Below are 57671 nucleotides of genomic sequence, written 5' to 3'. Positions count from 1 at the left end.
CGGTGCTGCCGTCACGGTTATTGCCCCAGTCGTCGTCTGGCTGCTATTTGTGGTGCTCTAAAAACACCTGAGCAAACAGAAAAGTACGGCGGGCCCCGATACCTTGGTAGCCGGGGCCTGTTTAATGGAAATTCTTACCGCATCCATGGGCAGTTCAGGTATAAAGACTCGATCCATTTTCAAGCGAGCCGCACAACATGAGCCTGACAGCAGAATGTGACGACTACTTCAAACAAGTCGAACAAGGCCTGTATGCCGAGCGCTTCGATCAGGAAGTAAACTTGCTCCCCTTCGTTCAGGCCCAAGCCTTCAGCGAACAGTTCAGCGGCCACCCCACGCTGGACGCCCTGGGCGGTCTGATTCTGGACGATCCCGATACCAGCAGTCACCATGTCTGGGTCTGCGAATCCCCACTGGCCGGGCAGGTGTTTTACTTATCCCACGACGACGACAGCCGCATTGTATTCCCGTCTTTGTCAGCCTTTCTGACGGCAGCCCAACAGGCGCTGGAACGGTCTTGTTGCTTGAGTGAGCTGCATCCATCACACACACCCTTGTGTCCTGATCAAACGGGCTTGAGCAATTTCATCACCCATTTGTGCGGGAACGATGAACATGAAGAAATCGCTATCCCGCTCATTCCCAGCCTGGACTTGCAAGACTTTCCTTTGCTAAGAAGGCTGGCCAGCGCCGACAACTTCTTTTTAAGCGAAGTCCTGGCGCAGGAAATCAAAAAACGGCCTCGGGCCGATTTGCTGACCATTGCCGAACTATGCAGTGCCCATCCTCATCCGCAAGCTGCAAAAGCGGGGGTGGCCGCTTTACGTGCGGTTAAAGCGCTATAAGCCATAAGATTGGGTAGTAGGGGGGTTATGCCTGCAAAGCCTATTCCCGTCTGTCCCTCCCCGGCGGTCAGTCCTCAGCCTAAGGTACGTCAGCCTGGAGCCGACAAGGTTTACTCCCTTCCAAGTCCCACCAGCCCCCCCTCAACTGCGCCCTCCCCCCTATGGGAAACGCCAAAACAGCTATGGCGTCGCATTGATTTCTGAATAAAACCTTGAATCCTGGCGAATTCTTACACCGTAATGAGAATGATTGCTATTATTTTGCCGTTGTTTTAAGCCTGATGCCCTCTTTCCTTCTCTGTCACCCGCTTTTCGCGTCCTGAAAAACGCGGCTTGCATGACGAGTGCAGCGTCCAAGAAGAGCGGATTCCATCCGTCACCCGCAGCGGCCAGGCAAGCACGGCTTTTCTCAGTTTTCCAGTTATCAATCCAGCACCCGGAGACGGTGCTGAAGTAGGAGGCGCGTCAGCGTGAAAGAGTCATTTCGCCAATGTATGGCATGGCTGCATACCTGGGTCGGTCTGGTAGTGGGCTGGATCCTGTTTTTCGTCTTCGTCACGGGCACGGCAGGCTATGTAGACGATGAAATCACCCGCTGGATGGAGCCCGAGCGTCCCTTGCCCATGCAAGTTCTACCTGAGCAATCCAGCCAGATGCTGGATCAGGCCCTGACGCAGCTACAAACACATGCCCCGGCAGACTCCAAAGCCTGGACCATTACCCTGCCGCATCAAGCCCTGAACCCACGTGCCACGCACGGGCTGTCCATTGCCTGGGAAGAAATGTCCCAACCCGGTCAGCGTGGCCGTCGCGGGGTCGAGGAACTGGACCCGGTCACCGGCCAGATTCAACCAGAAACAGAACCCCGCGCCACCGCTGGTGGCACGGGTCTGTATCGCATGCACTATGCGCTGCACTACATGCCGTACCCCGTCGCTATCTGGCTGGTCGGTATCTGCACCATGCTGATGCTGTTGGCCGTCATGACGGGCGTGGTGACACACAAAAAGATCTTTACCGACTTTTTCACCTTCAGACCCGGCAAGGGACAACGCTCCTGGCTGGACGCACACAATATCGTCAGCGTGATGTCCCTGCCCTTTTTCCTGATGATTACCTACACGGGCCTGATCTTTTTCATGTCCTTCTATATGCCGACCGGACGAGAGATCATGTACGGCGCAACAGAGGAAGGACGACAGGCTTACTTCCAGGATATTCGCCAGCAAAAACATGACTTCCTGCCCGTCAGCATGCCGCAGGCTCCGTTAAGCGCGATGATGCACAGCGCTGAACAAACCTGGGGCAAGAACAGCATTGCCTCGGTACACATTACGCATCCGGCAGATAGCCAAGCTTATGTAGAACTGCGCCGCACCGGCGTGACGGGCGTGTACTGGACCCGTGCCGAAACCCTGCGCTTTAACGCCATCGATGGCAGCGCCATGAAGCCGGACAACACGAGCAATATCACGGGGGACACACACCGCGTGCTGCTGGCCTTGCACGAAGGCGCATTTGCCGAATGGTGGTTGCGCTGGCTGTACTTTATTTCTGGTTTGCTGGGCTGCGCCGTTATTGGAACGGGCCTGGTGCTGTGGACCGTAAAACGCCGCACCCATCATCAAAAGCGCCTGTCCAAAGCCACCGCGCTGAGCGTATCCGAGCGCTTTGATGCGGCGGGCCTGCGTCTGGTGGAAATCCTGAATGCCGGAACCCTGGCCGGTTTGCCGCTAGGTCTGGCCGCCTACTTCTGGGCCAACCGCCTCTTGCCGGTCACTATGGCCGACCGCGCCGCCTGGGAATTTCATGTGCTGTTTCTGGTCTGGGGCTGGTCCTTCCTGTATGCCTGCTGGCGACCCTTGAAGCGCGCCTGGCTGGAACTGCTCTACCTGACAGCCGCCGCCTATGGCCTGATTCCCGTCCTGAACCTGCTGACGACCGACCGCCATCTGGGCGTTACCGTCACCCATGGCGACTGGGGGCTGGCAGGCTTTGACCTGAGCATGCTTGGCCTGGCCGCCATCTTTATCTATATCGCCATAAAAATGAAACGTAAATGGCACATTGCCAGCCTGTCTAAAAAAACCGCAACCCCTGCCAACTTGCATACTGCGGGAGTGAACGGATGAGTGGACTGACTCCTCGTTACCGCCTGCAAGTGTTGTCGCGCATCGTGGCCGCCACGGTGGGTGGCTACGCCTTGGCAGACGCCGCCACCGTATTGCTGACCTTGCTCTGGCCTTTGCCCAGAGCCCAGGCTGTCCTGGCGGCCAATATGTTGAGCTTTGTCTGGTACACCATCGCCGTCATGTGGGTGTTCAGTACCAAAAGTGCCACTCGCGCCTGGTTGGGCATGGTGCTGCCTACCGCTTTGATCGCCTTGCTCTGCTTTCTGGTGATGCCGGAAGGAGGGCTGCCATGAGCAATACCAGCCTGTGGCTAAATCTGGCCGTATTTATCAGCAGTCTGGCGGGCTTTATCTGCCTGGCCTTGGCCAGCGATCGCCAGGGTGAATTTCTGCTGCATCGCGCGCCTCGCAAGCAGGAAAGGCGGATCTTTCGTTTAATCGGCTGGCCTTTTCTGGCCGTGGCTTGGCTCTTGTGCTGGCAAGGCTGGGGCTGGAGCATCGGCACGGTTGCCTGGCTGGGCTGGCTGACCATGGCCGGAGCCGGACTGACCTTTTACCTGCCCTGGTGGCCTTGGCAGGAAAAGAAACCTGTGCGGGCCAAACCTACGCCAGTTGCGAAGGCAGCGCCTAAAGCGGCTGGAATAGGTAACACTGAATCGGCATCACGCATGTCTACACGTAGCCTAGTCTTGGCCAGCAGCCTTCTGGCCATCCCTGCTGCCTTCGTGATTTATCTGACGCAGCAAGGCCCGCAGCCTGTATTTGGCAACAATGCCCTGCAAAGTCAGATTGGTCCGTGGTCGTTTGCACTGGCTGAAACGAATGACCAAGCCCCTATCAGCGGGCCCACCGGCGCACATCGCAAAGCGTTCCAGATTCGCTTTTGCCAAGCCTGCGACCCGCATATACGCCGCGCCTATCTGCAAGTCAGCAAGCCCGAGCCTATGCCTACACCCCGTCAGGCGTTTAACAGCACACGCTGGACACGATCGGTAGAAATTGCCATCCCGCCCAATAGTGAGGTTGAGCATCAACTATGGCTAACTGTAGAAGCCAAGAATGGAGAAATCTACCATCAGGCTTTTGATTTCCACCAGGTATCACCCGTGACAGCGGCTTTCATTGAGCAAATGCCGTAAGCGTGACCTAAACCGAAAGGGCCAAGCATCTTGGCCCTTTTTTTATTCCTACGCGATTCGGATTTTCCACTGATACTCACTAGCCAATGTTTAAAAAGCAAAACACATCAAGAAAACATAAAACCAATAAAGACGTCAGAATAAATACGTCCCAAAATCCGCCTCCTCAATTACTGAAAATCTAAACTCGTAAACAAAGCATCAAATAACTATTTATATAAACAACTTTCCCTGTTTCATCTTTATTTCGCACCCCTGATTTTTAAATTTCATTCAAAGCAGCTAAAAAATTAGCCCACAAATTACTTATAACGCCATCCCAAAAAGCAGCAATTCTTCGCAATTCCAACAAAACCCTGCATCTGACACAAACTGCCACCTTAAGCACATTTCTCACATTTACTATAAAAAAACACCACCCTCAACAAAGGAAAACTTTTGACAGTTGTTTTCCTTTCCTTCAGTGGGTGAACCGTGCTTATCGCTAGAATGCTGCCGTGTTACATCACTAACAGGGCCATATCATGTCTTTAATTAAACGATGCACCGCAGAAACGCTGGGCACTTTCTGGCTGGTCTTTGGGGGCTGCGGAAGTGCGATCTTTGCCGCTGCCTATCCTGAACTGGGAATTGGTTTTGCCGGAGTAGCCTTGGCCTTTGGCCTGACCTTGCTGACCATGTGCTATGCCATTGGCAATATCTCTGGTTGCCACATCAATCCGGCTGTCACGCTGGGGCTGGTCGCTGGCGGACGCTTCCCCGCTCGTGACGCTATTCCCTACATCCTTGCCCAAGTTATCGGCGGCCTGCTGGCCGGCGGCGTTCTGTACCTGATCGCCAGCGGCAAAGCCGGCTTTGATCCCGTGGCAGGCTTTGCCTCCAACGGCTTTGGCGAGCACTCGCCAGGCAATTACAGCCGCAACGCGGCCCTGATCGCAGAAATTGTGCTGACCGCCTTCTTCCTGTTCATCATCATGGGTGCGACTCACAAGCGTGGTCACGCTGGCCTGGCCGGTGTGGCGATTGGTCTGGCGCTGACCTTGATTCACCTGATCAGCATCCCCATCACCAACACCTCCGTGAACCCTGCCCGTTCCACCGGCGTGGCCTTTTTCCAAGGCACCTGGGCCATGGAACAGTTGTGGCTGTTCTGGGTGGCCCCCTTGATTGGTGGTGTGATCGGCGCCTTGGTGTATCGCTTTTTACATGCCAACGACGAGTAAGCAACACTGACATCGGCATGCAGAACAAAAGAGCCGCATCGTCTGGAGCAAGGCAGCCTGCCCGATTCAAGACAATGCGGCTCTGTGCAAAGGACGCATCCTTGGTGACGTCACGGCAAAATGTCCAGCACAAACCTTACCGATAAACAAGAACCATTCTCATCGATTACCTACAGGTTAACGATAGTAGTCATCGCTTTTTACCTGTCTATACAATAGCGACGTCAATAACGGTTCAGGTGAGAGTCTTCACCTTGATGAAGCGCCGACGGAGCAACGACCCCGGAATCTCTCAGGCAAAAGAATCTTGAACCCTTGACGTTCTGGAGAGAGGCACATCAGTGCCCACCGAAGGGGACCGTCGCCCGCCGATGGATAAGCTCTCAGGTAAACGGACAGAGGGGGTACAAAGGCCATATGGTCTTTGTCCACCTATTTGTCCGGAGCCTATTTATGAGCAGATAGTCAGGCGCCTTGTCTGACCGCCTGGCACACCACCCCTTTATTCCCATTTTTATTCGCACACAGGTCTGTTTTGGCATTTCATGTCGTCAGAACAAGGAGGACTGCTGTGCGCTCCCTACTTTATGTAGATCGGCATCAAGAAAACCGTTCTTGAGGACGGGTTGTGCCCATTGTTTTCTCGCAGCACAGTCATAATTACGCATTTGAACGAAAAAAAACTAGGAGTACAGTGTGTCTCAGCAACATTCATCTGGACTGCAACGCTCGTTGAAAAACCGGCATCTGCAACTGATAGCAATTGGAGGCGCTATCGGCACCGGGCTATTTATGGGATCAGGCCGCACCATTAGTCTGGCCGGACCCTCGGTCTTGTTTACCTACATGATCATCGGCTTCTTTTTATTTTTTGTTATGCGGGCAATGGGAGAATTGCTCCTGCATAACCTGGAATACAAATCTTTTGTGGATTTTTCCGCCGATATTCTCGGGCCCACCATGGGCTACTTTCTAGGCTGGAGTTACTGGTTCTGCTGGGTAGTTATTGGCATTGCCGATATTGTCGCCATTACCGGCTATACCCAATTCTGGTGGCCGGACATTCCACTGTGGCTACCCGGTCTGGCTTGTATTGCCTTTTTGCTGATCTTTAACCTGCTGTCGGCCAAATTGTTTGGCGAGCTCGAGTTCTGGTTTGCCCTGGTCAAGATCATTGCCATCGTGGCACTGATTGGTGTGGGCGCGTACCTGCTGTTTACCGGCTTTGTGGGCCCAACCGGCGAAAAAGCCAGCCTGACCCATTTATGGGATCGCGGCGGGATGTTCCCCAATGGTTTGAATGGTTTCTTTGCCGCTTTCCAGATCGCCATCTTTGCTTTTGTGGGTATCGAACTGGTGGGTACCGCCTCGGCTGAAACGGCTGACCCTGCCAAGAACCTGCCCAAAGCCATCAACAAGATTCCGGTTCGCGTGATTGTGTTTTACGTGTTGGCCCTGACCGCCATCATGACCGTCACCCCTTGGGATATTGTCGCGCCCAACAAGAGTCCGTTTGTGAACATGTTCTTGCTGATTGGCGTGGGTGCCGCAGCAGCCATCATCAACTTTGTGGTGCTGACCTCGGCCCTGTCGTCCGCCAATAGCGGCATGTTCTCCACGGGCCGCATGTTGTACGGTCTCTCCAAGAACAAGCTGGCTCCCGAAGCCTTCAGCCAACTGTCGCGTAACGGTACTCCCCGCAATGGTCTGATCTATTCGTGCGCCCTTTTGCTGTCCAGCCTGTTCCTGCTATACGCAGAAGGCGATGTGATGCGTGTGTTCACAATTGTGACCACCGTGGCCAGCATCTGCTTTATCTTTGTCTGGGCCGTGATCCTGATCACCTACCTGAAGTACCGCCGGGTTCGGCCTGAGGCACACGCTGCATCAAGCTACAAAATGCCCTTTGCCATTCCCATGTGCTATCTGACTCTGGTGTTCTTTGCCTTTGCGCTGTACCTGTTCAGCCAGGAAGAAGAAACCCTGATCGGCCTGATTGCCACACCTTTCTGGTTCCTGGCTCTGCTTATTTGCCTGCCTTTCTACAAGAAACGCATGAAACAAGATCTGGCCCTGAGTCTGGCGACGCAAAGCGTACGCTAAACCAAGCAGGACACAGCACAGTGCGCCCCCGCACTGTGCTGCCGCCACCGGGACTAGCCGTACTGCTGGAGCTGTGTGTTTACTCGGTCCGGGCTGCCCCTTCTGGCTCGCCCCCCTTCGCCACATACAAAGTTTGACTGGGGAAGGCAAAATCGGCACCGTGCTGCTGCACAATATCAATAATCTTCAAATACACATCCTGCTGAATGCCCAACCACTCGGCCCACTGAGTTGTTTTGGTAAAGCAATACACCATGATGTTCAGTGATGAGTCTGCAAAGGCATTGAAATAGACCAGCGTCGTCTGTGTCTGATCAATATCAGGGTGTTGAGCCAGCATCTGGCCAATATCATCCACAATACCGCGCAGCTTGCCGGCATCCTCATACCTCAACCCCACCTCGGTATTGATCCGCCGGTTCGTCATGCGGCCCGGGTTTTCCACACTGATGGAAGAAAACAAGGAGTTGGGCACATAAAGCGGCCGTTTATCAAACGTCATGATCTTGGTCAGGCGCCAACCAATCTCAACCACCGTCCCTTCAATATTGCGATCAGGCGAACGTATCCAGTCGCCAATCTTGAACTGACGATCAAAGTACAACATGGCGCCGGAGAAGACATTGCTCAAAATATCCTTGCCTGCCATACCGATCGCAATGCCGCCGATACCACCAAAGGCCAACAGTCCGGACATACTTAATCCGAAGTGCTCGCCAAAAAACAGCAACATGAGAACAAATGCGCCGAACTTCAACACCCGTGCAATCAGGCGTGCCGAGGTCGGATCCCGCCCTTTGCTAAGCTGCGTTTTCTCCAGACGGTTGATCAACAGCGACAACGTATGCATCAACACCGCCGCTGCCGTCAGCACAGCCACAAAATCGACCATGCGCGGTGTCACCAACGTCACGTGGTAATCGGCAATAGCCATGTTTACGTACTGGCGGGCAACCGCAATGGCGCCGTACAACAAGCCCAACTGCACGATTTGCGCGATGACATTGTGCGACCACTTGCGCCGACGATGTCTCATAAAAGCCAGAATAAATGCCGCCAGCAAGCAGGCCAGAAAGATCCCCATACCTGTCAGGTATTTGATCAACAAGGTGTGATCCTGCACTTTTCCTCCGATTGCGCCGTCCTTGGCCAAGCGATTATAACGAGTTAGGTTTACGTAAGGGTAAACCCACGTTGTGACAGGGCTTGCCTTGCTCATAGACTAAACCGTCAGTCTGAAACAATAACAATTCGCGCCAAAGGAAAACGATGGTTTTAAAGGCTATTGACTCACTCAATGAATTCATCGGCAAAATCCTCTCATTTATCGCCATTATTTTTGCCACCATTATTATTTATGAAGTGTTCATGCGATATGTGCTCAATCAGCCTACCCGATGGACATTTGATGCCACCAAGCAGCTCTACGGTTTTTACTTTTTGATGTTGGGCGCCTATGCCCTCAAGCATCAATCTCATGTCCGCGTTGACCTGCTGATCCAAAAGTTTTCCCCTACCGCTCGCAAATGGACTGAGCTTGCGGGCTACCTCATTTTCTTCTTCCCCTTCGCCTGGGTATTTCTGACTCGCAGCTATGAGTTTGCCATGCGTTCTTTGGCCCAAGGTGAAACGACCTACGGCGCCGTTCAACTGCCCGTTTACCCACTGAAGATTTCCATGGTGGTGGCTGCCGCCCTGTTGCTGATTCAAGGTATTGCCGAGGTAATCCGTCTGCTGACCCAAAAGGAGCCCGGCCATCATGACGCCTGAGTTGATTGCACTGCTGATGGGTGGCCTGCTGTTGCTGGGCCTATTCATGGGCCATCCCTTGGCTTTCGTTCTGGGTGGAACAGCCGTTATTGGTACGCTCATTGCCGGCAAACCCATGGTCTTGGGCATTGTCGTCAACCGCATCTATGGCGATGTTCTGGACAACTACACGCTGATCGCCATTCCCTTGTTCATCTTGATGGCCCGCTTTCTGTCCGACTCGGAAGTCACGGACAAGATGTTCGAGGCCCTGCGACTTTTAATGTCGCGGGTGCGCGGTGGCCTGGCACTTGCCGTTGTTTTTCTCTCCATTTTGCTGGCGGCGACCACCGGCATTATCGGCGCCTCTATCACCGTCACCGGCATGATGGCATTACGCCCCATGCTGAAATATGGCTATTGCCCCAAGCTGACCACCGGCGTGATCGCCGCCTCGGGGTGCCTGGGCATTTTGATCCCACCGTCCATCATGCTGATCCTGATGGCCAGCTACTCACCGCTGTCCATTGGCGAGCTGTTTGCAGGCGCCCTGATTCCAGGCGTGCTACTGGGTTTGCTCTATGCCGCCTGGGTCGTCTTTATTGCCTGGCGACACCCCGAACGAGCCCCGTCCGTCGAGCCGGAAGAACAGATCTCAAAACCGGCCCTGATCAAAATGTTGCTCCTGGAGGCCGTCCCACCTATTTTCCTGATTCTGGGTATTTTGGGCTCGATGCTAGCGGGTATTGCAACGGCCACAGAGGCATCAGCCATCGGGGTCTTGCTGTCCTTGCTGATCGTCATTTTCCGAGGCAAATTCCAGTGGCGCACCTTCTTTAATGCCCTGTATGAAACGGGTCGCACCTCGGCCATGATCCTGTTCATTGTGGTCGGTGCCACGGCGTTTACCGGAGTGTTCAACATTACGGGCGGACTGGGTGCGGTCCAGGACATCATGCGCGGCCTGGATATGGAGCCCTGGCTGCTGATCGTGGTGATGCTGCTGATTGTCTTTATCCTGGGCTGTTTCCTGGACTGGACGGGTATTGTGCTGCTGTCCTTCCCCATTCTGTTGCCCATCGTTCAGGAAATGGGAGTCAGCCTGCTGTGGTTTGTTGTTTTGGTTGCTGTTGTGTTGCAAACCTCATTCCTGACCCCTCCTTTTGGATACGCCCTGTTTTATCTGCGTGCCATTACCCCTCCCTCAGTCAAAACTACGGAAATTATTACGGGGGTTATTCCGTTTATTTTCCTGGTCATTCTCATGTGTATATTGATAGCCATTTTCCCCAATCTGGTCACATGGCTACCACACGTGCTGTACGGCAGTTAATACAACTAGGAGACACCATGAAGCCAACAAAAAAGATACTCACCGCACTGACCACAGCCGCTCTGCTCAGCATGACAGGCCTTAGCCAGGCAGCCCCTCAAAAATGGACAATGACCAGCACCTGGCCCGCCTCCATCGAATTAGTGGAGATGGACAAAAAGTGGGTCGAGCTTGCCAATAAGCTGGTCGGCGACGAGCTGAAAATTGAATTTTTTGAAGGCGGCTCTCTTGTCCCAACCGGTGAGGTCTTTAGCGCGGTAGAGTCCGGCACCATTCAGGCCGGTGCCGACTGGCCCGGCTATTGGGCAGGCCGTAACCCAGCCTTCTCCCCGCTGGCCACGCACTCGAGCTTGTTCAATGCCATTGACTATGCCAACTGGATCAAAGAATGGGGCGGTGCAGAGCTCTATAACGAGATTTACGGTAAATACGGCATGGTCTATCTGCCCTATGCCATTACCAATAATGAGTCGGGCTTTCGCACCAACACCCCCATTCGTAACCTGGAAGAGCTAAAAGGCAAGCGCCTGCGCTTATCCGGTCTGGAACAAGGTCAGGTGCTGGAGAAAATCGGCGGCACCCAGGTATCGATGGCCGGCCAGGAGCTGTATCAATCGCTGGAGCGCGGCGTGATTGACGGCGCCGAGTTCTCGACGCCCAACGTGGATGTCTCGGCGGGCCTGCATCAAGTCACCAAGCACTGGTCCACACCCGGCTGGCATCAATCTGCCTCTGTATTTGGCGTCATGATCAATAAAGCGGCTTGGGATGCCTTGAGCGACACCACCAAAGAAAAGCTGAAGATTGCCGCCGACGCAACCATGATGTGGTCCATTGCCTTTACCGAAAAACGAGCCACCGAAGGTTTGCGCACCTTCCAAAAAGCGGGTGTTCAAATCCACCGCATGGATGACGAAAGTCTGAAAACCATTCAGCAGGTAACCAACGAGGTCATGATTTCCGTGGCCTGCAGCAACCCCGATGCCGCCAAAGTCTATGCCAGCCAGATCGAATACCTGCAAGACTACAAAGACTGGCGCGAGACCTCCATGCCCTTTAATCTGGGACGCCCCATTGACGGCCCGGACCTGGAAAAAATCAAGGCCTGCATGAAGTAAGAGCCTGCTCGTTCATGAGTCAGAAAACGATAGTGGTTCGCCACTATCGTTTTTTAACTCGCCAGACCCCGCAACAATGAGACCGTCATGAGTTTGATCTCTTTACCCGGCAGCTTACTGATTGGTGGTGGTGTTCTAGAGCAACTACCCGATTTGCTGCGCTCGATGCACTGCCAGAAAGCGCTTCTCATTACCGACCCCACCATGGTCTCGTTAGGCCATCCACAGCGGGTCCAGACTTTGCTGGCCCAGCACAACATACACTGCGATATCTTTTCCGAGACTGTCCCCGAACCCACCGCCGCCTCGATTCAGGCCGGTGTCGTTCAAGCCAGCAGCAATACGTACGATGTCTTGATTGCCTTGGGCGGTGGCAGCCCGATTGATAGCGCCAAAGCCATTTCCGTTCTGAGCCGTCATGGCGGTACGATCCGAGACTACGCCGTTCCAGCCCACGTCACCCGCAAAGGGCTTGCTCTGATTGCCATCCCCACTACGGCCGGCACCGGCTCTGAGTTCACCCGTTTCACCATCATTACCGACGAACAAAACGACGAAAAGCTACTGTGCACTGGCCCGGCCTTTGTACCGGACGCAGCGCTGATCGACTATGAGTTGACTCTGACAGTCCCGCCGCGCACGACTGCCGACACCGGCATTGACGCCATGACACACGCTATCGAAGCGTATGTCAGTCGCAAGGCCAATGCCTACAGTGACAGCCAGGCCTTGGCGGCAATGAACCTGATCGGTCCCAACCTGGAGCGAGTCTACCAGGACGGTCAAAACCGTCCTGCCCGTGAAGCCATGATGCTTGGAGCGAGCCTGGCAGGTGTTGCCTTTTCTGCCGCTTCAGTGGCACTGGTGCATGGTATGAGCCGCCCCATCGGCGCCTTCTTTCATGTTCCGCATGGTCTGTCCAATGCCATCCTACTACCAACGGTCACGGCCTTCTCCATCCCGGCAGCCCCTGAACGCTATGCACAATGTGCCCGAGCCTTAGGGTTCGCTGCACCTGAGGATAACGACACCCTGGCCAATCAAAAACTGCTGAGCACATTACATCAACTTAACCAGAACTTGCAGGTTCCCAGCCTACGTGCCCTCGGTATTGAGCAATCACATTTTGACTCTCTACGCCCAACCATGGCCCAACAAGCCCTGGCTTCAGGATCACCCAACAATAACCCCCGGCTTGCGTCTCAAGAAGAGATTGAGGCCCTGTATGCTCAACTCTGGACCTAAGCGGCCTTCAAGAACAGTCGTGTCTTGGCCCACTCCTGCTCGTCGCAACGAAAATAAAAAATAAACCCCAAATCAAAAAACGTGGGGTTCATCAGCAATCTGGATCGTGGTAAACACGATCGTTTTTTTTGTGCCCGCCAGTCAGGTTTGGCCTGCTTTGATCACTACAAGACCTCCAGAAAAGCACGTAAAGCCTGGATTTCCTCGTCACTCAAGTTCAGCTCCCGGATCCGTTCAGACTTACGCGGCACCAATGGACCGGTTTCTTTAGGGTCCGGGCCCATTGCCGCATCGTACATACGCAGCAGACCGTCCAGACTGGGGAACAAACCATTGTGCATCCAGGGACCGGCCTTGGCGACATTACGCAAACTGGGAGTGCGGAACAAGCCCAGATCAGCGGGGTCTCGGCTCCACTCGAACCGCCCCAGATCCTGCAAACGACGTCCATAAAAAGACAGGCCAATATTGTGAAAACCGTTGTCCGTCAACATGGGGCCGTTATGACAGTTCATGCAACGCGCCTTGGTACGAAACAGATGCAGGCCGATCAGCTCCTGATCATTCAAAGCGGCCATATCTCCGGCGATAAAGTCATCAAAGCGCGTTGCTGCCGGACGGAGGGTGACTACATAAGCGGCCAAGGCTCGGGCCAATCGCGCGGCGTCGATGGGATTGGATGAGGATGCGCCAAAGGCTTGTTGAAATGCCTGTCTATAGTCCTCTGACTCCTGCAAACGCGGCATCAAGTCACTCAAGGCATGGTTCATTTCCAGCGGATTTTCAATAGGGCCAACAACTTGCTCCTGCAAGGTGTTGGCACGGCCATCCCAGAACAAAGCTTTGGCAAACGGCGCAGCAAACAAGGGCGGAGTACGGCGCTTGCCCATCAAGCCGTCCTCCCCGACGGCGGAGGCTTTGCCATCGGTAAAGGACTTGTCCGGCTGATGACAGGACGCACAAGAAATCTGCTTTTTGCGGGACAGTTGCTTATCAAAAAATAACCGGGCACCCAAGGAAACAATCTGTGTGTTCCTGGCATCCTCTGCCGCCTGGGGCTGGGCGCTGGAGCCCGGCCCCGGCACGGGCCCCCACTCTTGCCAGGGCTGCCCCGGATCAATAGTGGGCGCAGGCCATTGAGCGGGGACATTTTTATAGAGGATGCGTAGACACTCGGCCTCCAGCCTGTCCTTAGCTCCACAGGATTGCTCTGTTATCTCCGACGCGGAAGGCCCCGTAGTGAGCACAGGAGCAGAAGCTAAACCTGAGCCAAGCTTCTGCTCCGCTCCTGTCTCCACTCCCCCCGCCGCGCAAGCGGCTCCTGGCAGCACGGTTGCCAGTGCCACCATCAGCAAACTTGCGCCTGCTCGCCCCCCTTTTAATATCGATAGGAAGCGCGCAACCACAGCTCTCGTCCTGTGCGATAAAGGTTCGGGTTCAGCACCGAAGTCGGTGTCGAGACCACTACGGGTGCTTGCTTGTCCAGCACGTTTAGCACATCCAGCCCCAGGCCCAGACCTTTAAGCATGGCCGGCTCCCAATCCAGGCGCATATCCCAGGTCCAATAGGAACCGACCCGACCGGACTCATACTTTTCCAGTCCGTCGTTCCGACTCAGACCCACATAATGCACATCCATGCGCGCACTGTTCCAGTTGATCCGGTTGTTCATCTGCAAACCATAACGCGCCCACCTACCAGTCACACCGGCACTGACTCGCCAAGGCAGGTTGTAATCCCCCACTGGACGATCACCCCGGCGTATCAGGTCACCGTTGTAATAGATGTTCTCCTCCTGTGCTTCGGCCTCGCCATCGTAGCCATCAGCCAGCTTGTTATTGCGCTTGCTGTGCTGATAAGTCACATCCACACGCGCTGTCCACAGGCTCTCACCCAAGGTCCAAGGGGCCGTGCTCATCAGACTCAAGGTAAAAGCATCCGTTTTGGACTTACCGTTGTTCGTGTAGGTGTAGCCTGTCTTGGCCAGCCCTTCGAGAGAGACTTGTTGACGACCATAACGGCGTACATAGGCCAGCTCGGCGGCCACCTTGCTTGATAACTGCTGCTGCAAGCGCAAGGCCCACTCGTCGTCATACGGTGTTCTCAGCCCATCCAGCTTGTAGGCCGTGTGCGACGGCCGGTCGACCGGCTTGCCCCCCGTCACCAACAAAGTGTGTAGTTGGCTCTTGCGCTCACGCATGGCGGTTCCAAGAATATCCATGCCGTAATAACGCGACCAGCCACCTGACAGGCGAGTTTCTCCTGTTCCCAGCACATCCCATTCCAGCAAGGTACGTGGCGCCAGATTGGTGTTGCCAAAGTAATTGTCTTTATCCATGCGCAAGCCCGTGGTCAGGGCCAGATTCTGCCAGGCCAGGCGATCCGACACATAAACGGATGCATTGGTATAGCTGACTCCCACCTCTCCAGCACGGTAGTAGTTCAAGGTCTGGACCTTGCTAGCTTGCCCACCGCTGTAATGACGTTTTTGCCCCCCATACGCATCCTGATGACGGACAAACTCTCCCTTGGTGTGGGCCAGCTCAAAACCCACATAAGGCGTATGTTCAATGGCCCCGGTCTGGAACGGCTTGAACTCCAGTCGGGACTTCAAGGTCAGGTTGCGCTGCTCGGTGGATTCCTGCCCAAACCCGCCGCTGATATAGGTGTAGTCTGGTCGGCCATTGGGCAAAAACACCATATTGACCATGTACTCCGTGCCGTCGGAATTACGGTAGCTGTTCATCTGGTCATAACCCAGTTGCACACGGCCTAGCCCCCACCCAAAGTCATGGTTCAGATCGAAACCCAGACCATAAGCTTTCTGTTGATGCTGCCACTGAACCCGATTGGCCAGGATGCCGGAATCCACCAGGTCCTCGCGCCGATCCGCGTACTTGAAGGTCAGGGCGGAGTCCGTGCTGGCACTCCAACGGGTATGAACTTTGGCGAACACATTATCGACACGGTCCTTGGAGTTCGTATTCACATCGGTGAACTCCTTCTCGTGCAAGACGCGCATGGTGCGATCAATGCTGGACTCACGCCGGGACACATTGATCAAGGCAGCGGTGCTATCCGTGATGCCCACATCCAGCATGGCGGACGAAAAGCGCTTGGTCCAGGCAGGAGTGAAACCCGGTTCACCGGCCCCAAACTTTTTCTTTTGCTCTTCGGGCACAGTCTGCGACGTTAGCTCCGAGGAGTTGTAGCTGAAGTCCGCACGAAAGCTGTTATCACCCTTGGGATCTCGCACCTTGGCATCGACCACGCCCCCGGTAAAGCGACCATACTCCACGGGAATGCTGCTATCGAGCACCGTTACGCTCTCCAGCATATGGGTATCCAGGTTGTAGGCCTGAGCATAGGCGGGCACGTTGCCCACCTGCAGGTTCAAATTACGGCTGGCCGGATCAATCTGATTGGTGGAGCTGATGCCATCAATTTGGAACTGATTCTGGAAGGGGCTGGCCCCATAAAAGCTGATATCTTCCAGCGCCAAAGAGCCACGATTTGCACTGGTTTTTGCGGCTTCGTTCTGACGAACAGCCGGGTTGTCGGCCAGAAGGCTGGACAGATCACGGTTACCCGCTGCGCGTTGATCCAGTTCTTCGCGGGAATAACGGCGCTCTCCGACACGCTGCCCGTGGACACGGACAGGGTCGAGCACGGACAAGCCTTTGGCAACAGGAGCCGTCACAATCGCATAACGCTGATCGCCCTGTGCTCTGGCCGCCAATCCCCAAGGGGCCAGCAAGGTATCCAAAGCCTGCTCAACCGTCAGTTCGCCTTGCAAGGCTACAGCGCGCTTTTCCCGAACCTGCCCCGGTGAAAACGCGATCTCCACCTGGGCTTGACGGCCAATCTGCAAAAGTGCATCGGCCAAAGGCTGAGACGCCATATCCAGCACGATCGGCCCGGCCGCGTGCGCCTGCATGGGCTGCATCAGCAGCAAGACACTGGCCATCAAGATAGCCACTTGCCCCTGCTTAAAGCGCGAGCCTTGGGAAGAAGAAAAAGAGTCGGTTGCCACGCCGGAACGAACATGCCTGCGCATGGCAAAAAGAGGCGGCGTGTCCTGCAAAGCGCACTTCATGATGGAGCATCCTATGTAAACAACTACCCTCAGGACGCTGTGCTACCCCTCTTTCCTCACCCCTGATGACCATCGTATTTTTTTATTGATAATAATTATCATTAGTAAATAACTATAAGCCCCGGCAACTCCCTGATTTGTAAGCCTTGCCCCACGGTCAGCAAGTTCAGGGCGGCGGCTGGCCGAGCCGCTTGCACCACACCGGACACCCGCGTTGCCTCCGCCTTCTCGCTACCCATCCAGATCACGCGATGCGTGTACTGTCCCAACTGACGGGCCGCTTCCCGCAGGCTGACATCATCAAAACTCAGTAAACCATTCGTCCAGGCCGGGGCCGCTTCCGCGTGTGTGGAAGCCGTAGACTGGGCCAATTGCGCCTGCAATTGCCCGTGCGCCACCGTGGCCCTGTCTCCCGGCTGCAAGATCACCGGCTGCGACGTATCGCAAGACTGGCACTGCACCTGCACGGTATGTTCATACACTGCCACAGTACTGACCTGATCGTTAAAGCTGACCTCGTAGCGCGTCCCCAAGGCCGTCGCCTGCGCCAGGCCGGTTTGCACAGTGAACGGGCCGGTCTGAGCCGTGGCAGACACCACCTGAAAGAAGGCGCGCCCCGACTCCACGCTGACCTGCCGTTGACCATTTTCAAAATTCAGACGCACACGGGTCTGCGCGTCCAGAATCGCCACCGAGCCATCAGGCAGACTTAATTGGGTGATCTCTACCCCACTGTTGATCAAACCTTGCTGCTCAAACATCTGCCAGGCGTAAAAAGACGCCCCCATCAAGACACAGGCACTGGCCAGCGTTTTGACACGGGATTTTCGCTTTTTACGGGCAATGGGCAGCATCGACACCTGATCCAGTCGCCGCCAACTGGCCGCCAAGGCATCATAGGTTTGAGCATGTAAAGGATCAGCCCCATACCAGGCATCGAACTGAGCCAGGGTGTCCGGCTCTAGCTTGGCACCTTCTTTGCGCACCACCCAACGAGCGGCATCTTCATCCACACGGCTCCAGGCCGAATCTGGCGGCGCGTTCATTCTGCGCAATTAAAGACTTGGTGCGCCACCAGCAAAATACGCATCATGTGTTTTTCAATGGTGCTCTCGGACACCGACAACTTCTGGGCGATCTGCGCGTAGCTCATCTCTTCACAGCGATGCATCATAAAAATACGTACGCTGCGCTGGGACTGAGCCATCAGGGCCTGCTCCAGACGTTGCAAGGTTTCCTTGGCCTGCACTTCTTCGTACGTATCCGGCGCATGGTGATGGGCGACACTCAAGGCGTAGCCATCGAACGCAGCCTGCTCGCGTGTTTGACGCCGATACCAATCCGCCGCGATATTGGCGGCAACTTTGAACACATAGGCTCTGTGGTTGTCCGCCGTAACCTGCTTCCCCTTCTCCAACAAACGCAGCCACGTGTCATGTGCGCAGTCTTGCGCCAGTTCAGAACAATGCGTACGCCTGCGCAAATAACGGATCAAATCCGGGTAATGGGTCAGGAACGCCGCCGTCAGCTTGGACATAGAAAGACAATCAGATAAACATATAATTAATAATCATTCTCATTATTATATACACGCCCAACGCCTTGTTTGCTACTACCTGCCATTAATACGCTGACTAATGGTTGCCGTCGCCTGGATGCCTTCCCCTGTCTGCAGGCATAAAAAAAGCGCAGCGTGTCTATACGCTGCGCCTGCCAAAAACCCAAGTTTGAGTGCTTAGGCTTTCTTCAAGTACATGGCCTTTAACAAATAGCTAATGCCATCAATCTTGCAATCGACTTCGTGGTCACCCCGAACCAGACGGATGCCTTTGGCCTTGGCCCCCTTTTTCAAGGTATTGGAACCTTTCACCTTCAGGTCTCGGATCAGAATCACATCGTCGCCAGCGGCCAGCACATTGCCGTTGCTGTCTTTAACGATCAGCTCATCACTATCGGTTTCAGACTCCAAGGCCGGGTCTGCGTCTTGCCATTCATAGCCACAATCGGCACATACCCATTGCTCGGTGTCATGGTAGGTATTTTCCAAGGTGCACTGAGGACAAGGAAGCGGTGTGCTCATATTTTTTTCCTGTAAAAAGCTGGGTGCTGCTGCACCAGAAGTGCGGCCAGTTTAGCCCTTTGCATCAGGAAGGCCAAAAACGCTGAGCCCCAATACAGCCAGACCGTACCTTTCACGGGCACCTGCCTGCGTATTGCGAAACGGTTGTCTGCACAAACTCGAACCTGTTGAGCATCACACTAACAAGGCAACAATCTGTTCAAGCACCAATCCCATACCGCCTGGGCCGACTGTCTGACCGGGGCTGAGCGCCTGCGCACCAGATAGAAGTCCGGTCCCAAAATCCCTGCCTGCGCCACCTGCACCAAGCGCCCAGCGGCCAGATCCGTTGCCACAAAAGCCTTGCAGGCCAAAGCCACGCCTTGGCCTGCCATAGCAGCATCCAATGCCAGCGTTGTCTGGTTGAATACCGCGCCCGGCAACTTGCCGCCGGCTTTCAAGAAGGTAGCCCAATGCCCTTGAGCGTCATGCAATAAGGGCAACACACGCAACTGTTCAAGCGATAAAGGAAGCGTCATATTCCCCACCAAACGGGGGCTGGCCACGGCCACGACATCCTGACGAAACAACAACTGGGCCTCCAGGTCCGCCGCAAAAGGCGGGCGAGTCAGGCGCACGGCAATGTCAACCTGATCACGCTCAAAATCCGACAAGGCCTCCGTTGCCACGGTACGTAGCTCCACATCAGGCAAGGCCGCCTGCAAATCCCCCAGGCGGGGAATCAGTAACTTGGCAGCCACCGTGGGCGTGACACTGATCGTGACCGTATCAGGGCGTACCAACAAGCGCCCGGTTGCATCAGCCAAGGTATCAAAAGCACGGGTGACCTCGGCCAGATAGGCCGCACCCGGCAAAGTCAGTTGCAAACCACGCGGATGACGTTGAAACAGCGCAAGGCCCAAATGCTCTTCCAAGGCCCGGACTTGCTGGGCAACAGCCCCTTGCGTCACCCCCAGCTCATCCGCGGCGGCACGGAAACTCAAACGACGACCAGACACTTCAAAAGCACGCAAGGCATTGAGCGGGGGCAAGGAACGGCGAGATTTCATCATTTTTAAACAGTAGTTTTTCTACACCCTTGAAGGCTTATTTATCGCATGATTTTTCTAATGCAGGCTGAAATAATAGTATCAATCTCAACACACGGAGGCTCTCATGACTGTAGAAAAAGTAGCACTTATTAGCGCAGGCGGCTCGGGTATGGGTGCCGCAGCGGCCCGCAAACTGGCCCAAGATGGCTACCACGTCGCCATCCTGTCCTCGTCCGGCAAGGGCGAGGCTTTGGCCAAGGAGTTGGGCGGCATCGGTCTGACCGGATCGAATCAATCCAACGAGGACTTGCAGCGGCTGGTTGACCTGACCATGCAACGCTGGGGACGTATCGACGCCCTGGTCAGCTCCGCCGGACACGGCCCGCGTGGCCCGGTTCTGGAGATCAGCGACGAAGACTGGCACAAAGGCATGGACGTCTACTTTCTGAATGCCGTGCGTCCAGCGCGACTGGTGGCACCCATCATGGCCGCGCAAGGTGGTGGGGCGATTGTGAATATTTCTACAGCCTGGGCGTTTGAGCCTGCGGAGATGTTCCCCACGTCGGCGGTATTTCGCGCCGGGCTGGCCAGCTTCACCAAGATTTTTGCAGACAGCTATGCAGCCAAGAATGTACGCATGAACAACGTGCTGCCCGGTTGGATTGATAGCCTGCCCGCCACCGCAGAACGACGAGAAAGCGTGCCCATGGAACGCTATGGCAAAGCCGAGGAAATTGCGGCGACAATTGCGTTTTTGTTATCGGATGGCGCTGGGTATATTACCGGACAGAACATCAAGGTGGATGGTGGACTGACTCGGTCGGTGTGAACGGTAAAAGGCTGATCAGGCTGCGGCGTGCATACTGGCTAGAAGCCGTCTGACTCTAAGCACTCACACTGAACCACATCAAACGACACGTGCATTCTGACGTATCCAAGGTGACAAAAGCCGTAGACCGTCATGCCACATAGGTATGGCTGGCAGGCCCCAAATTATTAGGTTTGACAGTTTTTTCTCTCTGCTGAGGGCTGTCGTCTATATGAAGCATGGAACGCTAGCGTTCCTTCAAAATCGCCACAATAATAGACTTTAGTGCTGCAATCGCCTCTTCAACACTATATTCTCCGATGGATACTGACCTGGCAACCTCTTCAATCGCCCCGAAAATTGCAATAAACCTCAGCCTGACGTCTGCTCCTTTTTTCGTCATGAAACAGCGAAAGATTTCCTCGTATGCGTCCGCAAAGAAGTCCCTGATGCGTAGTCGTATATCCTGATAATCAGGATAGGCCAGCAGTGCAGAAACAATCGCTTCGTATTGATTGCCGCCGTAGCAGGTGCACTCGATGTATGAGACGACTACTGCCTCAGCCGCGCACTCTATTGTTTTAGCGCCGGAGGAAATGGCTGCCTGAGTCGCTGCAATGACTCGCTCGTCGTAGCGTCTATAAAGCTGGATGAGCAGGCCTTCCCGAGTAGAGAAGTGGTCATACGTAAGAGCTTTTGTCACACCAGCCTTATCGGCAAGAGTGATGAGAGTCAGGGCCTCCGTCCCGTTGGCCCTGACGATACTATCGGCAACGGAGAGCAACTGCTCCCGTCTTTCCTGCTTGGATAAGCGCTTGGCCATCACTTTGCCCTCCCTTTTGCAGGGCTGGGAAATACAACAAACATCTGATCCACATAAATAAACACTGCTATTGCCGAGAGCATCATTTCACCGATTTTGTTCAGTTTCGTTTTGAATCGTCTTAAGGTTCGATAAACAAGGCTTTCTGAGCAAGCAGGATAACAATGCGTACAGTAACCAGACCGCCTACGAAGAAAAAGAAGCGAAGAAACTGTGTTCATTATGCTCATCCGTAGCGCGGTCCCTGACATCACGTGGTTAATTGTGTTCGTCACTACTCGCGCCAAAGTGTGCATGCGCATCGAAGCTAAGGTACAAAAGAAGTTCGCTATATCCTGGATAAGGATGTATGGCACTTTGCAATCCCTGTAGCGGAATGCCATGTTGCTTCATGACTTGGAGTTCACCAAGTAATTCACAAGCTCGTTCACCCAGGATACTGGCCCCGAGAATGTGGCCATGTTTATCGCAAATGACTTTTCCCATACCGTCGGTTTTCTGATCAACGACGGCACGGTCAAGGTCGGAGTATTTGCCCGTGAATACGGTTATTTCATCACCGTAAACGCACCGGGCTTCCTCTTCTGATAGACCGCAATGCGCCAGTTCAGGCTCCGTAAACGTGCACCAGGCCACCCCTTCCAGGCTGATCGGCTTCGGAGAGTCTGTGCTATACAGATTGCGTACAAGCTCTCTTGCCTGATAACCACCGGTGTGCGAGAACAGGTAGGGGCCAACCACATCACCAACCGCATAGATACCTGGTGTAGTTGTTTCACAGAAGTCATCAACCTTGATTCCTTTTGCGTCATACTCGACGCCCACATCGGAGAGATTGATTGTATCGGTATTAGGCTTTCGTCCCAATGCCAGTAAAAGACTATGGCCTCGAATTTCTTCAATGCTGTCTCCGGCGGTGAAGGACAAAACAATATCAGCGCCCTCCTGCCGAACCGACTTGACTGTGCGGCCAACATAGATCCCCACACCTTCTTTCAATAACATATCTTGAACTGCACCAACAAACTCTGGCTCCTCACGAGGCAAAACTGTTTCCGCCTGATCTACAAGCTTGACCTTGACTCCCAACCGTTGGAATGCCTGCGACAACTCGACGCCAATGGCGCCAGCGCCCAAAACGATCAGACTCTCCGGCAGGGATTCGAGCTGGAAGATATTTTCGTTGGTCAAATAGGGAACGCTCTGCAGGCCAGGAATACCCGGCACGACGGGCGACGAGCCGGTAGCAATCACTATCCGGTCTGCATAGATAGCCTGGCCATCAACATCAAGCGTCGTATTATCAATCAAACGTGCAGTGCCATGTCGGTACTCAATACCTGCATCTTGCAACGTGGGTACCGCTTCTGCTTGGTGGGCCTCTTCAATCAATGCCCTGACTTTGCGCATGATCGCAGCGCCATCGATGGCAATTGAGGCATACTTTTGCGCTACCTTGACATCTTTGGCTATCTGAATGAGCGCTTTACTTGGGATACACCCAGCCCATGTGCACTCTCCACCGGGCTTGTGTCTCTCGATGAGAACCACCCGTTTCCCAGCAGAAACAGCTGTCAGTGCCGAATTCAACCCACCGGCTCCAGCGCCAATCACGGCCAGATCAAAACTTTGCACGCCTACTCCTAGTCTTTCTAACAAGCACTGCTCATTAACCATTAACTTACCTTTGGTATATTACCTTTAGTAAGTTATGGAGTAAAGCCCTGTAACCGGATTGATTTAACAAGGCCCAGTGAGGATGGAATAGTGTGAATAACCGGGTCTGATGAATGACCGTCCCCCGTTTATGGGGTAGAGCCAGTAGAGCCTTTAGCAACTTGGTGGCGCATCCCAGGCACAACGGTACAACGCCGTGCTGCGACATGAACTCACGCAATTCTGTATATAGGCCATCGCTCCACTATCTGATGAGCCCCAGATAAAAAGCCGCTGTCTGCCAGGATATTGGGGGTTGCTGGCAGACGCCGCCTCAGTTAGGCAAGACCGTTTGTTGAATGCTCTTGGCTCTCGCTCTCCTTGCGGCAGCACCACACATGTCGCTTATAGCTAGCGCGCAAATTGATGAGGTGGGTGAACGTCCAAGCTACACGCTTTGCATTGCACGAAAGTATCCGAAAGGATACAATCAATTCCATGAACACGATCAACCGCAGCGAAACTTTCAGCACCTAGCTGACAGGCTTAAAAGACCTCAAAGCCAGAGCGAAGATCGTGGTTCGCATCAAACAAGCCAGCCTGGGCAATTTCGGAGACGTAAAGCCAATTAGTGATGGTGTGTATGAAATGCGCATCCACTTCGGTCCTGGCTACCGTCTCTACTATGCTCGTGAGGGCCGTGTGGTCTATCTGCTGCTTAGCGGTGGTGACAAGTCCTCCCAAAAGCAAGACATCAAAACTGCAATCGCCATGTGGAAACAAATTCAGGAGGATCAATCATGACCACCATTAAAACCGCCCCCTTCGACGCTGCTGAATACCTTGATAGCGAGGAAGCTATTGCCGAGTACCTCTCGGCTGCTTTGGAAGAAGACGATCCAGCTTTGTTCCTCTCTGCTCTTGCGGATGTGGTCAAAGCCCGAGGCATGACCAAAATGGCTAAAGACGCTGGTGTAGGCCGAGAAAGCCTGTACAAGGCTCTTGCTCCGGGCGCCAAGCCACGATATGACACTGTCCTGAAGTTAGCGCGGGCTGCTGGGGTGAAATTAACGGTAGAGCCTATTCATGCTTGAGAAGTAATTGTCGAAGCTAACAGCAACACTCCCTTGCCCGCTTTTCATGCCCGAGGGCGGCGCCATCCTCACGTTGCAACGCGCTCTGGATCATCAGGGTTTATAGACCACCTACTACGGCACGCGCCCCTTGCGCCGGCTCACTTGGATACGGCTCAATCCATTAGCGTTTTAACCTGCGCAGTATCCGGGTAGTCGGCATTCGACCCAAAGTGGAAGTCCGCTACGCACGAATGAGTCCCGAAAAGCTGCCCATCAGAACGCCCGCACGCCCAGTCGTTGTACGTCTACCTAAACAAACGACGTAGCCCCACCATTCGCGCCGACTCCGAGTGTCCAGAGGTACTTGTCGAAAACGCGGTCAGCGAACCAAAGTTCCTTGAAAACCGTCTTTGCCTCGGTGTGTACATCAGATGGAATGCATGTCCACAAGAGTTGGCAAGGCAGATCGGCAAGCGTTTTTGCCAGAACCTCCTTGTGCGCGTCGAACTGATCTTTCCAGACCGCCGCATACTGCTCATAGTCGACGCCCAATTTACCTCGAACGCCTCTGAGGCGGCCGAGTGCATCAACTGCTCGCTTGTCCAGTATTCGCACCTCGTGCTCACCAGCAAACCATAAGAACTTCGTGGCTGCCGAAAGCAGATAACCCGAAGTGCTCTTTACCGGAGCAACCTTACCCAGCTCAATCGCGAGAGTATGTACTTTGGCTTCGACGTGCTCCACGCTTTGAACGGCGGCTCTTAAGCGCGCTGCCGCCGTCACCCATCGTTGGCTGTTCGAGAGCGGATTGTTCTTTTCGGTCTTGAAGCCGCGGGCTACCATGTACTTCGCCGCAAGATCGCCCAGGACAACGGCATCAATTTCCCAGGAGCCATTTTTTCTCAGCTCTTTCATGAGCTTGCGGTCTGTCATAAACCATTGATTAGCATAGGACAACGCCGAGTGCTTCATCAACCAAAGCGTGCTTATATTTGATTTTGTCGTCGTCAATTTCATTGATCTCCCTTTTCGTAGAATCTGGTGAAAACGCGAGTACACACCTCCGGAGTACGGTCGGTGTGATCATTCGCCCATAAACAGACTGATGTAATCAGTCTGTTCCTAGCCAATAGCAGCTCATTGTAAGAATAATTTTCAGTGAGCATTATCGATACCAAAATGGAGCATTGCCCCAAACCATATACGCGCCACACATCAGGGAGGTAGAGCAAACAACCCCTGCAACCTAATCAATAGCGTGTGATCGGTGGTGACAAGCAACACTTGGGTTGGGCAGGCGAATGACATATCGCCAAGACAATTTCAGCCTACACGCATATAAAGCCAAAACGCGCACGTAAGCGGCAGGAGACGAGAAGTGGTCAGCATCAGCAACCGTCGTTATTCAATCCTGTGTTGACACTTGGTTGAGACTCAAGCCGCAGAAAACAAAAAAGCCACCCGACTGGGTGGCTTTAATGTCCTGATTTAACAGGGACCTGCGGATTATGATGCAGTCTTATGGGGTAGCATTAGGACGGCTTTCTCTTTCCAATTAATAAGTTACACCAAAATCAAATACTATTAGACAAGCTGTTTTTTGCTATACGGTTAACACTTTTTTGACAGTAAAACACAGCGCTAAAGGTTATAAACCGTCATTGAGATTTGCGAAGTTTGCATAAAGCCTAGCAAGGCAATGAGGCAATAAAATTGCTGGCAAAGCAGCTATAAATCAGGAAGAAGATGTTCGTACTTTTCTGGTAGCAAGCAGTAAGTTCCCGATAGATTTAATTTACATGCAAAAACCCCATCATTTTCTTTATATAAACTTCCGTAAAACAACAGAATTCTACCAATAGATTTATTATTTATACTTTTTCTTTCATCATTTTTAGGCCAAGTATATATTTTTACGCGAGCCCCCTCACCAGGGTCAAGAATTATTTTATTTCTTTTACTCAAACTTGAGACTGAGCGTATTTTTCCAAAATAAAGATGAGAGCTGATAGGAAGCTCATCCGTTAACAGAGCAACATCGAATAATTTATCATTTAAAAATGTTGCATATTGGCTATCTGGAAAGAAAAAAGCGCGAGATAAATTTTTATCGAAATTTCGACATATTGCGAACACTGTAGATATCTTGCTTGGCAACAAAAATTTTTCGCCAGTATGCCTGCCTAATGGTACTTCGGTAGGCTCTCCGTCAGGATCAGCAATTTGAGTAAGGCCATACTCATTATCAGAACCATCTTCACCAGGTGAATATTCTGGCGGAGAATCTTGCCAATCACTAATAATTGCAAGTTCAGAATTCTGAACAGCTCGCCGTAACTCTTCTTCTGAAGAGTAACTTAAACCCAGCCCACGCGGCGTCCTAAGTTCACATTTGACACTTTTGAACGCAGGTCTATGACGAAAATGTGCGGTGCGACTATTTGTAAATATGTCAGTATCTTTTGGAGCTCGACTAAGTGGCGTAGCGCATTCAGGACAATAGATAAATCCTTCCATTTCCTGACGATACTCCAACGGCCCTACTTCTTCACCCTCTTTTTCTAACTGCTCACGGGAATTCTCCCCATACTTCCAACCCTTAAGATATAAAGCATAAGGAATTCGATGTGTCCCGTTTTGCACAACTTCCTCCAATAACCCTACAAAAAAGCGTTTTAACCTTTTTGATATTCCTTCCATACATATAATATAATTATATTCTTTCAAATAGTAAGGAATTTATTTTCTAGCCAGATGGTCTGGAACCTCACTGAGAAGATTTATTTCCCCATCGCACGAACCGCCCCCATCAGACGATTGAACCGTAAGGATTCAATGCGTATTTTTATAAACTATATTATCTCCTAAATAGTATTTCTTTTATTTTAGGTTTAATATTTATAGGTAGGGGACGGCCCACCAAGCTCAATCATCTCTTCGCAAATCTGGTCTACCACAGTTTTAACTCCTACCTTTTCTTTCAACTCTCGCTTGGTTAGCGTAAGCGAATTATTCACGCCTGTTGTGGCCTTCACGAAGTTGGATAGCTGCTGTGTGATATCCAAATCAATAATACCTTCCTTTACTATAGGCCGGATATCGAAGATCACACCTGGCACCCCCCCCATTTGTAGCGATTGCCAGAAGTAGGAACGCTACGCAGCCATGGCCAACTGCTAATTGGGGGTAAATCCGCCCAGAGCTATATTTGGGCGCTCATGATTGTAGAATCACATCCACTACGTGGCGACGCGCTGTACGTGGTCCAGATCGTCCCAGTAATGTTGGAACAGTCATTCGTAGCGCACGGTTCTGTTGAACCGTTCGATGTAGATATTCTGTTGTGGCTTGCCCGGCTGGATGTATTCGAGTTTTATGTCCCATGCCCTGGCCCACTCAACAATTGCCGCACTCAGGTATTCAGGTCCGTTATAGCACCGAATGGCTGACGGCTTTCCCCGCCAACCGATAATCTGCTTGAGCGTACGGATCACGCGCTCGGACGGCAGCGAGAAGTCAACCTCAATCCCTAGTGCCTCGCGGTTGAAGTCATCGATGACGTCGAATACGCGAATGCTGCGCCCATCGGCAAGCTGGTCATGCATGAAGTCCATCAACCAGACTTGGTTCACGTTGATCGGCACGGTCAGTGGCTCAGGAGTCTAGCGAACCAGCCGTTTACGCAGCTTGATCCACAGGTTCAGTTCGAGCTCTCGGTAAATCCGGTATACCCGCTTATGGTTCCAGCCCAAGTCTCGAACATTGCGCAGATACAGGAAGTACAGGCCAAAGCCCCAGTGACGATGCTTGGCGGTCAGACGCAGTAACCCGTTGGCGATCGCCTCGTTCTCGGCGTCCTTCTTGGTGATGTACCGATAACAAGTCTGGCTGACTCTAAACGCCTCGCAGACCATTCGAATCGATACGCAGCGTTCGTGCACGGCACGTTGGGCTATCTCGCGGCGGCGAGAGGGCCTCACCACTTTTTTCTAGCTCCTCCGTCACAATCTCGGCCTTGAGTTTCTCCTCGACGTACATCTTGCGCAGCCGGGCGTTCTCGGCCTCCAGTTCCTTCATACGCTCCATTAGCGATACGTCCATGCCGCCGTACGTAGAACGCCACTTGTAGAACGTGGCCGAGCTGATGCCTAGATCACAGTACAACTCTAGAACGGCAAGGCCAGCCTCCACGCGCTTGATGGCTTCGATGATCTGGCTATCCGTAAATCTCGACTTCTTCATGTAGTAGAACTCCTCAATAAAAAAATTCTACTTCTGATCTCATCGTTTTTATGGGGGGATTACCAAGCCAAGAATTGGGAAGTTTGGGTCAAGTCGAACGCCAACAGTCAGGCGGAATGGATGAATTAGATGCCATCTGGTTTGATCATCATGACAAAAAGCTTCGCGCAGCCGGAGAGACCTACAAGCGGATTAAAGCCGCCATCACTGAGCTGAAAAATCCTATTGCTAGCGAATTCAATGCACAGGTCTTCGCGGCTTTCCGTAGCCAGCGCCTGGATACTGGTATTTCCCTGAACACCGTGAATCACGAGCATGCATACATGCGAGCCATGTTCAATGAGCTGATCCGGCTCGCTGTCTGGAAACGAGACAATCCGCTGAAAGATTTGCGCCAGTTCAAGGTGCAGGAAAATGAGCTGTCCTATCTGACCAACGAACAGATCGCTGTCTTACTGGTAGAGCTTAAGAAGTCGACCAACCCACATGTGGATCTGGTGTCACGAATTTGTCTTGCTACGGGTGCCCGTTGGAGCGAAGCAGAAAAACTACAACCACAGCAGGTACGACAGCGACTGATCCAGTTCGCCCGAACCAAGACTGGCAAGGCCAGAGCAGTGCCAATCAGCCAGGGAATGCAGGACGAGATTTTCACTGATCATGCCGAACATAGAAACATTGGAGCAATTTTCGCTGGCTGTACAGGTGCATTCAAAGAAGCCCTTGAGCGCGGAAGCATTCAATTACCGATGGGTCAGCTTACCCATGTATTGCGTCACACCTTTGCCAGCCATTTCATGATAAATGGTGGCAATATTTTGGCATTGCAACGTATTCTGGGACATCAGGATTTGAAGACGACCATGCGGTATGCGCATCTCGCTCCTGATCATTTAGACTCTGCTCGACAGCTCAACCCGCTCGTGTTTTGCCCCTGCGTTGGCGACTGACTGTCGGTACTCGACCCAAAGCAGTCGCCCACGAGTTTCCTCTCACAGGTTCAGCAGGGCTTGGATGCTGCCCTTGTTGACCTTGGCCTTGGCGACCTGCTTGCGCAGCACAGGCTCAGTAGCATGACCAAAGCGGCGCACCACATCATCGTAGGTGGCTATAGCGGCTTCACTCTGGTTCTGTTCGCCTTGAGTGACGCCCTTGTTGACCATGGCCTTGGCGACCAGCTCGCGCAGCGCAGGCTCGGCAGCATCACCAAAGCGGCGCACCACATCATCGTAGGTGGCTATAGCGGCTTCACTCTGGTTCTGTTCGCCTTGAGTGACGCCCTTGTAGAACATGGCCTTGGCGACCAGCTCGCGCAGCGCAGGCTCGGCAGCATCACCAAAGCGGCGCACCACATCATCGTAGGTGGCCATAGCCGCTTCACTCTGGTTCTGTTCGCCTTGAGTGACGCCCTTGTAGACCATAGCCTTGGCGACCTGCTTGCGCAGCGCAGGCTCGGCAGCATCACCAAAGCGGCGCACCACATCATCGTAGGTGGCTATTTCAGCTTCACTCTGGTTCTGTTCGCCTTGAGTGACGCCCTTGTTGACCATGGCCTTGGCGGCCTGCTCGCGCAGCGCAGGCTCGGCAGCATCACCAAAGCGGCGCACCACATCATCGTAGGTGGCTATTTCAGCTTCACTCTGGTTCTGTTTGCCTTGAGTGACGCCCTTGTTGACCATGGCCTTGGCGACCACCTCGCGCAGCGCAGGCTCGGCAGCATCACCAAAGCGGCGCACCACATCATCGTAGGTGGCTATAGCTGCTTCACTCTGGTTCTGTTTGCCTTGAGTGGCGCCCTTGTTGACCATGGCCTTGGCGACCAGCTCGTGCAGCGCAGGCTCGGCAGCATCACCAAAGCGGCGCACCACATCATCGTAAGTGGCTATAGCCGCTTCATTCTGGTTCAGTCGTCCCTGCCTGACGCCCTTGTTGACCATGGCCTTGGCGACCAGCTCGCGCAGCGCAGGCTCAGTAGCATCACCAAAGCGGCGCACCATATCATCGTAGGTGGCTATTTCAGCTTCACTCTGGTTCAGTCTTCCCTGCCTGATACCCTTGTAGACCATGGCCTTGGCGACCTGCTTGCGCAGCGCAGGCTCGGCAGCATCACCAAAGCGGCGCACCACATCATCGTAAGTGGCTATTTCAGCTTCACTCTGGTTCTGTTCGCCTTGAGTGACGCCCTTGTTGACCATGGCCGTGGCGACCACCTCGTGCAGCGCAGGCTCGGCAGCATCACCAAAGCGGCGCACCACATCATCGTAGGTGGCTATAGCCGCTTCACTCTGGCTCAGTCGTTCCTGCCTGACGCCCTTGTTGACCATAGCCTTGGCGACCAGCTCACGCAGCGCAGGCTCGGTAGCATCACCAAAACGGCGCACCACATCATCGTAGGTGGCTATAGCCGCTTCACTCTGGTTCAGTCTTCCCTGCCTGATGCCCTTGTAGACCATGGCCTTGGTGACCAGCTCGCGCAGCGCAGGCTCGGTAGCATCACCAAAGCGGCGCACCACATCATCGTAGGTGACCATAGCGGCTTCGTCATCGGCAACGCTTGCAGCTTTGAGCCAAAAATAGGCAGCGTCCTCTAAGTCTCCAGCGGTGTACGCTGCGCGGGCGCGAGTGCACCAATCATCGAAAGAGTAGCTGTCTTCGTTAGAAATTTTCTGCTCACTGCCGCTCTGAGCAAGCACTTTTGTTGAGTCGGTCAGATCAAATGGAGTTTGGGGCCCGTTTTTGCTAATTGATTCTTGTGCAGTGTTGATGGCTTTTGTGACATCAGCAGCGCGCGCTTCAACCTCTTGCGCATGCTCATCCATTTCCGTCTGCAACTGGGTGGCTTTCTGCTTGATTGATTCAATTTCTTTTCTCAACTCCTCTGCCTGTTCGTCAAACCACGCTTTTGCGCTAGCTTCTGCAACAGCCTCCGCCGCATCCTTGGCCGCGTCCTTGGCTTCCGACTTAGCATTGCGATACCCGAGAAATCCACCCCAAACCAGCAATACAGTGATGACGGCGCTTAGCAAAGCGATCGAGATGCCAAACTGGTTAACACTTTGCCCCAACTGTGCCAACTGGTCATCTACACGCTTGTCAACGGCTGTGATCTGTTGACGGATGGCCTCAATATCTTTGGCTTGAAGCTCCTTTTGTGACTCCAACTTACTTTGCTGCAATTCCAACTGGTTATCTACACGCTTGTCAATGGCAATGATCTGTTGACGGATAGCTTCAATATCTTTGGCTTGAAGCTCCTTTTGTGACTCCAACTTGCTTTGCTGCAACGCCTTGAAAGCCTGCAAATCGTCTTTCGAGGCAAATATCGAAGTCTCAGTCGCTTGCGCTACAGCTGTGCCGCACAAAAAAATGCAAATGGCCAGCAGCCTGCTCATTGGGCTCGCTCCGTTGGTCAATTTCATACGTTTTCGTAGTTTGTAAATTCTTTGTCGCGGGTGCTAAAAAAGCCATTGATTTTCTAGGCTGGGCGGCATTGCTCTCAAGCTGTCAACGCTGCACAATGACTGGTGCCAAACGAGAGTACCACCCAGGCAGGTAACCAGAGACTCATATCAGCATGTAGCTGTCCCGCGTGGATCGAAGCTCAATATACGCTTCTGGCCGATGGCTGCCATTGTAAGAATATTTTCAGCGCGCGCCACCCATGAAGCAGAAACGCGCATGCAAGTGATGAAAGACAAGAGAGGGTCGGCATCAGCAACCGTCGCCCTCAATCCTGCGTTGACACTTGGTTGACACCCCAACCGCCAAAAACAAAAAAACCACCCGATTGGGTGGCTTTAATGTCCTGATTTAACAGGGGTATTCTGGTGGCGCATCCCTGATTCGAACAGGGGACCTGCGGATTATGATTCCCAACATCCGCAAACAAAACAAAAAAGAAATACCTTTAAAATCAATCAACTGCAGCGATAATCATACACTGCAAATCAGCCTGATTTTGGCCTTTTCATGGCATTTTTTGGCTATTCGTGACACGATCAGGTCACAGCAAAGACAGAGACGCCCGCCATAGAGCGGGCTTTTTTGCGTCCACAGCCTGTAACACCTATCAATCAGTTAAGTGCTAAATTACTGTTTTTTTATACAGCAATTTACCATGCTTACCTACCGCGAACTGAAAGCCATACAAGAAGGCAACCGGCGCAATCAGGACGTGATGAACCTGTTGCGCGAGGTAAAACGCCTACGCGAGCTGGCCGTGCTGACCTACTCCATCCTGGGCACCATGCCTTTGAACGGTCTGGGTGAGAACCGGCTACGCCTGAGCCCACTACTCGAAGCCTTAAAGATGGAGAATGCCGTTCAGGGGTATATGCGGGCATCAGAGCATCGAGACCGGCTCAACTTCCCTCATCGCACCCAAGGTCGAGATGGCGACATGGCATACTACCTAAAGCGCTACAAGCAAGATCCAGCAACCAAACCTTGATGGAGAAATGCATGTGTGGACGAATCAGACAGGCCCGAGAACCAGTTGACTATATAGAGTCAATGAACTGGAACCCGCATGACCTTGGAAAGCTGACAGACGGTCTGAAATACAACGTTCCGCCTGGTACCCGCCCCCTTGTCATGCACCAGCTCGGTGATGGCAGCGATCAGATGGATAGGCTGTTCTGGGGCTACAAGCCAGAGTGGTACAAACGGCGTCCGGTGTCCAACGCCAGACTCGACACAATCTTGAAGAAGTCGCCCATATGGCGCGGCATACTCGACAAGCACGTGCTTGTTCCAGCAGAAGATTGGTTTGGGTGGATAGGAGAAACAGGCGACTGACGCTGCACGCGAGTGGACATCCCTTAATACTGATATTGAGGCAGCCCTGGGAACTTCTAAGTACAGCTCGGCCTGAAACTGCTTTTAAGTAGCATCCGGTCACGCAGCAGATAGGCAGCTCAGAGTACAAAGCAACAAATACCGCCCTCACTGCAGGCTGAAGCATATGCCAGAAATGGAATTTTTTCCCAAAGAAGTAAGTGAAATTAAACCGGCTATTCACTGAAATAGAAAACCTTATAGCCTATAAAATCCAGTAGATTTTATTTAACATTATCACGAAAAACTTAACTAAACCCCTATTCCTATTTATAAAAAATCATCAATATTTTTAATTTAGACACCAAAAAACCATAAGAATTAAACGCTAATCACAGGCAGTAAATTCGTTATCGCAAATTAAATTGAAGCCAGCCTCTACTTTATTCTTACAACAACTTCAGCTAAGCTACCTTCCTAAAATTAAAACCTAGTTTTATTTTTCCGATAAGCCCACAACACGCGTTGGGGGCATCATTTAAAAATCCTCATAATTCAGGACAAACATGAAACTAACGATTGACTCAAAACCAATGAATAAATGGGATACCAGATTTTGTGAGCTAGCGAAATTTGTTTCCGATTGGTCTAAAGATCCAAACGCAAAAGTAGGGGCAGTAATTTTCTCCAAAAGAGGCGGTGATGTTTCTGTTGGATATAACGGTTTTCCGATGGGCGTCGAAGATTCAGCAGAACGGCTGCAAGACCAAGACATGAAGCTTGAGTTGGTGGTACATGCAGAGCAAAATGCTTTAATTGCTGCAGGATCTCGTACAGCTGGTGCAACTCTTTACGTCTGGGGTAAACCGGTGTGTGCACGCTGTGCAGGCTCAATAATTCAGGCGGGAATCAAGCGAGTAGTCGCACCCAATCCAGAATCCGTACCCAAAGATTCCAAATGGCATGAAACCGGGAAAGTTTCCGAGCTAATATTTCTCGAGGCCGGGGTCGAAGTAGATTTCTACTCTATCCAAGAGGGCTAAGCTAATTTGCAGTCGAAGTAGCTTGCTGTATAGCGCAGCCTGTGTTGAACCGATTGTGGAAGTAGGCATTTATGCTGTGTAATGCCTCTTCTAACTCTGACACAGCCCCATCGATCGGTTGATGGCCGGTCTTAGATAAGAATAAACATAACGAAGGTAATCACGTTGACTGAAAGACCCGTCAAGATGAGAAATCACGAAGTCCAGAGGGCATACTTAGGGCAGTGGCTGTCTCCCTCTGCGCCTAGAGCCTTGTGGTACATCGATCTAAGACCACTCCAGAAGCAGCAGGAAGTATCCGTTCAAAGAGAGACTCCAGAATCCAAATCCAATGGAGGCTACCGGTGCAACGCGAATTTCGCGATTCATGACTACCTCTATGTCCCTGAGGGGCCAGAAGGTCGTGATGACTCTTTAGAGGAAGACTTTGCGGAACTGGAGTCAGATATGGTGAACCTGTGTCGTGCTGCGATCAATGGCAATGTCCATTCTACAAAACCCGACGTCATCAAGCGCGCACTTATGGGCTGCTTGTCACATTGCTTTCGCGACGCTTACGGCTGGCAGCACATTACTCAAGAGTCTTCCTCGATCACACATGACGAGCTGGTCAGCAAAGCGAGAAGCTCACTTGGCCTTTACGAAAAAAGGGCTAGTGGGCTCGCTTGGTCTATCCTCTGGAACCTCCCTGTTGCTCTGTTGACTTCTGATCGGCCTGCTTGGGACTTGGCTACGCGGCGCGACAGCGAACACACCGAAATCTTCATGCCTCTTGGTCCAAATGTGATGCTCATGGGCCGGAAGCCTAGCGGCAGCCACAAGGCGGGCGAACTGTACTTCTGCCAAGGACGTGCAGAGCACGCAAAATTCTGCAATCAATACAATACCACCACGGTCAACCGGGCCCGCGGATGGATCGTCGCAACTTCTGAGCAACAACTCCACGCTCTACTCCCGGAATTCACAACTGAAAAGTATGAGCGCCGTATTTCGACCGACAAACAGGTGCAGTTCAATCCCGCAACAGGGGAGAAATTGCCTTAAGCGTACCCGGACGTCGCCGTGGATTACTACGGTGACCGTTATAGGTTTTAGATTTAATCGGTCGATCACGCCCCCGAATCTTGTGCTAGTCAGAATTAGCCTTATCACTGACACAACCGTCCCCAAGTTTCGGACTCTACCTCAACATAACGCAGCACTCTGATCGGTGTAGCGTCGATCTCGGCGTCTGAACGCCATAAGAATGGCCGCTGGGCGGCGCCGCAATAGCTACCGCCCCTCGTTGCGCCGCATCCGCTGGCGAGCACGATCGCGCAAAACGTCATCGTCCAGACGCTCAATCGTTTCAGCTGCATCACGTCCTACCTCCACTGCGGCCATGTCCGCCTTTGTTTGTTTCAGCTCTGCCTGAGCCCTGCCCTGACGCCGCCCGACCTGCAGCAGCGCCAGGGCGGCCAGGACCAAGCCACCCAGCAGGCCTAGCCAGCCTGCCACCTTTCCCCATAGCGCTTTAAACAATGGCGGCTCCTACCCTTATGGCCTCTTTGCCAGACGAGCCTTGGAAGCGCATTCGGTCCGCAGCACGCCGACGGCGCAGGCCCAGCAGCACCTTGCTGCCCGATCGGTTCCAGCGCAGGAACTGCTCAGCAGCGCCGGCCTGATCGCCAGCATTGAAAAGACGCACCAGCGTAGAGCCTTGAAATGCGGACACGCCGATGTTGTAGGACAGATCCACCATGGCATCGAGCTGGGCTTGGCTAGCTGGGCGCGTCAGCGCGTTTAACACCCCAGGCACAAACTCGCGGGCCAGCCGACGCTGCAATCGCTCATCGGCCTCAGCCTGGGTGATACGCAGGCCTTTCACCACATCTGGCCCAGTGTCGCCCCACCCGATGGTCCACACTTTGCCGTCAGCATCCCAGTAGGCTTCCAACCGGCAGCTCTCGAAATACTGCAGGATGGCCAAGCCGTCAGAGGACATGCCCGTAGGCGAAGCCTTCTCTGGCTCTAATGTGGCCTGCTCCTCTTTCTGCGGCCGAAAAAAAAGAGCCAGCAGGCCCGTGATAAATTCGATCAGCTTGTTCACTTACTTCCCCTTGCCAGATCTTGAATTTCACCAATTACCTCGGCGATATCGGCTTTGCGTCGCTTGTCGAAAAAGTTAAAAGCCCAGCGCACCACGGCCCAGCCCGGCAGTCCACATGCGAACGCCAGGCCAAGCATGGCCACCAAGCCCACCGGGTTGTTTGCCCAGTGATGCAGCTCGTACTGCTGGATCACAGCGGCTCCACCCGAGATCGAGGCCACCACGGTACTGATCACACCCACAATCCATTCCGACTGTGTACGCGGCCGCAAAATGCACATCACTACCAACGTGGCCAGGCCCGCGCCAATGGCCCCCATCCCTGCTATCCCTCCCATTGCTTTCCAGACGGCCAGACCAGCCGCCGATGTCCCCGTGCTTGTCGGTTCCAAGTCCTTCCCCTTGTGTAATACGGTCGGCATGGCTGTCTCCCGTGAATAGCCGCGATTGCAGCAGACGTAAAAAAAGCCGCTTAGGCGGCTGGCTCTTCAATCTGTGTTTGCTCACTTATCGTTAGTGGAACACCCCCAGAGAACGCTGACTCGTTGGCAATAAGCCAGGCTGCGGCCGCTTGATAGGGCTGGACACCAAGGTCAACATCGAACGGCATCAGGTAATACGTCTGCCAAACCACCCCCGCTTGTCGCTCAGCCTGCTCCTGGGTGCCATGATGATCAACCTGTACAGTCCAACCAGTACTATCGCGCTCAGCAGACACACGCCCAATCGAATGAGCTTTTGCGGGCCCACCTTCCGTCATCATGTTCTTTGTAAAAATCGCCAATTGCATCTTTAACTCCATAAAAAAAGCCGCTTAAGCGGCTGGATACTTTTCTTTAACGGCCCGGCATTGAGCCACCCACTGTTCGACATCTGGCGGTAACTGCTGGCCCTGCTCCTGCATATGCCGGGCCAGCTTGCAGACCGCATCGAGCTGATCCCCGATATCGGGGTATTCGCTGCGCCGACGCTCAGCATGGTTATTCGGACGGTGGTGGATTTTCAACGGTGTACCTCCCATCAAGATACGGCCAGCGAGTGACCGTAACTTCATATGTGCCAGGATACTGAAATGACAGATCGACATTTCCGCCCTCCAGACATTCATACTGCTGGCCCTCTATCGTGATGACACTCCCCGGCCTAACACCCACGAGAGTCAATCCTTCGATTAGTGCCGGACAAGCCCGGCGTTTGCGCGCTTCCCCTCCATAAAACCACCAGGAATCATCCAAGGCACCGAACACATGATCACCCTCCCAATTTGTTAATGTGGGCACGATGACAAATTCTTGTGGCCCAGAGACCAAGTGATGAAAACGACCATCTTTGAATAATGAAACTGTTTGCATGGTTATCTCATGGCAATCAAAATAGTCATAGACGCAGGTAAGAACGACGACCCAGCAGAGGGTTTTTGAATCATCGTAATAGAATGACTCCCCGCAGAAAGCCAGCCTTTTACAGTAGTAGCGCCCCCTGTGTTTAGCGTTCGATCGGAATCGGTAGCGGTGTGAATACCCCCAATCTCATAGCCGCCCGTGTCATACCAGATGCTGTTATACCCAGACGCAGAAAACCCAGGACTCGAGCCGTTGGGGGCAATGCTGGCGCTCAGCGTAAAGTCAGCCGCATGGGGGAGATAAAAGGACAAACTAAAACGGCGCTCTGAGGTCCAGCCAGGAGGGTGATACGTCGGCGCTGTAGCTGATGCATGAATCGTCACTGCATTGCCCGCAATACGCAGCGTATCGACTTCAGCATGCCCAATCTTGGCGCGTGTGATAGCGGCATCTCGGATTTTGCCGCTGGTAATGACCGCATTGTCGATTTGCGCTTCCCCAATGGCTGCAGTCTGGATCTTCGCACGCGAAATGGCACCGTCAGCAATTTTCGCCGTCGTCACAATCGCGTTATTCAGATGGGCATTTGTAATGGCACCGTTTGCGATAACCCCTGACTCTGCAGTAATCGTCCCCGCTTGAATCTTGTCTGCCGTCACTGCATTGGCTGCGATCTTTACCGCTGTCACGCTATTTGCAGCCAGCTTGTCAGCGGTCACCGCATTGGCTTCAATCTTGCTCGCGTTCACGCTCCCTGCCGCGAGCTTCGCCGCAGTAACCGAATCCGCCGCCAATTTGTCAGCTGTAATAGCACCTGCTGCGATATTGTTTGCAGCCACGCTATTAGCCGCTAATTTCCCAGCCACCACCGACCCGGCAGCCAGCTTGTCAGCCGTAATAGCACCATCGACAATCATCTCTGCGGAAGCCGCACGACGTACAAAGAAATCACCAACAATAAAACCAGACGTACTAGTGTCCGGATACTGCTGATAATAGATTTGCATCGTAGCCGCCTTTTCCGGGGCAGTGACAGGCAAGACAACATCTTGCGGAGTTGCCGAGCTCGTTGTGTGATTTAGCAGAGCGTTTGCTCCGGAGATATATTCACCGTTGGCGTCATAGAAATACACTACTGTTCTAAATACTGAGGTCCCGGCATTGAACCGCCGGTGCCGGAAGGACAAAACATAGTCTTGCCCCCCCTGCAGCTCAATATTCCCCGTACGTAAATAAGGACCATTCCACACAGTGCCTGGATTCGGAGCAGTCGCGCGTAACACTCCCCCACTAAATCCCCAGCCAACGGTCGATGCGCCAGGCGGGACTGCAGCGACCCACGATGGAATAGACCAGAGCGCACTTTCGCCGCCCAAAGACACCGTAGGATCAGGATGCAAGTTAGATCGGTCGGCCACAACCAGATGCTTCGCAGTAATCGCATTTGCAGCAATCTGTTCAGCACCAACAGCCCCTGCCGAAATCTTCGCCGCGGTAATTGCATTCGCGGCAATTTTGTCAGCAGTCACGGCATTTGTAGCCACCTTGTCTGCCGTGATGGCACCATCAACAATCAACTCCCCTTGCGCCATGGCTCGCAAAGAAGGATTTCTGATCCACATGTAGCCACCTGTGGATGCAGCTTGATTGTCATTGGCGAACACCTTAAGGCGCACTCTTTCCGATGTCTCGAACTCGACCCCGTTCGTATACAAGCGATAATCATCCGAGGAGGTAAAAAACGAACCCAAAAACCGACGTGGTGAAAATGAGTCGCCGTCCTCTTTTACAACCTCAAACACTTGTCGCGCCCCATCCGTCTGGCAAGTCATCTCGACTGAGAACAAGTACTGAGTCCCTTTTCTGACCTCGAACAAGGTATCCAACGCTACCGATATCTTGTGCTGTAACCAGACCGAGCCATTGGTATTATTGAGGCCAAAACCCACACGGCGCCAAGAGGAAGCATTCGTTCGCTCAGTCCACCCAAAAGTGTCGGGAATCAGGTTCGTGGGAGACGAAACCACCAGTTTTTCCGCTGTAATCGAATTGGCTGCTATTTGATCTGCCGTTACTGCACCCGCTGCGATTTTGGCTGTAGTGACGGCATTCGCGGCAATTTTTTCAACAGAAATGGCATTCGCAGCAACCTTATCAGCCGAAATTGCCCCGTCGACAATCAGACTCCCTCCCGTCATGGCTCGAAAAGACGGAAGCTCAATAAACCCCTCATTGATCTGGTCCGTAGCCAGTCGGCCATAAAGACAGACTGCTATCACCGCTCCTTCAGGTGCCGTAAACACCGCTTCTCTATAGGCGTAGGTTGTGAAAAGCACATCGCTGGCACTGAACAGATTCTCCTGAATATATCCACCATCTTTATCCAGCCACATCACTCCAAAGCGAGGCGTTAGTTTTCGGCCCGCCGCACTGGATGCCCGATAGTGAGCTGACATAAGATATGAAGTCCCAGGCGTAACCGCTACGCCCTTAAACCGCGCATACCGATTGACGGTAATATCGCCTGGAATCCGAAAAGAGCCGGCCGCAGCTCCATTTCCCGGATTAAGCACCCGAATTACATCTGTATCTAAAGTCCAAGCATCCGCATCATTTAACTGTGAATTAGTGATCAGATTCGTAAAATCCGAGAGGGTCACTTTACTTGCAGTGATAGCCCCGGCCTGGACATGATCCGCTCCCACACTGCCAGCAGCAATCTTCCCGGCAGTAACTGCATTGGCTTGGATGCTATCTGCAGAAATCGCATTGACCGCCACCTTGTCTGCCGTGATGACACCATCAACAATCAACTCACCCGTCGCCCGCTTGACCATCGTCAGTCCTGCGAAGGATTGCGCTGCCCCTCTCTCTGTCCCATTGGCGTGGTTGATGTAGTAGCGGAAGCGATGCAAATGTGTGGTGCCATCACTGATCGTGACCGTTGTCGAAAACCGCGTCCAGCTCGTGGGCAAAACTCGGTTGGCCAGCACATAAACGTGTGACCCACCATCTCCTTTGGCATTCTTAAACGCGTGCGCACCTGACTGATTCCGCCCTTCTATATAAACGCGGCTATCAGCCCGATCCGCCATGGCCCAGATGGTGATCTGATACTCAGCTCCAGGCTCTACCGGGATAGGGTAGAAGGTGGAATCCCTCGTGCCGGTTTCACCCGCTGGGGAACGATACGACCAGGGAAACCCATCTGGGGCGTTTGTTTCATCGACCGCAAACCGGCTTGGCCAGCCAAGCTTGGCTTGGTCAAGTCCCATTTCCCCCGCCCCATTGGGAATCAAATTACCGTTTGCTCCCACAAACAACTTGGAGGCAATCACAGCACCTGCCGCAATTTTCTCAGCGGCAACTGATCCCGCCGCAAGATGTGGCGTCTTGATCGCGTTATCAGCAATCTGAGTGCCTGCAATTTCCCCAGTAAGCTTTGCCGCACTCATGTCGGCAATCTGCTGATCGGTGATCTTGCCAGCAATATCACCCGCATCGACACTCGACACATACTTGGTGCCATCCCACCGGTACAGCTTGCCCCTCCAAACGATGCTCGATGTCGACTTTACGGTTGGCAGTGGCTTGTTATTGGCAATGACCGTAACTGGCTCGGTGCCTGGCAGGAACTTGTCAGGCCCGAGAGACTCGGGAGCAACATCCGCCACCGCCTTTTCATACTTTTTGGTCGCGGCATTCCACACGTACAAAACACCTTTCCAGGAAACAGTAGTCGTCACCTTGGAAGTCGGCAATTGACCACTGTCCAGGATCGTGGTCACTGGCTCAGTGCCAGGCAAGAACTTGTCCGGCCCGAGAGACTCCGGAGCAACGTCAGCTACCGCCTTCTCGTACTTCTTCGATACCGCATTCCAGACATACAGCGTACCTTTCCAGAGCACACTGGACGTCGATTTCGTGGTGGGTAACGCTCCCGAATCAGGAATAATCTTGACGGGTTCCACGCCTTGGGCAAACTTAGTTTCAGTCAAGGCACCATCAGCCAGCTTTTCTGCCGTGATTGAGCCGTCAGCCAAACGCTTGGCCAGATCCAAGTCCTCCGCCAGATCCGCATCGCCCACTTTCCCCAGCGTGACATTAACTGGCCCAGCGTATGCACTAGAGAGCACACCGTCTACGCTCTCATGCTTGGCCCATACTCGCCATGTTTCACCCAACCCAGCACTAAACGAAACAGGGCCGTTATGCGACTCGGCCATAGGCTTTGCCGACGATACGGTAGCGGTAGCCCCTTTTGCGGCATACACAATCGTGCGTGCATGGCCATGCCCTGTTTCATACACAGCCCGGTCCCATCTCACAATTACCGTTCCCAGGCCAGCAACCGCCGCCAGTCCCGTTACTGCCGGCGGAGGCGTCTTGTCTACGGTTTGCACCTGGTCAAAGTTCTTGCCCAGCTTTACGGTACGGATGAGCGTATCTGTAGAGAGCTGCCCAGACGTATTGCGGGCACGCAACGCAAAAGTCCAATCCCCTTCTTGGGGCAGAACGCTCTCAAACGTCGCCGTGTGAAAACCGCTACCCAGCGGCGTCATGGCATCCCAAACTGGCGCAGCATGCTTTCCAGAAAGGTGGCGAATTTCAGCGCCCGCTAAATCAAGTGGGGGGTCATTCTCGATATATTCAAAAACATACCGGCGCAACCCACCAGCAATTTCTGTGATCAGCAAAGAGTCATAGTTCCAGGGCGGCAAGTCTGTGACCTGCGTCACATAGAAAATGCTCGCTGCCGGGCCTGCGCGGGTATGCCCCATCGGACGAACCTGCACCATCCAATTGCCCGCCACGTCGATACGAAACGTCGCTTGGCGCGTGAACGTGTCCGCAACATGGGCCAGCTCCTGTCCCTCCGGCCCCGCCCAAACCTCTGCAGACGCCAGCTCCCCCTTGGCATCAAAGGTAATGGTCAGCTCTGTAAACTGTGTATTGCCCTGCACCGTCTGCTGCTCCGTGACACGAAGGTTGTGTACTACCGGCGTTTCATCACGCGAGAGTTCGCTATCGCTACCGGCTGGCTCGTAAGTTCCATTGATCACGTAGTCCCAAAACTCGTCGGACTCAGGAACGACGGCTACCTGCGCCCCTCCAAGATCAGCCTGCATCTGCATGCCAGCCACACGCACACGTGCGCCAGGAGTCGGCTTGAAGTCGTAAAACCACAGCGTGTCATGCGCCGGATTATCCCCATCTTCACCGGGAAATAATGCGTCCTCGGGCCATGGGTCTTTAAGCTGCAACGTTAAGGCGCCTGCGCTCGGACGCACCACCCGGAAAACACGATAGATGGATTCCCCCGGTACGCGCAGTCCAATGAACGGCTCGGCCGCCCCTGCACCATGAACGGATTGATCAGGCACAGGCGAATCCAGATGCAAGGTGACTACGCCTTGCTCATCTTGAGCAGCAGCAACAAGACGCCCGCCAAATCCCCACTGCGTCATATCGTGGCTAATGGCCAGCACAGACATGCGCTGATAATCAAGGTGCTCCAGATCAGTTTCGTACTGAATATCCTTGAACTGATACAAAGATTGCCCCAGGTGATAGCGGGCCATGACAGCCGCGTGCTCTGTTGTGGTGACGCCTTCGCCAGTAATGCGAGCGGGATTCAGCATTACGGTCTTGCCAGGCGCATACACATAAAGCGCATCCTGTTCCCAGGTTTCGCGATTCAGATAGGTGTAGACAATGCCGTCAGCAGCACTGGCCAGCTCATAACTGGCCTGAAACGTGGACTTTTTGATGGTGGCCATATTGACCACGCCATCCAGGGGCTGGTTATCCCACGCCCACACCACCCCCCACTTGCCGTTGAAAAAGCCAAACGATCCCAGACCGCAGCGGGCCACCTGGTTGAGCAAATCTACGTTGCTTCGGTCGTCACTAATCAGCGCATCATGACGCAAATCATTAGCAGTGCAATGCAGCATGAACGCCTTCAGACCCTCAATATCGATCTGATCATCCGGCAAGCCCATGCCCGCGATCAGCTTGCGACCGTAGAAAGGATCGTCAACATAAATTCCCCGCGCCAGCAGAAGAATTTGCGCACCGGGGTTCGACAAACCATTGTCTGGTGTTGTTGCAACACCCCAACTGCTGCCGTTCCAAATTGGCATGGCGCGAGCGACAAATCGCCCTTTGATCTCCTTCAGGCTGCCATTGAGCTGACCCGTCGCCTTGACCTTGATCCCAATGCGGGACTGCCCAAGATAGTCGCCATCATCGGGCTGGATGCTTTTCATCTGAGTCCAGACAGCATTGCGTGTGGTCTTGCCATCATCGCTACTACCGCCCGTTGCATTCCTCCAGGCAACTTCATACTGCCCGGACTCGACTGGAATCGTCTCAGTACGGCGTAAAGGCTTCATCGCCCGATTATTAAGATATATCGACTGAATGGGTCGCCACTGGGCCGCTCCTACCGGACGATATCGACCCTCAAGGACCAGATTGCGTCCCTCAATCCCCTTTTTGCCTTGGCCAAACAGCTGGATCTCAAAGTCGCACTGAATAAGGGTTGTGTCCAGCGAGGTCGTGCGTGTCACCCATTCGCCAGAGCCCTCCAACTCACCGCCGTCAGAGACATCAGGATTCGTGAACAAGGGAATATCCTGCTCGGGCATGCCTGGAAACCCACGTGTCCACACGCTGACATCCTGATAGGCGCTCAGCTCAGTATCGCCATTCAGCAAAGCACCCTCGAAACGATCAACGTTCAAGCCCGCGTTGAAAACCGCTCCCAGCACTTGCTCATTACCCTCGTACCACGTGTATGGGAGGCTCGCGTAATCAGGCGCGTACTGGATCGAACCCAGCAGCAATGGCAGCGCCTCATGCTGACGGGCCCTATTGCTGCCAGGCGCAATACTGTAGGTTGGCTCACGACCAAAATCCGTACTGCCAATCTCGGGCATCGGTGGGGCCAATACCTTATTGATAAGCATGGAGCCAGCCATAAACACCGCAGTAGCCGCTAATTTCCCGAAGCTGGTCGCAACGAACCCACCAGCCGAGCCAATGCCAAACGTAAAGTAGGTCAACGCTGCCAGTGCGACCAACTGCAGCGCCTCTTTCTCCACGACAGAGCGCACCGCAATGACCGTGCCGTGCTTAGGCTTCACCCGCGACCAGTGGTCAGGAGAAATAGGGCATCCGTTAATGGAAACCGCATATTTGCATACGTGCAGGTTCGGAACGTGACGCTCCAAAAAAGAAAGCAGGCTTTCGCCTGCCTTCAAGTCTGCCGGGGTATTGGTCTGCCCCTCAAGGGTCAATGGGTGCGGGGTAACAACCAGCCGCCCTTCATCAATTCTGCTCATTTCGATTCTTCCAGCGATAAAACCCAACGACCCGCAAACTAAAGGCAGGTAGCGCCGTTAACTTATGTAGACTGGCCTGCCCTAGTGCGACCGATGTGTGCAGCACATGCGGCTGGTAGTTCACAAAAAAGTAAGTGCCGATATGACCCGGCAACTCTTGCCCTGCGCTTTGCATCAGCACCAAGTCACCATCGACGGGTTCGGCAACCTCAAAAGCCAATTCATCGGCCATGGCCCGGATTGCTACCCCCTGACCGCGCTGCCCTTGCGGACGGGGCCTGACAGCAGGTAACGCAACTTCACGCGCAAACAGCTCCCGCGCTACCTCTACCGCCAGATCAGCGCAGTCGTAGCTCTCGGCCATATGCGGCCTTCCGATAAAACGATTAAGCGCCTTAATCATTAAAAAATCCCCGGTGCTGTACGCTTGTCGTATCGCAGCGTGACCGCCGAACGGTTCAAAATCGAATTCATGGACGGCTTGGCCGAAATGCTTGAGCTATCCACGGCCACCACGGAAATGGGAAGGCTCAATTTCATGGCATGAATATCCGGCATAGAGCGGTCAATCATGATGATGTTGCACCACACTTCCTCACCAGGCTCTCGGATGGACTCCAGTTCGCGCAGAATATCGCCGCCTGTGTTAGCCATTTCAAGCGCCATCTTGGGGCTCTCGCCTTCGCCCGAATCGGGAAGCGTGAACTGGAACGGGTATCCAACATACGTGACGCCTCGGCTGACCCAGGCCTTGGTGTCGTTAGCCAGCCGGAACGGCGCAGAAAAAGACGAATGCGTGATTTCTACTAGCACCACCACGCCATCTGGGTCTGTCACTCTTTGCCGGTTGCGGCGAAACTCTTTAGTGATAGTCATCGCATATACTCCAACGTCACCGTACGCTCGGCATAGTGAAAACCACCCGTCAGTGGGGTCAGCGTCCCAATATCTCCGCCTTTGAAGCGCATCGGACGCGTGACGCGGTAGCGATGGTCATACACATCAAACCACCCCACACGGCGTATCGTGTCGAAGTACCAACTGTCAAAACTGACGGTATCCACCCTGCCGCGAAAGAAAAGAGTGGCTTCTGTCTCCACCATCACCTGCGAATTCAGCACCTCCTGCTTCACAGGACCGCGCTCCATTTCGGTGCGCTTCACAGATGGGTCAAAGCGCTCACCAAAACCGTCAAGCAGAATTGACACGTAATCTGGTAGTTTTGCCATATTCAACCCATAAAAAACCCGCCAGAATGGATTCATCAGCGGGCACAGTGTTATGTTTGTTGGGCTCTATAGAGCATTTGCCTAAAAACTCACTTAATAAGTCTCTAAGCCATGACTGCTACCGGCGAAGAAATCACCAAGCGCCTTGAACCTTCTATCCGAAATTTTTTCTTAATTGATTGCATTCCAATTCCCAAGGAGGTAGGCGACAGTCTGGTAGAGGCCATCCAGATATTCGCTAGGCAATGCCACCTCAGAACGCCTGTGAGCATTACCATTGCTGCCAATCCAATTGAGATCAACATTGGCCCACATACCCTCACCATGAAACTAGGCAATGGAACTATTGGGCTAACCGTTCTTCACAACATTTTTTTTAATATCAATGAATTAATAAAACTCCATAAAAACATACAAATAGCCTGTTTTTTGGAAGAGTTCGTTCACGGCGTAATGGCGGTAAATGACGAGCTGACAACTAGCCACGTCGTCGCTGCGCTCTATGGTGGAGTAAAGATAGTTAACGGTCAGTATGTGGCACATGAATACGACTAATGTGTGACCCATTAACTTGAAGCGCAGATGCGATAACAGCACCACAAGCTAATTTAGAATCGTCAATTGTATGTGGTCTATTAAGCAATAGAACGTCATCAAACTCTTCCACTTTCTTTCGAGCCTCTTTCAATACTTCTTGCGCAGAATCCACTCTCTGCTCTGCCAGAACCAAATCCCGTATAGCCTCTCGATATTGATTCTTCAACATTTCACCACTCCTCATGTGCGTGCCTTGACCTTCCAGGTGCTGGCCATAACCCTCCCTGTGCTCGTCGTAGGACTCCCCAATTGCTCATTCAAGACGTTTATCATTAACCGACGAAGGACCTGGCCATCTGGGCCACGACTTGTTTCTTCCTTCGCTTCCACTTTATTGCCACCGTAGTTGTTAATGACTACTTGCAGATCCCCACCCTGCGCGGGCTGTTTGGGTCTTAAAGGCAACGATGGAGATCCAGCCATTCCACCAAGTGCGTGCCCTGGCCCACGCAATGCACGGCGCAACTCATTAAACCCGGACTCACCGCCAAGAGCACGGATTTCATCCTGATTCAACACGCCCTCGCCTTTATGAACAATGCCGGCAGGTTCATATCTGCCACCATCGCCGGTATAGCCGCCAGAAGACAGAGGCATCAACGGGCTTGTTGGTGTAAATCCACCACTGCCGCCAAGGCTGCCCATCGAAAAGTTCTCCCCTGCACTAACACCACTCAAAGGATTGAATAGATTTCCAAACGCCGACGCCAACGGCCCAGTGATCGATTGCTGTATTGCGATGCGGATCATGTCTTGGATAATAGAATCTGCCAATGACTTGAAGTCCAGCTTGCCGGTAGTCACAAAGCTGGCAAGAGCATCCTCCATGCCTTTGAACATACTCGTTGCCAGATTTCCGACAGAGTCAAAGAGATTTGCCGCCTGATCTGCATAGTTTTGCAGCGCACTACTTGCACCCAGCGACCAATCACCCTGCAATTCCTTCAACTGAGCATAGTGATCGCGCACCATGACCAGTTCCTCATGCAGCGACTCTTGAATCGCCTTCAGTTCATCCTGGCTTAAGCCATGTGGGGAATTTTGCCGATCACGAATGATCTGCCGATATCGCTCCTCTACAGAAGAAAGCGCCTCGATGACGCCGTTTGCCCAGTCTCCTTTCCCAAAAGCATCCAGCTCACGCATAAACTCACGCTGCGTGACGCTTTGCTCCTCTCGAAGCGACTTAAGCGTTTTCTCCAAATCAATTTGGCGCTGCTCATCGTCAAGCTGCTTGGCAAGCCTCTTGGCCTCTTCCTCCGAAGGCCCCTTGCGAAACTTGACCGCCCCGGAAGAAATATTTGCCAGTAGCTTCTCGTACTCGGTCTCTTTCCCTAGCAGCGCCAGGCGTTCCCTCATTTGCTTAAGCAAGCGCTCGTCTTCATCTTGCTTTTTTGAGCCCGCACTCTTTTTCGTCGGCTTTGTGTTTGCTGCAATATTGTCCTGAACGGTCTTGATCCGTTTCAGCACTTCCTCTTGTGCCTTGAGGCCTGCCAACTCCCCTGCTGTATCGGCCCCTTGACTCGCTACTCCCTCCGATACACCGAGCGCCAATAGCGCTTTGTACTCTGCCGCGTACGCAGAATTCACACGCAACTGAATCTCTTGAGCAGCCAGTTCTGAAAGCAGATTGCGAGCTCCCTGAACAGCTTTCGCATCTTGATCTGCCGTCGCCTTTTCAAGCTTCTTGGCTGCGTCTGCCATTCCGGCCACAAAGCCTGCTAGAGCGGCCTGCTCATCAGAGGCGCCACGGAGCTTCGCTTTGTACACCTCAGCCTGCTGCGCACTCATGCCAATAACATCAAGCGACTCAGTTAAGCCGGAAATAAGCTTGCTGAAATCAGCCTCTGCCATCCCCTTAAAGGCATCGGACACTGCCGAGAGATCTTTGGCCCTGTCGATAAGACTAGCCAATTTCACCTTCAGATCGTCGACATTCTCTCCGGACTCTGCCAGCCTCTGGATCATCTCCTGAAGCGCCTTGACGACCTTATCTGGGACTGAGCCCCGAAGGCGCTCTAGCGCGCTCGCAAGAAGATCGGATTTTTCAGCCGCATTTGCCGAAGAGCGCATGATCTCATTGAATGAAGCCGCAAACTCCTCAATGGGAGCACCTGCTCCAACCATGCCCCCCTGCAGGAAAAGGGTCTGGATTTCCTTGCGAATCGACGCCATCGACTCTTTAACCTTGCCCTCTTGATCCTCCAACTCCTTCTCGAGAGACAGAACCATCCCACGCTGCTGTGTAGCGTTTAGTTTTGAAAACTCCTCTTCTAGCTCTTTGAGTGGGCGCTTAGCAGCATTAATCGATTGGGTCGCCCTATCGGCCGCACTCCCCCAGTTCATCCAAGCCACTGTGCCAGCAACCAAGGCCAGCGTTACCAAGCCAGGAAGACCGCCAGCCAATGCCATAGCAGCGCTGGCTGTGCGAGCCGCAGTAGCCATGGCGCCATAGCCAATCACGGCAGCTCGGCTGGATCCCGAAATGGCTGCCGATAGAGCTAGTGTGGCACGCGTCTGAGCTGTTGCTGCTCCTGCAGTCGCCCACAACTTCTGAGCAGCGAGCGCCTGCGCCCCCACAAACCGAGAGGCATAAACTGCAGAAACTATCCCAACTGCAGCGGCAAGCAGCTCAAAGTTCTGGGCTAAAAGATCGATACCAGCAGCAAGAGTTGCTGTAGCGCCCGAGGCCTCGTTATTTTTGCCAAGGAACTCCGTTGCGACGGTAGTCAGACGCCCAAACGCGTCCCGTACAGTCGTTGGCATCAGCTCAACTTGCTTGATAACCTCAGCATTCCCTTCGACCAGCGCCTTTGCCAAATCCTTGGCGGTCAGCTTTCCCTCTGCCCCCAGGCGACGAATCTCAGCCGCGCTGCGCCCCATGGACTGCGCCAGCAGATCCACAATCGAGGGCATTGTGCTCAGAATCGTGCCCCAACCGTCAGCTTCCAGCTTTCCCTTCTGCATCGCAGTGGAAAGCGCACCAATCGCGGACTTACCCTTCTCCGTACTGGCCGAGTTCGTCACCAGCAGGCCGGAGAAGGTATCGATTGCATCAATCGACTGGTCAAGCGACAGCCCCAACTCCCGCAAGGGAGGAGACATATTGATAAAGCCCTCACGGGTTTCAGCGAGCGACCGGTACGTGACAGCAGCGGACTTTGCCAACCGCTCCTGGGCGTGACCAAACTCTTCTGCGGTACGCGTGGCCATTTGCACTCGACTCGCGTACTGCCCCCATTCGTCAGCTGTATCAATCAGCTTCATGATCGAGAGGCCAGCCGCTACGCCCTTGACCATACCTCGCACCTCCTCCAGGGCGCTGACCGCACCTTTAGCAGAGGACGAATAGTCACGGTTGGCGGCTTTAGCCTGCCCCATAGCCTTTTCAACAACAGCACCAAAATTGCTGGCCGCCATGGAGCCGGTGGCGAAGGTTTGCTGAAGCTGGGAGGCGTTACCCTTGAGCGTTACGCCAATTACTCGATCTGTCATACCCGCTACTCATAAAAAACAGATAGGGCCGCTCGTTCCATATCTTTGAGATATCGAAACACTTGGGCACGCTTGCGTCTAGGAAACCCCAAAAGACGTAAAGTCGATTCAATTTCTGTGGAAGGCAGACCGAAGTAGAGAAGATCCCCCATCGGGGGGGCTACTACGGTCCAACAGCTAGACAAGTGAAGGAAAGCCTCAACAACTGCTTCGTTTTCAGGCCACACGTCAAAGTGGATGCGTTCCTCTTGCTGAACGCGTTGAATCACTGCATCAGGCGCACCAGCTGCTTTGAGTGCCTCAAGCACCAGGGCATCAGGCTCAAAGTCATCAGACTTCGAGCGCCAGCCTTTGGCCCAGTGACGAGCGGCCTCAATCAGTTTTTTGCGCGGGCCCCGATGTGAGCGCTAAAAAAGCCGTCAAACAAAGGCTGATGGAACTCGGGATACTCAGCGAGCAGCCCTTCCAATGCTTCGTGCGAAAACGCCAAGTCTTTGCCGTCCTCACCTTTGACGCCAACCCAGCCGCACACATGAGCTTGAAAGAAGCCCTCATTGGAGGTATACGGCCATTCTTTTGGCTTGCCGCCCTCTTCAGCCAGAGGCTCCAGACCGGCATTCTTTCGTGCCAAGTTACGGGCAGCCGCAATAAGGTCTTGCAGCTCAGGCCGTTTCGAGCGCTTGTACTGCGCGATAAATTCCAGCTTTTGCGTTTTGCCTTTCTCGTCATAGACAGAGATGGACACGGGGTAACCCACCACAGGACGCTGGGCGATTTTGAAACTCATGATGACCTCGGAATGAAAGTAGGTTTTAAGAAACGACGACTTTGATTTCGTCGTTGCCCTGCCCAGGCTGCATGCTCATGTTCATGCCCAGCATGGCTACGTTGTCTGCCTCGGAGTACGAGGGCTCACTCAGTTGCGCACCTGGTGCGCTGAGAGTGACGATGTTGCCTGGCTGAGTGCCATGAGTGATTGAAAGCGGCTGCAGCACTGCGTTTCGCACCATTTCAGGCCAATTCAAATCAGCGATCTTCGGCAGTTCCAGAGAGATTTGGCCGGTGGGCTGGCGGTCGGTAATTTCCGCGCCTTCGCAGCTAATCAGGGAGCGCCAAACCAGCGAGTTGGCCAGATCCAGATTCAAGGACTGCAAGCAACCGCTGTAGCCACCCAGGCTCCATTGCGGTGTGTTCTTTTTGTTCACACCCAGCGGAGTCTGGAACGCGCTGAAGTCAACATCAGTGGGCGCGGCTTTATCGGTAATCGGGTGGTACACACCCATAAATCGGAAGCGCATGAACGGGATGCCTTTGGCACTGATGTCAAAAGACACGGTGCCCCGCGCATCCGTAATCTTGTGGAACAAGCCATCAAGGTAGTAATGCAACGTCAGCATCTCGAAATCGTCAGATACCGGCGTGTAGGTCACTTCCGTATCTTCAACGACCTCGGCAAACCCGCAGCCCCGCAACAGGCCACCCCATGCCGGCACTTTCCCAGGCGTACCCGAACCGGCTAGTTCTACCTCGCCTTCAATCTGCGTATACACGGAGGTGACAATCTGCCCCGAGTTACCCATGTAAGGACGCAGCAAGGCACGCTCAACGGTTTCCGTGCTCAGCGGTGTAGCCGTAAGATTGCGCAGCAGAATCGAATCTGTTGCACCGGTCGGTACTGCCTCTGTACCTGCTGCAGTCTGCAGCTTGGCCATCAACAGTGTTTTCTTGGCAGACTTAGCCATGAACTACCCCTTTTGAGTTGGCGTCAGTACGCAGTCTTTACACGTTTCCGTGTACTGGACCCGTTTCAGACCACCTGTTTGTTTGTTGCGAACGTAGCTACCACCACGGCCAGGATTCTGGGCCGCTGCCACAGGCGCGACCGCAGGCACCGAATCTGGCGGCAACACTTCAGCCTCCCGCTCAGCCACGGGACTTGTTTCTTTCATGATTGCTCCTACTCGCTGAGAGAGTCGTCAGCGGTTTGGTAATAGAACAGGTAGCGCTTTGTGATCACCTGCCGCTCCAGATCGCCATTGGCGTAGCGCGGCTCATCCGTGCGCAGCTCTTGAACCTGCACCAGGCCTGGGCCAGAGAAATTCATCACAATGGGATGGGCTGCCGCAAAGATCGACTCCGACAACTCCAGCCCGTTATCACCTGCTGTATGCACCTGAACGTGCAACTCACGAATCCGGTTTACTTGGGGCGTCGCTCCCTCGGTCACCGTTTCCGCGCCAAGCTGGACTGCAATGACCCTATCCCGGATAAATGTGTGGGCACGTAAAGGCGAGTCCTCAACTTCGGCAGGGAACTCAGGCGCGGCACGCAGTGCGGCTCGCACGCCTTCGATATACAACTGAACCCGTGTTTTCACTTGATGATCCCCAACTCTGCTCTGGTCCAGTAGCCGTCACCTTGGACCAACGGCTCTTGTTTCACGCGGAAGTCCTGAAACTGCTCCTTAGAGACTTCCACCCGCAGCACATTGCCATACTCAAGCGGAGGCTGTAAGTCCGATGTTGTGAACTCAATCGAATACTCGGTGGTGTGAGCCTCGCCATCGAGAACAATCTGCTGAGGACGATCAAAGCGAGCCTGGAACGGCTTACTTGCAGGCTGCCCATCGACCAGGCGAACAACGGTTTGACGCATGCCCGCCTGATCAAAAGCCCGATCAAAGACCGAGTTGTCCCACATATTAGGCTCGCAACAATTTGATAATGGCCTTAGGGCGAGTGGAAATATGCAATGGATTGGATTGACTTTCAATGTACAACCCCTTACCCAGCCGCAAGGGCTCCACACGGCTGTAGTACGGCAAGCCGTCGGTATTCACGGTTTCCATGTAATCAGCAGGTGCGAATCGCGTAATGAAGAAATCGGGTACGCCCTCAGGAAAAGCGTATGCCTCGTCATCACCAACAAACGGTTTGCCAGCTACACGACCACGATAGCGCTCGAAAGTAATGCCACCGAGCTCAAAACTGTCAGGCGCTTTGCCGCGCAGCTCAGCCGCCTGCTGAGTATTCAGAAATGTCTCGCGCACGCTTTTGTGCTCGATCAGCGAGTTCCAGAAATTTTTGCCGCACAGAGCCCGAGCTCCCCGCATCGGCGCGGCACCTAAAGCGTCTTCAATCTTGTCCAGCACGTCGGAACACTTCGTACGTACGATGGTGCCGACAGTACCGAGCTCCATGTTGTACTCGGCCTGCGTGATGCCAAACGTATCGTAGATATCCAAAAGGACCGTCTTGCCATCGGAATCAAGAATTTTCCCCTTAATGGCACCTAAGCGATGGTGCTCATGGGTCAGATCCAGCTGAAAACGGTGTTTCTTCAAGTATTTCTGTACACGCGATTCTGCCGTCTCCAGCTCGGACTCGGAGCCAAACGCACGAATCCCTTGGATTTCGTCAGCCAACATGGTCGAGTGCTCTGGCAAGTGGACCGTATTGATTGGGATAACCCGGCGACCCGTCAGCACTACGGGCGTGCCCTCACTGCCACGTGGCTTGGCGGCGACCAATCCGACAGTTTGACCGTCATACTCAATTTGAGCGACCGTCGTCGGAATGCCTTCTTCCTCGAACAACTGCAAAGCGCCAATGCGACCAGGGACATGTGGTGTTTCGTTGATCGCTGCGGTCAAGTTAGGGACAGAAAACGCCTCATCCTGAAAAATATTGATATCTGCCATTACGGCTCCTAAAAATAAAAAAAGACCGCTAGGCGGCCTGGAGTTTGTTTGCGATAAGTCGAAGTTAAATGCGAACGATCACGCCGACATCTTTCAAGTTCGCGGAAGCGTCAGCATCCAGGCCAAAAAGCAGCTCACCAGCCACCTCAGCGTCGCGCCGAATAACCACCACAGCCTGAGGCTCATCGGATGCGGGTACATTGGCATACAGCACGCCGACCGCCTTAACGGGAGAGTCCGGTTCATCGCCCTTGCCCGCAAATGGGACATAGCGGCCATCGGCATTCAAAGCCAAGACCTGACCGGCATAAATAGCTGTTGTCGTGGGGGCCATTTCCCCAGTCTCGCGGGAGCGGGAACCGTTGGCTTCTGACAGCAGGAAATCTGCTGTGCGGGGTTTCTGTTCAATAAAAGGCATGTGATAACTCCTGGTTATGCGGAGAGGGCTTTACGCTTGGCGTAGATCGCCTGGTGATTCGGCCCGCTCCGCTCCGGGGCCGATGAATTATTGGGGGCTTGGTCGCGCTGCAAATTGCTGATCTGTATGGAGTCAGCAGCACTCACTACATGCTCAAAAAGTCGGGCACGTACCTGCTCAACCGACAAGCCCGCCGCCACAAACTCTGCTGCCTTATCCTGAAGCTTGACCGAAGCGCACAAGACAGCGATCTGTTCTGCGGCTTCTAGGCGAGCAGTCGCCGCGTCTGCGCCCCCAAGACCACCCGACAACAAAACAGCTTCAGCCAATTGAGGGATGCCTCGCTCACGACTTTGGGCGTAGATCTGTGCAGCGATGGTGGAAGCATCCTGCGGAGCTGCTGGCATAGAGGGCTCTTGCTTCGGCTCTACAACAGGATCTGGAGTCGAACTGGATGGTTGCCGTTCGCCTTCCCCCTCGACTTGCGCACGAAGTGTGGCGACGAACTCGAAAGGAGCCCCACCCAATTTTTCCAAAATATCTACGCAGTCAGTTGACGCGGCCAACTTGACGGGCCCTTCAATGAGAGAGCAAAACCCCATGGACTGCGCTTCCAAGGCGTCCATCCAGGTAGTTGCATCCATCAGCTCAATAATTTTTTCATCAGCCAGCCCACTGCGCCGATAGGCCGTGACGATGCCATCGCGGGCCTTGTCCATCATCTCAGCGGTTTTGCGTATCTCATCCGCCGTGCCAGCCGTGATAATCCAGGCATTGTGAATCATCAACATCGCGTTCTCGGGCATAATGCGCTCGTCGCCCGCCATGAACACCAGCGATGCAGCCGAAGCCGCCACACCATCCACACGGGTTTCAACAGGCAGCTTATGACGCATCAGCGCGTTGTAAATAGCAAAGGCGTCAAACACGTTTCCGCCTGGACTGTTAATTGATACAACAATCTTGGTGGCATCCGCCGCTGCTGCATCGAGCTCTTGGACGAACGATTTCGCAGTCGTCCCCCAGAAGCCGATTTCATCGTAAATTCGCACTTCGGCGACCTTTTCTTCGCCAATCTGCTTGGCTTGAATCGAAAGCCATTTCTTAGCCATAGTGGCTCCTAAAAGTTAAGTCAGGCCCCAGAGGGGTCATCATCACGTTCACTCGGGTCGCCAAGCTCTGCGCCTTTGTTTCGTGCATGGCGTGAATCACTGTCCAGGCTCAAGTTGTCGGAATCCGCCTGATCGTTATCAGCTCGAATTTGAGCTGCTACCTCCTCGGGATCTTCGCCCTGCGAGAGAATGATTGCAGACCGCGACGTAAAGCCAGCCCTCACCGCATCGGTGTTCGCCTTTACATCCTGCACAGGATTGAAGTAGGCCCACCCTTGAGGAACCCAGAGCACACGGCGGAACAGCCGGCGCTCTAAGTACTTCATCGGCATAATCCCCGACAGCGCGATAGCGTTAATCCAGGCGTTCCAGATTGGTCGACACCATTGGTGGATAAATACTCCCCACTGGTACTGCTCAACTTGACGGTGAAACTCGTTCACCACGACGCGCAGAGTCCTATCGCTTACATTGCGCAGGTCCCCCGTCGTCTCATATGGCATACCGACGGATGCAAATGCGGCCATCAGTTGCTGCCGCATGAACTCCGCGTAGTTGTCGGGCGCCCCAGGCGGCGACGCAAACTTAATATCTGTCCCACGAGGCAATGAGGTGACAGACCCCGGCTCCATACCAATCAGCGGTACACCGTCGGCATCAGGCTCTATGCTGGGATCAGCAAAACTGCTTGGGTCTGGCCCTTCGCTCTCATCCTCTTTTGTGACGACATAACCGGCAAAGAGATTCGACACCTCCTGTCGGAATGCAACGGCATCATCAAAGTTATCTAAGGTTTTCAGTCGCAAAAGAACAGTGGCAAGCTCAGATACACCTCGCACCTGACCTGGCCGAAGGACGGGGTATGCGTGAACGACCATATCGGCAGGTACCGGACGTAAAGCTCTACTCCTGAGCCCACCTGGCTCTGCGGGATGCCGATCCCACAAGTGGTAGTTCACGCGCCGACCAATGCGGTCAAACTCCACGCCGTTCACAATTTCATGGCCATTTGCCAGACTTCTCGTTTCCTCAACTGGCAGGAAGTCCCCTTCAAACTGTTGAATCTGCATGGGGACAACGAGGTCATCCTCCGGCCTACGCATACGAATCCGCCCCAGGGCCTCGCCGTCGGTAAACAGGCACCTGGCTGCTAAAGCCTGCTGACCATAAAAGCCAAGCAGCCCATCGGCATCAGACTCACCTACCCAGTCTGACCATAATTCCTTAAGCGCCTTACGCACCCCCCGATCAGGATGTCGAGGGTATGGTTGAATTCCTGTCCCGATAACGTTCGAGACCCAACGAGCAGCCGCTGTTTTTGCCCAAGGATCATTACGTACAGCATCCCGAGCTCGCCTGCGAATAATCCCAAGATTGCCCGTGGCGGCACTATTAGGGCCAGCCGCCGAGGGGTTCCAACTCTTGGAGCGGCTCCCCGTTGCACTTCCTCCCTCATAGGCAGAGGATGAGGCAGCATTCAAACGGGTAGGTAACACAAATCCGGCCTGCTGCAATGTTTGATACCGCATCAGACCCCCTTCCCTTTATTCCGAATACGGAACACCCAAGGCTTGCGATTGCCGTTCTCCGCATTGAGCTCAGCGACAATGTGTTGTTTGGCCCGAATCAGATCATTAACCGAGGGATACTGAACCTCCTTATCCCCATAGCGAACTTTCAGCACACCGCTGGCAATCGCTTTGTTCACTGCCTCCAAATCTTCACGCGTATACGCCATCAGCGTCTGCTCCGTAAGTAACTTGATGACCCCGTTCTCACCGCAGCCCGCCTGACACCAGTGGCCGGTTGTGTTCGTGGTTTA

The 57671-nt window shown here is 53.6% G+C and carries 55 protein-coding genes, 2 pseudogenes and 1 riboswitch (2 of these 58 running past the window's edge); of the genes and pseudogenes, 20 read left to right on the top strand and 37 right to left on the bottom strand.

Annotated elements, in window-relative coordinates; all coding sequences use genetic code 11:
- From CA948_RS02425 to CA948_RS02395, 7 genes are all read left to right on the top strand, one after another.
- Nucleotides 1–61, top strand: partial view of an SLC13 family permease gene (locus tag CA948_RS02425; RefSeq protein WP_108727228.1) — the final stretch only. Its footprint begins 1301 nt before the window's first position; the window shows 61 of its 1362 coding nt (coding positions 1302–1362); its start codon lies beyond the left edge, outside the window; the stop codon is at nucleotides 59–61.
- Nucleotides 62–197: 136 nt separating this feature from the next.
- A complete protein-coding gene (locus tag CA948_RS02420; RefSeq protein WP_108727227.1) occupies nucleotides 198–845 on the top strand; it encodes a hypothetical protein in 648 nt (215 codons plus the stop codon).
- A gap of 470 nt (nucleotides 846–1315) precedes the next feature.
- Nucleotides 1316–2977: a PepSY-associated TM helix domain-containing protein gene (locus CA948_RS02415; protein ID WP_238988637.1), complete on the top strand. Its 1662-nt coding sequence runs from the start codon at nucleotides 1316–1318 to the stop codon at nucleotides 2975–2977.
- Complete coding sequence (locus CA948_RS02410; RefSeq protein ID WP_108727225.1) at nucleotides 2974–3270, top strand: DUF3649 domain-containing protein; 297 nt, start codon at nucleotides 2974–2976, stop codon at nucleotides 3268–3270. The genes CA948_RS02415 and CA948_RS02410 overlap by 4 nt, the downstream gene beginning before the upstream one ends.
- Nucleotides 3267–4115, top strand: a complete 849-nt coding sequence (locus tag CA948_RS02405) for a DUF3325 domain-containing protein (protein ID WP_108727224.1) — start codon at nucleotides 3267–3269, stop codon at nucleotides 4113–4115. The genes CA948_RS02410 and CA948_RS02405 overlap by 4 nt, the downstream gene beginning before the upstream one ends.
- A gap of 524 nt (nucleotides 4116–4639) precedes the next feature.
- Nucleotides 4640–5338, top strand: coding sequence for an aquaporin Z (gene aqpZ / locus CA948_RS02400; RefSeq protein ID WP_094196172.1), 699 nt, complete (start codon nucleotides 4640–4642; stop codon nucleotides 5336–5338).
- Between the two features lie 228 nt (nucleotides 5339–5566).
- A riboswitch (glycine riboswitch) is annotated at nucleotides 5567–5656 on the top strand.
- A gap of 474 nt (nucleotides 5657–6130) precedes the next feature.
- Nucleotides 6131–7441 (top strand): amino acid permease, encoded by a 1311-nt coding sequence (locus CA948_RS02395; protein ID WP_230018819.1) that lies wholly within the window; start codon nucleotides 6131–6133, stop codon nucleotides 7439–7441.
- A 79-nt stretch (nucleotides 7442–7520) separates the two neighbouring features.
- Here CA948_RS02395 and CA948_RS02390 read toward each other — a convergent pair whose 3' ends face one another.
- Nucleotides 7521–8660, bottom strand: a complete 1140-nt coding sequence (locus tag CA948_RS02390) for a mechanosensitive ion channel family protein (RefSeq protein WP_275263381.1) — start codon at nucleotides 8658–8660, stop codon at nucleotides 7521–7523.
- A gap of 50 nt (nucleotides 8661–8710) precedes the next feature.
- Between CA948_RS02390 and CA948_RS02385 the strand changes: the two genes are divergently transcribed.
- The 4 genes from CA948_RS02385 (at nucleotide 8711) to CA948_RS02370 (ending at nucleotide 12886) form a co-directional block, all read left to right on the top strand.
- The gene (locus CA948_RS02385; protein ID WP_094196170.1) at nucleotides 8711–9211 is read left to right on the top strand and encodes a TRAP transporter small permease subunit; all 501 of its coding nucleotides are present in this window, start codon (nucleotides 8711–8713) and stop codon (nucleotides 9209–9211) included.
- A complete protein-coding gene (locus CA948_RS02380; RefSeq protein WP_094196169.1) occupies nucleotides 9201–10523 on the top strand; it encodes a TRAP transporter large permease in 1323 nt (440 codons plus the stop codon). The genes CA948_RS02385 and CA948_RS02380 overlap by 11 nt, the downstream gene beginning before the upstream one ends.
- A gap of 17 nt (nucleotides 10524–10540) precedes the next feature.
- On the top strand, nucleotides 10541–11641 hold the full coding sequence (gene dctP / locus CA948_RS02375; RefSeq protein WP_094196168.1) for a TRAP transporter substrate-binding protein DctP: 1101 nt from the start codon (nucleotides 10541–10543) through the stop codon (nucleotides 11639–11641).
- 87 nt (nucleotides 11642–11728) lie between these two features.
- Nucleotides 11729–12886, top strand: a complete 1158-nt coding sequence (locus CA948_RS02370; RefSeq protein WP_108727223.1) for an iron-containing alcohol dehydrogenase — start codon at nucleotides 11729–11731, stop codon at nucleotides 12884–12886.
- Between the two features lie 164 nt (nucleotides 12887–13050).
- Here the strand turns inward: CA948_RS02370 and CA948_RS02365 are convergent, their stop codons facing one another.
- The 6 genes from CA948_RS02365 to CA948_RS02340 form a co-directional block, all read right to left on the bottom strand.
- A complete protein-coding gene (locus CA948_RS02365; RefSeq protein ID WP_108727222.1) occupies nucleotides 13051–14235 on the bottom strand; it encodes a cytochrome-c peroxidase in 1185 nt (394 codons plus the stop codon).
- Nucleotides 14236–14264: 29 nt separating this feature from the next.
- Complete coding sequence (locus tag CA948_RS02360; protein ID WP_108727221.1) at nucleotides 14265–16982, bottom strand: TonB-dependent receptor; 2718 nt, start codon at nucleotides 16980–16982, stop codon at nucleotides 14265–14267.
- A gap of 101 nt (nucleotides 16983–17083) precedes the next feature.
- Nucleotides 17084–18028 carry a FecR family protein gene (locus CA948_RS02355; RefSeq protein ID WP_108727220.1) on the bottom strand — a complete coding sequence of 315 codons (945 nt, stop codon included), beginning with the start codon at nucleotides 18026–18028 and terminating at the stop codon, nucleotides 17084–17086.
- The gene (locus tag CA948_RS02350) at nucleotides 18025–18519 is read right to left on the bottom strand and encodes an RNA polymerase sigma factor (RefSeq protein WP_108727219.1); all 495 of its coding nucleotides are present in this window, start codon (nucleotides 18517–18519) and stop codon (nucleotides 18025–18027) included. The genes CA948_RS02355 and CA948_RS02350 overlap by 4 nt, the downstream gene beginning before the upstream one ends.
- A gap of 198 nt (nucleotides 18520–18717) precedes the next feature.
- Nucleotides 18718–19062 carry a zinc ribbon domain-containing protein YjdM gene (locus CA948_RS02345; RefSeq protein ID WP_108727218.1) on the bottom strand — a complete coding sequence of 115 codons (345 nt, stop codon included), beginning with the start codon at nucleotides 19060–19062 and terminating at the stop codon, nucleotides 18718–18720.
- Between the two features lie 179 nt (nucleotides 19063–19241).
- On the bottom strand, nucleotides 19242–20114 hold the full coding sequence (locus tag CA948_RS02340) for a LysR substrate-binding domain-containing protein (protein ID WP_094196162.1): 873 nt from the start codon (nucleotides 20112–20114) through the stop codon (nucleotides 19242–19244).
- 103 nt (nucleotides 20115–20217) lie between these two features.
- On the opposite strand from CA948_RS02340, the gene CA948_RS02335 reads away from it, so the two are divergent.
- Complete coding sequence (locus CA948_RS02335; RefSeq protein ID WP_108727217.1) at nucleotides 20218–20922, top strand: SDR family oxidoreductase; 705 nt, start codon at nucleotides 20218–20220, stop codon at nucleotides 20920–20922.
- A gap of 68 nt (nucleotides 20923–20990) precedes the next feature.
- Here the strand turns inward: CA948_RS02335 and CA948_RS17915 are convergent.
- The 3 genes and pseudogenes from CA948_RS17915 to CA948_RS02320 all read right to left on the bottom strand — a co-directional run.
- Nucleotides 20991–21056, bottom strand: a pseudogene (locus CA948_RS17915) (hypothetical protein); the annotation flags it as partial.
- A gap of 92 nt (nucleotides 21057–21148) precedes the next feature.
- Nucleotides 21149–21724, bottom strand: coding sequence for a TetR/AcrR family transcriptional regulator (locus CA948_RS02325; protein WP_108727216.1), 576 nt, complete (start codon nucleotides 21722–21724; stop codon nucleotides 21149–21151).
- 258 nt (nucleotides 21725–21982) lie between these two features.
- Nucleotides 21983–23359 (bottom strand): dihydrolipoyl dehydrogenase family protein, encoded by a 1377-nt coding sequence (locus tag CA948_RS02320; RefSeq protein ID WP_159086107.1) that lies wholly within the window; start codon nucleotides 23357–23359, stop codon nucleotides 21983–21985.
- 597 nt (nucleotides 23360–23956) lie between these two features.
- On the opposite strand from CA948_RS02320, the gene CA948_RS02315 reads away from it, so the two are divergent.
- A complete protein-coding gene (locus CA948_RS02315) occupies nucleotides 23957–24184 on the top strand; it encodes a type II toxin-antitoxin system RelE/ParE family toxin (protein WP_238988635.1) in 228 nt (75 codons plus the stop codon).
- Entirely contained in the window at nucleotides 24181–24474 is a 294-nt protein-coding gene (locus CA948_RS02310; protein WP_086068933.1) for an addiction module antidote protein, read from the top strand. The genes CA948_RS02315 and CA948_RS02310 overlap by 4 nt, the downstream gene beginning before the upstream one ends.
- 291 nt (nucleotides 24475–24765) lie before the next feature.
- Here the strand turns inward: CA948_RS02310 and CA948_RS02305 are convergent, their stop codons facing one another.
- The 3 genes and pseudogenes from CA948_RS02305 to CA948_RS02295 form a co-directional block, all read right to left on the bottom strand.
- Nucleotides 24766–25473 carry a hypothetical protein gene (locus CA948_RS02305; RefSeq protein WP_108727214.1) on the bottom strand — a complete coding sequence of 236 codons (708 nt, stop codon included), beginning with the start codon at nucleotides 25471–25473 and terminating at the stop codon, nucleotides 24766–24768.
- A 711-nt stretch (nucleotides 25474–26184) separates the two neighbouring features.
- Nucleotides 26185–27156 (bottom strand): hypothetical protein, encoded by a 972-nt coding sequence (locus CA948_RS17565; protein ID WP_159086106.1) that lies wholly within the window; start codon nucleotides 27154–27156, stop codon nucleotides 26185–26187.
- A 476-nt stretch (nucleotides 27157–27632) separates the two neighbouring features.
- Nucleotides 27633–28698 (bottom strand): annotated as a pseudogene (locus CA948_RS02295) (IS3 family transposase).
- Between the two features lie 116 nt (nucleotides 28699–28814).
- On the opposite strand from CA948_RS02295, the gene CA948_RS02290 reads away from it, so the two are divergent.
- Complete coding sequence (locus tag CA948_RS02290; RefSeq protein WP_108727213.1) at nucleotides 28815–29648, top strand: phage integrase; 834 nt, start codon at nucleotides 28815–28817, stop codon at nucleotides 29646–29648.
- 42 nt (nucleotides 29649–29690) lie between these two features.
- On the opposite strand, the gene CA948_RS02285 is transcribed toward CA948_RS02290, so the two are convergent.
- Entirely contained in the window at nucleotides 29691–32090 is a 2400-nt protein-coding gene (locus CA948_RS02285; RefSeq protein WP_159086105.1) for a tetratricopeptide repeat protein, read from the bottom strand.
- 725 nt (nucleotides 32091–32815) lie between these two features.
- Between CA948_RS02285 and CA948_RS02280 the strand changes: the two genes are divergently transcribed.
- The 4 genes from CA948_RS02280 (at nucleotide 32816) to CA948_RS02265 (ending at nucleotide 35561) form a co-directional block, all read left to right on the top strand.
- Nucleotides 32816–33148 (top strand): hypothetical protein, encoded by a 333-nt coding sequence (locus CA948_RS02280; protein WP_108727211.1) that lies wholly within the window; start codon nucleotides 32816–32818, stop codon nucleotides 33146–33148.
- A complete protein-coding gene (locus tag CA948_RS17910) occupies nucleotides 33148–33495 on the top strand; it encodes an SOS response-associated peptidase family protein (protein WP_108727210.1) in 348 nt (115 codons plus the stop codon). Before CA948_RS02280 ends, CA948_RS17910 begins: the two co-directional genes overlap by 1 nt.
- A gap of 545 nt (nucleotides 33496–34040) precedes the next feature.
- Nucleotides 34041–34517: a deoxycytidylate deaminase gene (locus CA948_RS02270; protein ID WP_203226738.1), complete on the top strand. Its 477-nt coding sequence runs from the start codon at nucleotides 34041–34043 to the stop codon at nucleotides 34515–34517.
- Between the two features lie 252 nt (nucleotides 34518–34769).
- Nucleotides 34770–35561: a hypothetical protein gene (locus tag CA948_RS02265; RefSeq protein ID WP_159086103.1), complete on the top strand. Its 792-nt coding sequence runs from the start codon at nucleotides 34770–34772 to the stop codon at nucleotides 35559–35561.
- 228 nt (nucleotides 35562–35789) lie between these two features.
- On the opposite strand, the gene CA948_RS02260 is transcribed toward CA948_RS02265, so the two are convergent.
- The 9 genes from CA948_RS02260 to CA948_RS02220 form a co-directional block, all read right to left on the bottom strand.
- A complete protein-coding gene (locus tag CA948_RS02260) occupies nucleotides 35790–36038 on the bottom strand; it encodes a hypothetical protein (protein ID WP_108727208.1) in 249 nt (82 codons plus the stop codon).
- Nucleotides 36031–36606: a lysozyme gene (locus CA948_RS02255; RefSeq protein WP_108727207.1), complete on the bottom strand. Its 576-nt coding sequence runs from the start codon at nucleotides 36604–36606 to the stop codon at nucleotides 36031–36033. Before CA948_RS02255 ends, CA948_RS02260 begins: the two co-directional genes overlap by 8 nt.
- Nucleotides 36603–37028, bottom strand: a complete 426-nt coding sequence (locus tag CA948_RS02250; protein ID WP_200914588.1) for a hypothetical protein — start codon at nucleotides 37026–37028, stop codon at nucleotides 36603–36605. The genes CA948_RS02255 and CA948_RS02250 overlap by 4 nt, the downstream gene beginning before the upstream one ends.
- 50 nt (nucleotides 37029–37078) lie before the next feature.
- Complete coding sequence (locus CA948_RS02245) at nucleotides 37079–37396, bottom strand: hypothetical protein (RefSeq protein ID WP_108727205.1); 318 nt, start codon at nucleotides 37394–37396, stop codon at nucleotides 37079–37081.
- A gap of 24 nt (nucleotides 37397–37420) precedes the next feature.
- Nucleotides 37421–37693: a hypothetical protein gene (locus CA948_RS17560; protein WP_159086102.1), complete on the bottom strand. Its 273-nt coding sequence runs from the start codon at nucleotides 37691–37693 to the stop codon at nucleotides 37421–37423.
- A 267-nt stretch (nucleotides 37694–37960) separates the two neighbouring features.
- Nucleotides 37961–45298: a hypothetical protein gene (locus CA948_RS02235; RefSeq protein ID WP_108727204.1), complete on the bottom strand. Its 7338-nt coding sequence runs from the start codon at nucleotides 45296–45298 to the stop codon at nucleotides 37961–37963.
- On the bottom strand, nucleotides 45285–45662 hold the full coding sequence (locus CA948_RS02230; protein WP_159086101.1) for a peptidoglycan endopeptidase: 378 nt from the start codon (nucleotides 45660–45662) through the stop codon (nucleotides 45285–45287). The genes CA948_RS02235 and CA948_RS02230 overlap by 14 nt, the downstream gene beginning before the upstream one ends.
- Before the next feature lie 38 nt (nucleotides 45663–45700).
- Complete coding sequence (locus tag CA948_RS02225) at nucleotides 45701–46174, bottom strand: DUF1833 family protein (protein WP_108727202.1); 474 nt, start codon at nucleotides 46172–46174, stop codon at nucleotides 45701–45703.
- On the bottom strand, nucleotides 46171–46527 hold the full coding sequence (locus CA948_RS02220; protein WP_238988634.1) for a hypothetical protein: 357 nt from the start codon (nucleotides 46525–46527) through the stop codon (nucleotides 46171–46173). The genes CA948_RS02225 and CA948_RS02220 overlap by 4 nt, the downstream gene beginning before the upstream one ends.
- A gap of 111 nt (nucleotides 46528–46638) precedes the next feature.
- Between CA948_RS02220 and CA948_RS02215 the strand changes: the two genes are divergently transcribed.
- Nucleotides 46639–47082 carry a hypothetical protein gene (locus CA948_RS02215; protein WP_108727201.1) on the top strand — a complete coding sequence of 148 codons (444 nt, stop codon included), beginning with the start codon at nucleotides 46639–46641 and terminating at the stop codon, nucleotides 47080–47082.
- Here CA948_RS02215 and CA948_RS17555 read toward each other — a convergent pair.
- The 14 genes from CA948_RS17555 to CA948_RS02150 form a co-directional block, all read right to left on the bottom strand.
- A complete protein-coding gene (locus tag CA948_RS17555) occupies nucleotides 47048–47293 on the bottom strand; it encodes a hypothetical protein (protein WP_159086100.1) in 246 nt (81 codons plus the stop codon). The genes CA948_RS02215 and CA948_RS17555 overlap by 35 nt on opposite strands.
- A gap of 11 nt (nucleotides 47294–47304) precedes the next feature.
- Complete coding sequence (locus CA948_RS02210; RefSeq protein WP_108727200.1) at nucleotides 47305–50619, bottom strand: phage tail tape measure protein; 3315 nt, start codon at nucleotides 50617–50619, stop codon at nucleotides 47305–47307.
- A 5-nt stretch (nucleotides 50620–50624) separates the two neighbouring features.
- Nucleotides 50625–50846, bottom strand: a complete 222-nt coding sequence (locus CA948_RS17905; protein ID WP_420866719.1) for a DUF1799 domain-containing protein — start codon at nucleotides 50844–50846, stop codon at nucleotides 50625–50627.
- Between the two features lie 149 nt (nucleotides 50847–50995).
- A complete protein-coding gene (locus CA948_RS02200) occupies nucleotides 50996–51406 on the bottom strand; it encodes a phage tail assembly chaperone (RefSeq protein WP_108727198.1) in 411 nt (136 codons plus the stop codon).
- Nucleotides 51407–51431: 25 nt separating this feature from the next.
- Nucleotides 51432–52361: a phage tail tube protein gene (locus CA948_RS02195; protein ID WP_108727197.1), complete on the bottom strand. Its 930-nt coding sequence runs from the start codon at nucleotides 52359–52361 to the stop codon at nucleotides 51432–51434.
- 3 nt (nucleotides 52362–52364) lie between these two features.
- On the bottom strand, nucleotides 52365–52568 hold the full coding sequence (locus CA948_RS02190; RefSeq protein ID WP_108727196.1) for a hypothetical protein: 204 nt from the start codon (nucleotides 52566–52568) through the stop codon (nucleotides 52365–52367).
- 8 nt (nucleotides 52569–52576) lie between these two features.
- Nucleotides 52577–52996 (bottom strand): hypothetical protein, encoded by a 420-nt coding sequence (locus tag CA948_RS02185; protein ID WP_108727195.1) that lies wholly within the window; start codon nucleotides 52994–52996, stop codon nucleotides 52577–52579.
- The gene (locus tag CA948_RS02180; RefSeq protein ID WP_108727194.1) at nucleotides 52993–53319 is read right to left on the bottom strand and encodes a head-tail joining protein; all 327 of its coding nucleotides are present in this window, start codon (nucleotides 53317–53319) and stop codon (nucleotides 52993–52995) included. Before CA948_RS02180 ends, CA948_RS02185 begins: the two co-directional genes overlap by 4 nt.
- 1 nt (nucleotide 53320) lies before the next feature.
- Nucleotides 53321–54319: a major capsid protein gene (locus CA948_RS02175; protein WP_108727193.1), complete on the bottom strand. Its 999-nt coding sequence runs from the start codon at nucleotides 54317–54319 to the stop codon at nucleotides 53321–53323.
- Between the two features lie 64 nt (nucleotides 54320–54383).
- Nucleotides 54384–54737 (bottom strand): head decoration protein, encoded by a 354-nt coding sequence (locus CA948_RS02170; RefSeq protein ID WP_108727192.1) that lies wholly within the window; start codon nucleotides 54735–54737, stop codon nucleotides 54384–54386.
- Between the two features lie 14 nt (nucleotides 54738–54751).
- Nucleotides 54752–55849 carry a head maturation protease, ClpP-related gene (locus tag CA948_RS02165; protein WP_108727191.1) on the bottom strand — a complete coding sequence of 366 codons (1098 nt, stop codon included), beginning with the start codon at nucleotides 55847–55849 and terminating at the stop codon, nucleotides 54752–54754.
- 20 nt (nucleotides 55850–55869) lie between these two features.
- Nucleotides 55870–57378, bottom strand: coding sequence for a phage portal protein (locus CA948_RS02160; protein ID WP_238988633.1), 1509 nt, complete (start codon nucleotides 57376–57378; stop codon nucleotides 55870–55872).
- Nucleotides 57378–57587, bottom strand: coding sequence for a phage head-tail joining protein (locus tag CA948_RS02155; protein WP_108727190.1), 210 nt, complete (start codon nucleotides 57585–57587; stop codon nucleotides 57378–57380). Before CA948_RS02155 ends, CA948_RS02160 begins: the two co-directional genes overlap by 1 nt.
- On the bottom strand, nucleotides 57587–57671 hold the 3' portion of the coding sequence (locus CA948_RS02150) for a phage terminase large subunit family protein (RefSeq protein ID WP_108727189.1). The gene runs 1973 nt beyond the window's last position; 85 of the gene's 2058 nt are visible here — the last part of the coding sequence; the start codon falls outside the window, past its right edge; the stop codon is at nucleotides 57587–57589. Before CA948_RS02150 ends, CA948_RS02155 begins: the two co-directional genes overlap by 1 nt.

The sequence above is a fragment of the Alcaligenes aquatilis genome (assembly GCF_003076515.1).
Lineage (GTDB): Bacteria > Pseudomonadota > Gammaproteobacteria > Burkholderiales > Burkholderiaceae_B > Alcaligenes > Alcaligenes aquatilis.
This window is presented reverse-complemented; position numbering and strand designations above follow the sequence as displayed.

Bases quoted from the DNA above. Each gene is read 5' to 3' on its own strand.
- CA948_RS02230 (WP_159086101.1), bottom strand. From the start codon at position 45,662: ATGGCCGAGAGCTACGACTGCGCTGATCTGGCGGTAGAGGTAGCGCGG.
- CA948_RS02190 (WP_108727196.1), bottom strand. From the start codon at position 52,568: ATGAAAGAAACAAGTCCCGTGGCTGAGCGGGAGGCTGAAGTGTTGCCG.
- CA948_RS02395 (WP_230018819.1), top strand. From the start codon at position 6,131: ATGGGATCAGGCCGCACCATTAGTCTGGCCGGACCCTCGGTCTTGTTT.
- CA948_RS02165 (WP_108727191.1), bottom strand. From the start codon at position 55,849: ATGGCTAAGAAATGGCTTTCGATTCAAGCCAAGCAGATTGGCGAAGAA.
- CA948_RS02325 (WP_108727216.1), bottom strand. From the start codon at position 21,724: ATGGCCAAGCGCTTATCCAAGCAGGAAAGACGGGAGCAGTTGCTCTCC.
- CA948_RS02360 (WP_108727221.1), bottom strand. From the start codon at position 16,982: ATGAAGTGCGCTTTGCAGGACACGCCGCCTCTTTTTGCCATGCGCAGG.
- CA948_RS02245 (WP_108727205.1), bottom strand. From the start codon at position 37,396: ATGCAATTGGCGATTTTTACAAAGAACATGATGACGGAAGGTGGGCCC.
- CA948_RS17560 (WP_159086102.1), bottom strand. From the start codon at position 37,693: ATGTCGATCTGTCATTTCAGTATCCTGGCACATATGAAGTTACGGTCA.
- CA948_RS02305 (WP_108727214.1), bottom strand. From the start codon at position 25,473: ATGAAATTGACGACGACAAAATCAAATATAAGCACGCTTTGGTTGATG.
- CA948_RS02235 (WP_108727204.1), bottom strand. From the start codon at position 45,298: ATGAGCAGAATTGATGAAGGGCGGCTGGTTGTTACCCCGCACCCATTG.
- aqpZ (WP_094196172.1), top strand. From the start codon at position 4,640: ATGTCTTTAATTAAACGATGCACCGCAGAAACGCTGGGCACTTTCTGG.
- CA948_RS02270 (WP_203226738.1), top strand. From the start codon at position 34,041: ATGAAACTAACGATTGACTCAAAACCAATGAATAAATGGGATACCAGA.
- CA948_RS02410 (WP_108727225.1), top strand. From the start codon at position 2,974: ATGAGTGGACTGACTCCTCGTTACCGCCTGCAAGTGTTGTCGCGCATC.
- CA948_RS02155 (WP_108727190.1), bottom strand. From the start codon at position 57,587: ATGGCGTATACGCGTGAAGATTTGGAGGCAGTGAACAAAGCGATTGCC.
- CA948_RS02335 (WP_108727217.1), top strand. From the start codon at position 20,218: ATGACTGTAGAAAAAGTAGCACTTATTAGCGCAGGCGGCTCGGGTATG.
- CA948_RS02310 (WP_086068933.1), top strand. From the start codon at position 24,181: ATGACCACCATTAAAACCGCCCCCTTCGACGCTGCTGAATACCTTGAT.
- CA948_RS02345 (WP_108727218.1), bottom strand. From the start codon at position 19,062: ATGAGCACACCGCTTCCTTGTCCTCAGTGCACCTTGGAAAATACCTAC.
- CA948_RS02420 (WP_108727227.1), top strand. From the start codon at position 198: ATGAGCCTGACAGCAGAATGTGACGACTACTTCAAACAAGTCGAACAA.
- CA948_RS02370 (WP_108727223.1), top strand. From the start codon at position 11,729: ATGAGTTTGATCTCTTTACCCGGCAGCTTACTGATTGGTGGTGGTGTT.
- CA948_RS02405 (WP_108727224.1), top strand. From the start codon at position 3,267: ATGAGCAATACCAGCCTGTGGCTAAATCTGGCCGTATTTATCAGCAGT.
- CA948_RS02385 (WP_094196170.1), top strand. From the start codon at position 8,711: ATGGTTTTAAAGGCTATTGACTCACTCAATGAATTCATCGGCAAAATC.
- CA948_RS02285 (WP_159086105.1), bottom strand. From the start codon at position 32,090: ATGAGCAGGCTGCTGGCCATTTGCATTTTTTTGTGCGGCACAGCTGTA.
- CA948_RS17565 (WP_159086106.1), bottom strand. From the start codon at position 27,156: ATGGAAGGAATATCAAAAAGGTTAAAACGCTTTTTTGTAGGGTTATTG.
- CA948_RS02340 (WP_094196162.1), bottom strand. From the start codon at position 20,114: ATGATGAAATCTCGCCGTTCCTTGCCCCCGCTCAATGCCTTGCGTGCT.
- CA948_RS02200 (WP_108727198.1), bottom strand. From the start codon at position 51,406: ATGAGTTTCAAAATCGCCCAGCGTCCTGTGGTGGGTTACCCCGTGTCC.
- CA948_RS02210 (WP_108727200.1), bottom strand. From the start codon at position 50,619: ATGACAGATCGAGTAATTGGCGTAACGCTCAAGGGTAACGCCTCCCAG.
- CA948_RS02215 (WP_108727201.1), top strand. From the start codon at position 46,639: ATGACTGCTACCGGCGAAGAAATCACCAAGCGCCTTGAACCTTCTATC.
- CA948_RS02380 (WP_094196169.1), top strand. From the start codon at position 9,201: ATGACGCCTGAGTTGATTGCACTGCTGATGGGTGGCCTGCTGTTGCTG.
- CA948_RS02280 (WP_108727211.1), top strand. From the start codon at position 32,816: ATGCTTACCTACCGCGAACTGAAAGCCATACAAGAAGGCAACCGGCGC.
- CA948_RS17910 (WP_108727210.1), top strand. From the start codon at position 33,148: ATGGAGAAATGCATGTGTGGACGAATCAGACAGGCCCGAGAACCAGTT.
- CA948_RS02195 (WP_108727197.1), bottom strand. From the start codon at position 52,361: ATGGCTAAGTCTGCCAAGAAAACACTGTTGATGGCCAAGCTGCAGACT.
- CA948_RS02365 (WP_108727222.1), bottom strand. From the start codon at position 14,235: ATGGTGGCACTGGCAACCGTGCTGCCAGGAGCCGCTTGCGCGGCGGGG.
- CA948_RS02355 (WP_108727220.1), bottom strand. From the start codon at position 18,028: ATGAACGCGCCGCCAGATTCGGCCTGGAGCCGTGTGGATGAAGATGCC.
- CA948_RS02290 (WP_108727213.1), top strand. From the start codon at position 28,815: ATGGATGAATTAGATGCCATCTGGTTTGATCATCATGACAAAAAGCTT.
- dctP (WP_094196168.1), top strand. From the start codon at position 10,541: ATGAAGCCAACAAAAAAGATACTCACCGCACTGACCACAGCCGCTCTG.
- CA948_RS02175 (WP_108727193.1), bottom strand. From the start codon at position 54,319: ATGGCAGATATCAATATTTTTCAGGATGAGGCGTTTTCTGTCCCTAAC.
- CA948_RS02225 (WP_108727202.1), bottom strand. From the start codon at position 46,174: ATGACTATCACTAAAGAGTTTCGCCGCAACCGGCAAAGAGTGACAGAC.
- CA948_RS02390 (WP_275263381.1), bottom strand. From the start codon at position 8,660: ATGAGCAAGGCAAGCCCTGTCACAACGTGGGTTTACCCTTACGTAAAC.
- CA948_RS02250 (WP_200914588.1), bottom strand. From the start codon at position 37,028: ATGCCGACCGTATTACACAAGGGGAAGGACTTGGAACCGACAAGCACG.
- CA948_RS02220 (WP_238988634.1), bottom strand. From the start codon at position 46,527: ATGGCAAAACTACCAGATTACGTGTCAATTCTGCTTGACGGTTTTGGT.
- CA948_RS17555 (WP_159086100.1), bottom strand. From the start codon at position 47,293: ATGTTGAAGAATCAATATCGAGAGGCTATACGGGATTTGGTTCTGGCA.
- CA948_RS02350 (WP_108727219.1), bottom strand. From the start codon at position 18,519: ATGTCCAAGCTGACGGCGGCGTTCCTGACCCATTACCCGGATTTGATC.
- CA948_RS02170 (WP_108727192.1), bottom strand. From the start codon at position 54,737: ATGCCTTTTATTGAACAGAAACCCCGCACAGCAGATTTCCTGCTGTCA.
- CA948_RS02180 (WP_108727194.1), bottom strand. From the start codon at position 53,319: ATGTGGGACAACTCGGTCTTTGATCGGGCTTTTGATCAGGCGGGCATG.
- CA948_RS02160 (WP_238988633.1), bottom strand. From the start codon at position 57,378: ATGCGGTATCAAACATTGCAGCAGGCCGGATTTGTGTTACCTACCCGT.